A 57,671-nucleotide genomic window follows, 5' to 3' on the forward strand; every position below is an offset into this window, starting at 1 on the left:
GGCGAGCTACCGGGCGGCGCGTTCCGCCGGGCACGAGGGGGCGATGGCCTGGGCGCTGTGGAGCGGTGGCACGCTGGCCCGGCAGCGCGGGGCGTTCCGGCTGGCGTACCGGCTGCTGCGGCTGGCGGCAGAGATGGGCGAGCGGGGCGGTGACGTCGTAGTGCGCGGCTATTCCCTGGCGGGGCTTGCCGAGACGGGGCGCATACAGGGCGATTACGCGGCTGTGGGCAGGCTGCACGAACAGTTGCTGGCCGAGGCCCGTCGGCGCGGTGAGGCCCGGCATACGGTCTGGGCGCTGGAGGGCATCGCGCAGATGCACCGCAACACCGGCGACTACGACAAGGCGTTGGAGCTGTTCGAGGAGGCGGCCGAGACGGCGTCGCGCGCCGAGGACCGGCGAGGGTGGGCATGGGCGCTGCGAGGCGTCGCCGATGTCGTTTCCGCGCGAGACGGGGACGTGGAGCGCGCCCTGTCGCTGCTGTCGCAGGCGGAGGAGGCCTGCCTGGAGATGCGGCTGTCCAGCGCTCTCGCCTACAACCACAAGATGCGTGGCAACGTGCTGTACCGGGCCGGCAGGTACGCGGAGGCCCGTGAGCTCTACACGCGGGCGCTTGAGGAGTTCCGCGAGATGGAGGAGCCGCGGGGGACCGCGCTTTCGAGGCTGGGGCTGGTCAAGGCGCGTGCCCGGCTGGGCCGGGACGCCGCGCGGAGCGCCGCCGAGCTGGCGGAGCTGCGCTCGACGCTGGACCGCATCGGGCTGCGGCATGCCCGGGAGATGGTGGAGAAGGCGGCGGCCGAGCTGGGCGTGGGGCCGCTGCCGGACGAGGCCGGAGACGCGCCGGGGGCCCGGGAGCCGGTGCTGCCTGCGGCCGGGCTGGAGGCGCTGCGGGCCGCCGATGCGGAGGGACTGCGGTGAGTTCCTCCCTGACAACGACGTCAACGGCGCCGGTGACGTCGACGATGTCCTCGCTCATCGACTCGCACGGCGCGGCGGCCTGTGCCGTGGCGGCCGTGTCCGACGGCCGTCACAGCACAGTGCCCGGTGTCCTTGCGCGCTGTCGTGAGCTGGTGCGGCCCGCCCTGGTGGAGGCGGTGGGGCGGCTGCACCCCTGGACCGGCGAGATGGCGGCGTACGCGCTGGGCTGGAGCGATGCGGCCGGTACGCCGGATCCGGGCGGCTCCGAGGGCAAAGGAGTGCGGCAGGCGCTCGCCGTACTGGGGGCCGAGGCCGTGGGCGCGGACGGGGGCGTCGCCGTCCCGGGCGCGGTGGCCACGGAACTGGTGCACACCTTCTCCTTGCTCCACGACGACATCATGGACGGCGACGCGCTGCGGCGGCAGCGTCCGGCGGTATGGAAGGCCTACGGGACCGGTCCGGCCGTCCTGGCCGGCGACGCCCTCCACGCCCTGGCCGTGCAGACTCTGGCCGAGGCGCCGAGCCCCTGGGCAGCGGCCGCGGTCCGGCACTTGTGCGCGACGCTCAGCGCGCTGGTGTCCGGGCAGGCGGACGACCTCCGGTTCGAGCAGCGCCCGTGGACCGGATCAGGTGCGGTGGGGTTGGAGCAGTACCGGTCGATGGCGGAACGGAAGACGGGGGCCTTGCTGGGCAGTGCGATCGGGCTCGGGGCGGTGCTCGGCGGTGCTCCCGCCCGGACTGTGTCGGTACTGGAGCAGGCCGGGCGCCATCTGGGCATCGCCTTCCAATCGGTGGACGACCTGCTCGGCATCTGGGGTGACCCGGCCGTGACTGGCAAGCCCGTTCACAGCGACCTGCGGCAGTGCAAGAAGACCTACCCGGTCCTCGCCGCGCTGGCCACAGGCGGAACGGCCGCCCGCGAGCTGGCGGCGCTGCTGGAATCCCCCGGGCAACTGCACGGGACGGCAGTGGCACGTGCCGCTGTGCTCGTGGAGGAGGCGGGCGGACGGGCCGCGACCCGTGACGAGGCGCGCCGACACCTGGACACCGCCCGCCGTGGCCTGCGGGAGGCGTCACTCGCGCCTGAAGCGGCCGGGGACTTGGACGCGTTGTTCACATACGTGCTGGATCGCAGCTGGTGAGAGGCTGGAAGGTCTGCGCGACCGCCCTCTCCACGGTGACGGCGCCCTTCACGCCATGCTGAACGGGAGGCGGTCGGGCCGGCAGGCGGGTCTGTGATCAATTGCGGGGGAACCCTCGGGAGTCACGGGCCCACCTTTCTATCTCCAACCTGCGTTGTTCCTAGAATGGCCGGGTGAAGGACATCGAAGCGATTGCGGTGTTGCAGGATCCGGTGCGCCGCCGCCTGTATGAGTACGTGGCGGCGCAGGGCCGTGAGGTCGGCAGGAATGAGGCCGCCGAGGCGGCCGGGGTGGCGCGCACGCTTGCCGCGCATCATCTGGACAGGCTGACCGAGGCCGGGCTGCTGGAGAGCGGTAGCCGCCGTCTGACGGGCCGCTCGGGACCGGGGGCGGGCCGTCCCGCCAAGGTGTACACGCGTTCGCGGGCGGAGCGGTCGGTGTCGTTGCCCGCCCGCGACTACCGCACCGCCGCCGAGCTGCTCGCCGAGGCAGCCGAGCAGGCGGGGCTGGACGCCGGACTCTGCGCGGCCGCACGCCGCCGGGGCGAGGCCCTGCGCGGCTCGGCGGCGCCCTGCGGCGGCCTCGAAGAGGCCATGGAGATGCTGGCCGCCCGCGGCTACGAGCCGCACCTGGAAGCTGTCGAAGCCGTCGGAGATGCCGAGGAGGCCGAGGACGCCGAGGACGTCGAAGGTGTTGAGGGGACGGCCGCCGCGGCCGAACGCGTCGTCCGTATGCGCAACTGCCCCTTCCATGCCGTCGCCGAACGCTTCCCGCCGCTCGTCTGCGGCATGAACCTCGCGTTGCTGGAGGGGCTGCTCGGCGCGGACGGACCCGTACGCGCTCGCATGGACGCCCGGCCGGGGGAGTGCTGCGTGGTGGTCGAGGCTTCTAAAAACAATGCTGATTGACATAGAAAACGAGGGCGTGCTGGGATGAGGCCATGACCGCATCCACGCATGCCGCCCACCACCTCGCCCAGCTCAACGTCGCCACACTCCGCTACCCCCTCGACGACCCGCGCGTGGCGCCCTTCGTCGAGATGCTCGACCCGGTCAATGCCGCCGCCGACGACGCGCCCGGCTTCGTGTGGCGGCTCGTCGAGGAGGGTGCGGCCGACGCCACCGCTCTGCGCCCTGCGGGCGAGGACGTCATCGTCAACATGTCGGTGTGGGAGACCCAGGAGGCTCTGTGGGACTTCGCCTACCGCAGCGGGCACCTGGAAGTGATGCGGCGACGCCGCGAATGGTTCGCCCGCCACGTCGAGGCCCACATGGTGCTCTGGTGGGTCCCCGCCGGTCACCTCCCTACGGTCGGCGAGGCCTTGGAGCGGCTGGCGGACCTGCGGGCGCACGGGCCTTCCCCGCGCGCGTTCACCTTCACGTCCGCCTACACCGCCGCCGAGGCCGCCCAGCAGCTTCAGACCGTGCCGCCGACGCAGCCTGAGCAGCCCGCCCGAAGCGCGGGGCCGTCGCCGGCCGAGGACACGGCGGCCATCTGAACGCCCTTGCCTACTGCCCCGCCTTGGCGGGCACCAGGTCGAACCGGTCCTCCTGGTACTGGAAGAGGAGGCAGTCCTCTCCCTTCTCGCATCCGCTCAGGTGCGCCCTGTTCGCAGGGAGGCGGTAGTAGGAGCCGGTCGGGTACTCGACGCGCTTCCCGTCGATGTCCGCGTAGAACGTGCCCTTCAGGACGACGGTCGGGAGGTCCTGGGTGTGGACATGCATCGGATTGTCCTTCCCGGCGGGGAAGGACACGAACGCCTCGTAGCTGCCGCTCCCCGCGAGATCGCCGCGCACGTTCGCGTACTTCACGCCGCCCGAACCCGGAAGTTCCTTCCAAGTGAGGGAGGACGAGGGGAAGGAGAGGGACTCGGACGAGCCCTTCCTTGCCGTCGGGCTCGCCGACGCCGTGACTGCCGGGGACGCTGCCGCAGCCTTGCTACCGACCTCCTTCTTCTCCTGGCCGTCCTTGGCCTCGGCATCGGCCGAGCAGGCTGCCAGCAAGGCAACCGAAGTCATGGCAGCCACAACCGCGGTGAGGGTCCTTGCCTTGGCATGCATTGATGTCTCCTCATACGTCGGGTTCTCAGGGCGCACGCCGAAGGAGCGGAAAGTGAAGTCGTGGATGCGTTCCACGACTTCACTTCCTCGCTGCGTCGGCGGGTCCCGGTACGGCCTCCATCCTCAGTTCTGGTCCGTCGGGCCGCCATGACGAATCCCCTGCAGATCCGGACATGCGGCTGCACCTCGGACCGTGGCGACGCTCTCGCCGAACTGCCCACAGCTGCACTGTTCTTGCAGTTCAGCCACGTCTCCGGCGGCGCACGACCGCTGTCCCCGGCAGCCCCGAGAGGCCGCGTCGTACCCGAGGGATGTGGACTGGGTTCGAGAGCGAGGACAGGCCGCTCACGCGGACCAGCCTGAGCTTGCTCGGTTGGATCTCGGAGCCGGACAGGACCACTTCAGTGCCCCCGACGCATCCCCGTGCGACCCAATATGTTGCCACCAGCACTCGATGTGGCTACGCGTCGCGCCTCTGCAGCAGCAGGCCGCCGACCAGCATCGCGGCCGCGGCCCACGCGGCGAGCACACCCAGGCCGGCCCAGGGGCCGATGGGCAGCCCGGGCAGGTCGGTGGTGGCCTGGATCGCGAGTCCGGCGGTCATCGGTGCGATCTGCTGAAGGTGACGCTGCCACTCCGGATCCTGGACCACTTGGGTGACGACCGGGAAGAGGTACTGCAGCCCGAGCGTGATCCCGATGGCGGTCGCCGCCTCCCGTACGGCCGTTGCCACGCCAAGGCCGATCAGGGCGATCAGGCCGAGGTAGAGAACCGAGCCCGCGGCCGCGCGCAGGGTCGGGCCGTCGGCCAGGGACAGCGGGGCGTAGCCGTGCGCCTCGGTGAACCCGTTGCCGGGCAGGATGAGGCGGCCGGCGAGCAGGGAGACCAGGACGGCGATCGTCCCGCAGGCCAGGACCACCACAGTGAGGACGGCCGCCTTGGCGGTGAGGACGGTGAACCTGTTCGGCATCGCGGTGAGCGTGGTGCGGATCATCCCGGTGCCGTACTCACCGCTGACGGCCAGTACCGCGAGGACGGCGATCACCGCCTGCCCGGCGGTGATGCCGGTCAGGGCGAGCCTGACGGCGTCCTGGCCGCACCCCAGGTCCGGGCACTTCACGGCCTTGGCGGTGCCGGAGCCGACGGCCACGGTCAGTGCGACGGCGAGCAGGAGCAGCCATCCCGTACCCCCTGCGGTGCGCAGTTTCGTCCACTCCGCGCGCAGGGCGTGGCCGAAGTCCCCTCGGCGGCCGCCGGTCGCCTTGCCGCCGCCGACCACCTTGCTGACGAGTGGTGTGTCGCCGAGGAGACTCATACGTCCCTCCCGCGCAGCCGCACCACGGCCAGGCCGAACGCGAGCGCGGCGTAGCCGCACAGTACGGCGAAGCCGGTCCACGGCGTCAGCGGGTAGTAGCCGGTCGACGGCTCGTACACGCTGAGCACCTGGGCGTGGTACGGCAGGGTCTGCTGCACGGCGAAGCCCGCCGCCGGAGTCACCCGCAACAGCCACTCCGAGACGTCCGAGGGCAGGACGCCCGAGGTGGCGAGCAGGAAAGGCAGCACGATCGACGCGATGACCAGGGCGACCGCCGGGGCGCTGCGCCGCAGCAGGGCGCCGACGCCGAGGGCGAGCACGGCTGCGGCGGCACAGAGGAGTCCGGTGCCGACCATGACGCGCAGCTCGGTCGCCGCCGGGACGGGGAAGACGTGGAAACCTCTGCCGAGTGCGCTGCTCTTCCCGATGGGGATGGTGATCGCGGCGGCGGCCAGGCCGATGGCGAACGCGACGCCGCCTGCCACCAGAGCCTTGGCACCGAGCACCCGGCCCCTTGTCGGGACGGCCGCCAAGGTCGTACGCAGCAGACCGTGCCGGTACTCGCCGGTGATGAACACCGTGCCCACGGCGATCATCACGATGAGTCCGGCGAACGTACCGACGAGGAAGTTCTCGACGGAGAAGCCGCCGCCCATGACCGGCCCGCCGACGACCGGCGCGATGTCGCCGGCCCCGGTCACGGTGAACCCGTCGCCGGTCCGGGTGAAGCCGCCCTTGATGGTGTTCGAGTAGCTGCCGGAAGTGCCGGCGTCGCCGCCCACCTGGGTGCCGCTCCACGCGCCCGCGGACCAACTGCCCGTCAGCTCCGGGGCACCGAAAGTGCCGGTGGCCGCCGCGGGGCTGAAGCCCGCGCCCGCCCCGGTCTCCTGCATCGCCTGCGGTGACGCCGCGAAGAACCCGGCCTGCACGGTCTGCGGAAGCCCGGGCAGCCTCACGCTGTCGACTTCGGTCCAGTGCGAGCCGTCGGCGGAGACGTAACCGGTGAGGCTGTCTCCGGACCGGACCAGACGCAGTCGGCGTGGGGAGTCCTCCGAGACCTTGCCGGAAGGCCCTGGCGTGTCATGGGTGAAGTCGTACTGCATGCGCACGCCGTGGCCGCCGGTGGCCATGACCGCCGCATACGGGGATCCTCGGGTGAGGCCGGCCTTCATGATGATTCCGGCCTTCGCCCAGGGCTGGGCCCCCTCGGCCGGCTCGCGTCCGATGCCGGTGTCGGCCACTCCGGTCAGCGATCGCAGGTCGACGGTCAGGCTGCCGTCGCCGGTCAGGTTCCTGTGGACGAGGTAGAAGTTGTCGTTGACGGCCTCGCCGCCGGGACCCCTCGGGTATAAGGCGGTGCCGGTGCCGCGGCCGTTGGGGGCGGGCGCGGCCGTGCCGAGCAGGCCGACCACGATCGTCACCAGGAGCGCCGCCGCCATGGCGAGGACCCAGCCACGTACCGTACGGAACTTCGTCCACTCGGCACGCAGCGCCGCGAGGAACCCGCCCCGCTCAACACGCCGCGTGGCCGGGGGGCGTGGGGTGAGGGTCGCCGTCATCGCGTGACCTCCCCCGCAGAGATGCCCCGGTACTCCACCGCGTCACGGGTGAGCTCCATGTACGCCTCCTCGAGCGTCGCACGGTGCGCGGACACCTGCGAGAAGGGCACCCCGTTCCGGGCGAGCAGGGCCACGATCTGCTCGTCGGGCAGGCCCGTGACACCGAGGGTATCGGGGCCGGTGGCGAGCACGGTGGCACCCGCGTCGTGCAGGATCCGGGCGGCGCTCGAGGAGGCGGAGGTACGCAGGACGACCCGGTCGCCGGACGCCTCGGCGAGCAGTTCGGACACGCTGGTGTCCGCGACGACGCGGCCTCGTCCGATCACCACGAGATGGTCCGCGGTGCCTTCGAGTTCACCCATCAGGTGACTGGAGACCAGGACGGCGCGGCCCTGCCGGGCGAGCGTCGCCAGGAAGCCTCGCATCCACACGATCCCGTCGGGGTCCAGGCCGTTGAACGGCTCGTCCAGCATGACCACCGGCGGGTCGCCGAGCAGAGCCGCCGCGATTCCCAGGCGCTGGCGCATGCCCAAGGAGAAGCCGCCCGCCTTCCGCCGGGCCGCCGAGCCCAGGCCGGCCTGCTCGATGACCTCGTCCACCCGCCGGGCCGGCACCCCCTGCGAGTGGGCCAGCCACAGCAGGTGGTTGCGGGCGGTGCGGCTGGGCTGCAGCGCGGAGGCATCGAGCAGTGCCCCCACGTGCCGCAGCGGGCGCCGCAGACTCCGATACGGCACCCCGCCGACCAAGGCAGTTCCTTCCTCGGCCGCGTCCAGGCCCAGGATCACGCGCATCGTGGTCGACTTTCCCGCGCCGTTCGGGCCGACGAAGCCGGTCACCCGTCCCGGACGCACGGTGAACGTCATCCCGTCCAGGGCCCGCCGCGATCCGAACCGTTTGCGCAGACCGGTGACCTCGATGGTCGCCTCCGTGTCATGGCTGCCGCCGACTGCGGCCGTCTCATCTCTCATGGGCCCCACCCTGTGACGGCATCGGTTACAGGGGCCGAACGGGCGCTGTCATCTCGTTGTTAGGTGCCGCCGCTTAGCCTGGTCACCGGGCCGCGGCCGGGACATCCCTGGTGCGGGCCGCTCGAAGGGAGCATGCGGATGAGGTGGGAACCGCGCCGATGGTTCACGGGCCCAATCGCCAGCCTCGGCCTGCGTCGTGGCACCGCCCGCGCGCGCTTCACCGCCTTGTACGTGACTTTGTTTTTGCTCTCCGGGACAGTGCTGCTCGCCATCGCGGCCTTGGTGGCGTCCGGCGGATCGCGCTCCAGCCAGGTCGCGCCCGGCGGAGACACGGGCCGGGACACGGGCCGGCCCACCACGGCGGCACAGGCCCAGGGCCGCATCGAGCAGCTGGAGCAGGAACTGGCCCAGGCGCACGACACGCAGTCCAAGGAGATCCTGATCGGGTCTGCCATCGCGTTCGGTGTCATGACGGTGGTCTCGGTCGGTCTCGGCTGGTTCGTCGCCGGCCGGGTGCTGCGCCCGCTGCGCATGGTGACGGCGGCCACCCGCCGGATCACCGCCGACAGCCTGCACGAGCGCCTCGCGATCGGTGGCCCCCGCGACGAGGTGAAGGACCTCGCGGACACCATCGACGACCTGCTCGGCCGCCTGGAGGGCTCGTTCGACGCCCAGCGTCTCTTCGTCGCCAACGCCTCCCACGAACTGCGCACCCCACTCACCACGATGCGGGCCTCCGTGGACGTGGCCCTCGCCAAACCGGGCCCCGTACCCGACACCACAGCCAGGCTGGCCGCCCGCATGCGTACCGAACTCGACCAGGTGGACCGGCTGTTGGAGAGCTTCCTCGTCCTGGCGCGCACCCAGCACGGTGAGTTCACCGACTCGGGACCGCTCCCCCTCGGCCAGGTCGCGAGGGCCGCCCTGACCGCACGAGCCGGGGACATCGCGGCCAAGGGCCTCACGGTGCGCGACGACGGGATCGACGACTCCGTGTGGGTGCGGGGCAGCCGGACGCTGCTGCGCCGCCTGGCCGACAACGTGATCGACAATGCGACAGCGCACAACGACCCAGGGGGCTGGATCGGCGTCGAAGTACGAGCCGGGGGCGGCGAGGGGGGCGACGGCGACGAAAGGGACGACGGCGGCGAACGGGACGAGGGCTTCGCGGTGGCCCTCGTCGTCGAGTCCAGCGGCCCGGTCCTGGATCAGCGGCGGGTGGCGGACCTCGCGCGCCCGTTCCGCCGCCTCGGCGCGGACCGGACCGGCACCGGCCGGGGCAGCGGCCTCGGCCTCTCCATCGTCGCTGCCATCACCGAGGCGCACGGAGGCACCCTGGACCTCCATGCCCGCGCCGACGGTGGCCTGCGCGTCACCGTGACGCTCCCTCGCACCGATGACAGGACGGCGCCCGCCCGTGGCACAGGAGCGGACCCCGCGGGCGCAGGGTTGCCCGCCGCCGGCACAGAAAAGCCCGCCCCCGGCACAGGAATGGACGTGGCACGGTGAGAGTCCTGGTGGTCGAGGATGCCCGCTCCCTCGCCGAAGTGATCGCCGAGGGGCTGCGCGACCAGGGGATGGCCGTGGACCTGGCCCACGACGGGCTCGAAGCCGCAGCCAAGCTGGACGTCAATGCGTACGACGTCGTCGTGCTCGACCGCGACCTGCCGGGCATCCACGGAGACACCCTCTGCCGGATGATCAGCGAGCGGGACGACCGTGTCATGGTCCTGATGCTGACCGCCGCCGCCTCGCCCGGGGACCGCGTCAGTGGCCTGACCCTGGGCGCCGACGACTACCTCGCGAAGCCCTTCCATTTCCCCGAACTCGTCCTGCGCATCCGTGCTCTGGCTCGTCGCCGTCCCTCCGCCCGGTCCCGCACTCTGCGCGCGGCGGGCATCGAACTCGACCCGTTGCACCGTACGGCCGGCCGCGACGGTCGCCGGCTCAACCTCTCCGTCAAGGAGTTCGCCGTACTCGAAGCCCTCCTGGACGCGAGCCCCGCCTTCCTCAGCGCGGAGGACCTCCTCGAACGAGTCTGGGACGAGCACGCCGACCCGTTCACCAACACCGTCACCGTGACCATCAGCCGCCTGCGCCGCAAACTCGGGGACCCCCTGGTCATCGCCACCACACCCGGCGTGGGTTACCGGATCATCGACCCGGCCGACCGAGCGGACGGCATGCCCGGTCCGCCGGACACGGCGCCGTAGCGCCACGTCATAGGGGCGGTCACACCGACGTCAGGCGTCGATGTGGATGCGTCATCCGAGTGACAAGGGTGTGTCGGACCGCGCGTCCACAGACTTCGTCCACCCACCGCCTGGAAACACCTGGGGGAAGGCCGTCGCGATCACAGAGGCTTCTGGTCCGACCAGTAGAGCCGCTTCGCGCTGACCCCCACGGCCCGACCGGTAGGCCGCCGTCCGGGTGCTTCCCGCCGTGGCTCACCGTCCCAGAGCTGAGCCGGACTTAGCGTGCTGAGCACTCCTGTCTCCGGAAAGGGAGCAGAAACGTGCTCAAGGGCTTCAAGAACTTCCTCATGCGCGGCGACGTCATCGTGATCGCCGTCGGTCTGGTCATCGCGCTGGCTTTCTCCACTCTGATCAAGGCGTTCACCGACTACGTGGTCAGCCCGATCGTCGCCCGGTTCCAGGGCGGTGGCTCCGCCGGACTGGGTTGGCAACTCGGAGAGGAGGGGAACGCCGCGACGTACCTCGATATCGGGGAGTTCATCTCGGCGCTGATTTACTTCCTCATCTTCGTGGCAGTCGTGTACTTCCTGATCGTTGTGCCGTACAAGCACTACCAGGCTCGCCGCGGCGTCACTGTCTTCGGTGAGCCGGGGCCGTTGAAGACGTGCCCGGCCTGTCTGGCCGAGGACATCCCCGAGGCAGCGACCAAGTGCCGGTACTGCACCAGCCAGCAGCCGCCCGCGGGCGCTGGAGGGGGGTGACATCGCATCGGTCGAGGCGCTCTCCTGGCAGAGGTGACCAGCAGTGGCGTGATATCGCCATGCGCACCGACAAGCTCCGGCTGCGACCAGCCGTGGCAATGGACGGCACCGGCCGTCGGCTGCCAGGTGGACTTTGGTCGTCAGGCCGCTGCGGGACCGCCCGAGAGCGTGGCCATCCGGTTCTCTCGCCGGAGCCCCTCAGCGGGCGCCGGCCCTTGAGTCACCCATGATCGCCACGATGCCACACCCACCAACACCGTCCTCGGCAAGGGCGAAGGCATGCGCCTATCCGGGTCACGTCCGGACGTCCACCGAGCGAGAGACGCTCGGTGGGGGTAGGTCGATGGGCGCAAGGTGACCTTGGGATCCATGAGGAGATCAGCTATGTACGCAGTGATTCGGCGTTACGAAGGAGTGACCGACTCCACCGAGGCAGGGCGCCGAGTGGACGAGGGATTCGTGCCTCTCCTCCGACAAGTCCCTGGCTTCGTGGCGTATTACTGGGTGGACGCAGGGGACGGAGTCATGGTCTCCACCAGCGTCTTTGAAGACCGATCCGGGGCCGACGAGTCGATCTCGCGGGCGGCGGACTTCGTAAGGGACAACCTCGCGTCGCTGCTCCCCAACCGTCCTCAGGTCACTGCCGGCCCGGTTGTGGCCGCTGGGTAGCGATCTGCGGAGCGGGCCGCTGGATCGCAACTTCCTCCAGATCGAGGATGCCGGCACGACAGTGGGGACCCGCGCGACGACGGTGGTCTTCGGGAGTGCGGACGGCTGATCCGGCACCCGAGTACGCCTGACCGGTGGCGTCGGGCTGAGCATGCTCGTGAGCGGATTCCCCAGGCAGACACGGTGCTGGCGGCCATGTCTCCTCCACCGCAACGGACCGGTTCCGCAGCGGATGCCACCGGTCGGCCACGCCGAGCGCTCCGGTGGCGGCCTGATTGATCGCACAGGTGCAGCCGGTCGCCCGGTCCCGGCAGATGACCTCCGCTCCCGGGTGGCCTCCACCCAGGCGGCAAAGGTCTCCGAGCTGCGCTCGGGCAGATCGGATGGCTTGCCGTTCTCCACGTCCACGAGCACCGCTCCGCACCTGTGCCCAACGACGGAAGGCGAAACCGTCCACCCGAGGACCCGCGGAGCCTGGGCCGGGACCGCCGGTGCGGACGGACAACGGCCACGAATCCTGCTCCTCGCACGCACCCAGGCCTCGAACCTGATCACGTCGTCTCCCGGGACCTCCCCACCGGCCCCGCCATCGTCTCGACGTGCGCACGGAGGGCCTGCGAACGGCTCGCCGCATCGAGTGCTTTCCCGGCCTCGCATCGGCCCATTGTGAACGCTGCACTTCACGCGTATGTCACGGGATTCAATATGCGAGACGCAGCCTGAAGAGACATTGACGTGTCCGGTTTTCGCTGCAAGCCTCTTGGCCATGAGCACGTACGAGAACCTCGCCGCGCGGCTCCACGTCGACCTCCGACGTCAAGCCGGCGCCATCTGTTCCGTCGGTCGATAGGCCCGCCGAACGGCGCGCCTTCCCCTGCTCTCCGCCGTGGATCGTCAGTTGCCGCCGTACCGCTGCGGAAACTGACCGGACTTCTCGCTGAATTCTCAGGCGAGGCTCCCTTCTGCTGACGTTCTGCGTCCGCCATGCCCTGCCCGAATCCTGGCGCGCCGTTTCCGACCGGACTTCCCCATGCCGGACAGCCCGCCTTGATGTCAGTTCTCGCAAGGTGCGCAGAAGAACTTCGTAGAAACACTCCAGCCGCTCCATCAAAGAATGTGAACAGGAATTCCATGACTACGACGGCGTCGACCCGACGACAGTTCCTCACTCTGCTCGGTCTCTCCGCGGTCGCGGTCGGCTGCGGTGCGACTGCAACCGGCGCCGCCGGCAAGGGCCAGACCCGGACACTGCGGTATCAGGGCTGGGCAGGACAGGTCACGTTGCCCGAGCTGGCCGAGAGTCTCGGCTACCTGGAGGACGTGAAGCTGGAGTGGGTCGGTAACACGATCAGCGGGCCGCAGGACATCCAGTCCGCGGCCACCGGGCAGACGGACTTCGGCGGTGCTTTCAACGGAGCCGTCGTCAAACTGGCCGCGAACAAGGCCCCCATCAAGGCTGTCATCAGCTATTACGGCTCCGACAAGCACGCCTACAACGGCTACTACGTCCTCGAGGACAGCCCCATCCGATCCGCCCGCGATCTGACCGGCAAGAAGGTCGGGATGAACACTCTCGGAGCCCACGCGGAAGCCATGCTCGACATCTATCTGCAGCGAGGCGGTCTTTCCCAGGCGGAGATCGACAAGGTCGAACCACTGGTGGTGCCTCCGGTGAACACCGAGCAGTCGCTGCGCCAGAAACAGATCGACGTGGCCGTGCTCGGCGGCATTCTGCGCGACAAGGCCCTCGAGACCGGTGGAATCCGACCGCTCTTCACGGACTTCGACCTGCTCGGCGCCTTCAGCGCCGGCACCTTCGTGATGACGGACCGCTTCCTGAAGCAGAATCCCGACACGGCCCGGATCTTCGTCACCGCCGTGGGACGGGCCATCGAGTGGTCGCGCAGCACTCCGCGCGCGGAGGTCATCGCCCGGATGACGGAGATCGTGAAGAAGCGCGGACGCAACGAGGACACCACACCCCTGAAGTACTGGCGGTCCTACGGCGTCGCCGAGACGGCAGGCCGGATCACCGGCAAGGAACTCCAGCTCTGGATCGACTGGTTGGCCGAGCGCGGTGACATCCGGAAGGGCCAGGTCACGTTGGGCGACCTCTACACCAATGAGTTCAACACCGCCGGTGGGGCCGGCACAGCGCCCGCCTCACCCTCCTCCTCCGCCTCGACGAGCGGGAGCTGATCCCATGCCGGCATCCACCACACCCAAGATCGTGTTCGAGGGCGTGCGCAAGGTCTTCAAGGTCAAGGACACGAAAGCGAAGAGAGGCTCGAGGACACGAAAGCCCAGGGAGTTCACCGCCGTCGACGGCATCGACCTGGAGATATCGGCGGGCGAATTCGTCGTGCTGGTCGGCCCCAGCGGCTGCGGCAAGTCGACACTGCTGGATCTCCTCGGCGGACTTGCCCGGCCCACCGGCGGACAGATCCTGCTGGACGGCGAACCCGTCACCGGTCCCGGCCTGAACCGCGGCATCGTCTTCCAGCAGTACGCCCTGCTGCCCTGGCGCACAGCGCAGGGCAATGTCGAGTTCGGTCTGGAGGCCACCGGCGTTCCACGTCGCGAACGGGCCGCACGGGCCCGGGAGTTCCTGGACCTGGTCGGCCTGACCGGGTTCGAGAGCCGGCATCCGCACGAGCTGTCGGGTGGCATGAGGCAGCGGGTGGCGATCGCTCGCAGCCTCGCCTACGACCCGGACGTGCTGCTCATGGACGAGCCGTTCGCCGCGCTGGACGCCCAGACCCGTGAGTCGTTGCAGGACGAACTGCTCCGCATCTGGCAGCGCACCGGAAAGACCGTCGTCTTCATCACGCACAGCATCGACGAAGCCGTCTACCTGGGACAGCGCGTCGCCGTCATGACGTCAAGGCCCGGCCGCATCAAGGAGATCGTGCCGGTCGCCCTCGACTCCCGTACCAGCACGGACGACATCCGTTCCAGCCCCGAGTTCGCACACCACCGGCACGAGATCTGGGCGCTGCTCCACGACGAAGTGGCCAGAGCTCAGCAGTTGGAGAAGGAGGAGGCTTCCGTATGAGCCTCACGACCGGCACGTCCACCGAAGAGACGCACCCCCGGCTGGCGGCGGGACCGGCGAGCCTCGCCGAAGGCATCCACCCACCTTCCCTCTCCTCGGAGGTGCCACCTTCGGCACCCTCGCCGCAGCCGCGCCGAGCCCGCGATCAGAACGTTCGTGTCCACGGGGCGGCCCACCGACTGCTGTCCCTCCTGGTGGCCGGGGCCACCAAGTCCGCGGCGATCGTGGCTCTGCTGTTGCTGTGGGAGACCGCGCCACGGCTCGGACTGGTCGACCGGACCTTCCTGCCGCCGTTCAGTGAGGTCGCCACCGCCTGGTGGGCGCTGGCGGCCGACGGTCAGCTCGCCGACAACACCTACGCGAGCCTGGTGCGTTCGTTCAGCGGATTCGGTCTGGCCCTGGCCGTCGCCGTACCTCTCGGTCTGCTGATCGGCTGGTATCGGCCTGTCGCCGCTCTGCTCGGGCCGCTGCTGGAGGTGTTCCGCAACACCGCGGCGCTGGCCCTGCTCCCGGTCTTCGTCCTGCTGCTGGGCATCGGGGAGACGTCGAAGATCTCCATCGTGGTGTACGCGTGCACCTGGCCGATCCTGCTCAACACGATCAGCGCGGTACGCCATGTCGACCCCACGCTGCTGAAGTTGGCGAAGTCGATGGACCTGTCCACGCCCCGTCTGTTCCAGAAGGTGATCCTGCCGTCCGCCGTGCCGGTGATGTTCACCGGCATCCGGCTGGCCGGGGCGGTGTCGATCCTGGTGCTGGTCGCCGCCGAGATGATCGGCGCGAAGGCGGGGCTCGGCTATCTGATCAACGCCTCGCAGTTCAACTTCGCGATCCCGCAGATGTACGCGGGCATCATCACGATCTCCGCCATCGGCGTGACCTTCAACCAGCTCCTGGTGGCCGTGGAGCGTCGGCTCAGCTCCTGGCGCGTATCCGCCGACGACTGATCCCGCCCCCTCCGGCCGCGCCGCGCTCATGCCGCGCCGCCGCCCGCGATCGCCTTGCCGCCCCCGATCGTCGCGCCCCGCCCCGCCCCGCATCCGAGGAAGCCCATGACCGCGACCAGCCCACGCCGACTGCATCTCAACGCCTTCCTGATGAACGCCGGCCATCATGACGCCGCCTGGCGCCACCCCCGTACCCAGCCCGAGCGGGTCACCGATCTGCGCTATTTCCAGCAGCTCGCCCAGACCGCCGAGCGCGGTCTGCTCGACTCGGTCTTCCTCGCCGACGGTCTCGCCCTGTGGGGGAACGCCCGGTACAACGCGGTCGGCGGCTTCGAACCGCTCACCCTGCTGTCCGCGCTTGCGGCGGTCACCGAGCACGTCGGACTGATCGCCACCGTCTCCACCACCTTCAACGAGCCCTTCCACACCGCCCGCAAGTTCGCCTCTCTCGACCACATCAGCGGCGGCCGGGCCGGCTGGAACATCGTCACCTCCGGCACCGTGAACGAGGCACGCAACTTCGGCCAGGACGAGCACCTGGAGCACCGGCTGCGCTACGAGCGGGCTCGGGAGTTCGTCGAAGTCGCCACCAAACTGTGGGACAGCTGGGAGGACGACGCGATCCTGCTCGACCGCGAGCGCGGTGTCTACGCCGACACCGACCGGGTGCGGGCGATCGATCACCGCGGCGAGCACTTCGGGGTGCAGGGTCCGCTGAACGTTCCGCGCAGTCCGCAGGGCCACCCGCTGCTGGTCCAGGCCGGTTCGTCGGAGGACGGCAAGGAATTCGCCGCCCAGTACGCCGAGGCCGTGTTCACCGCCCAGCAGACCCTGGCCGACGGCCAGGCCTTCTACAAGGACCTCAAATCGCGGCTCGCGCGCCACGGTCGGACCGAGGACCAGCTGCTCGTACTTCCCGGTATCGCCCCCGTCATAGGCTCGACCGAGGCCGAGGCACGCGAGCTGGAGCGGGAACTCACGGAGCTGCAGATCCCCGAGTACGGGCTCGCCCAGTTGTCCGGGATGCTCGGCACCGACCTGACGGGGCTGCCGCTTGACGGGCCACTGCCCGAGCTGCCCGAGGAGCGGGACATCAACGGCAACAAGAGCCGCTTCACGCTTGTCGCCGAGCTGGGCCGCCGCGACGGCCTCACCCTGCGCGAGCTCATCGCCCGCCTCGGTGCCGGCCGCGGGCACCGGGTGTTCGCCGGCACGCCCGAGCAGATAGCCGACCAGATCCAGGAGTGGTTCACCCACGGCGCCGCCGACGGCTTCAACATCATGCCGCCCCATCTGCCGGGCGGCCTGGAGGACTTCGTCGACCACGTCGTGCCGATCCTGCAGCGCCGCGGCCTGTTCCGCACCGAGTACACCGGCCGCACCTTGCGCGAACACTACGGTCTGCCGCGCCCCGCCAACCGACTGGCCGAGGCGGCCGCGGCAGAGGGACGGCCCGCATGACCGGGCTCGAACTCGCCACGGACGTCCTGGTGGTCGGCGGCGGGCCCGCGGCGACGTGGGCAGCGCTCAAGGCGGCGCAGGCCGGGGCGGACGTGGTCCTCGCCGACAAGGGCTACTGCGGCACGAGCGGTGCCACCGCCTCGAGTGGTACCGGAGTCTGGTACGTGCCGCCGGAGCCCGCCGCGCGCGAGGCGGCCATGGCGAGCAGGGAGGCACTGGGCGGGTTCCTCGCCGACCGGCGCTGGATGGCGCGGGTGCTGGACCAGACGTACGCGGGCATGAACGAGCTGGCGGCGGCAGGGCGCTATCCCTTCCCGGCAGGTCCGGACGGCAAGCAGCTCAGGAACGGTTTGCAGGGGCCGGAGTACATGCGCAGGATGCGGATCCGCGTCCAGCGGGCCGGGGCACGCATCCTCGACCACAGCCCGGTCACCGAGCTGCTCACCGATGCCTCCGGGGCCGTCGCCGGAGCCAGGGGGCACCAGCGCCAGGCCGGGCAGCCGTACCGGGTGCGCGCCGGAGCGGTCGTACTGGCCACCGGCGGTTGCGCGTTCCTCAGCGGCGCGTTGGGCTGCAACGTCAACACCGGCGACGGTGCGCTGTTCGCCGCCGAAGCGGGCGCAGAACTGTCGGGCATGGAGTTCTCCAACGCCTATGGCATCGCGCCCGAGGGCACCTCCGTCACCAAGACCGCGTTCTACTCCTTCGCGACCTTCTACCGCGAGGACGACACGGTCCTGGAAGGCGCGGCCAGCCAGGGCGGCCGGTCCGTGATCGCGAGAACGCTGCTCAGCGAGAAGGTGTACTGCCGCCTGGACCGGGCGGACTCGGCCGCCCGGCAGGCGATGCGGCTGGCACAGCCGAACTTCTTCCTCACCTTCGACCGGCTCGGCATCGACCCCTTCACACAGCGCTTCGCCGTCACACTGCTCGCCGAGGGCACCGTGCGCGGCACCGGCGGCATCCGCATCGCCGGCGACGACTGCTCCACCACCGTGCCGGGGCTGTACGCGGCCGGGGACGCCGCCACCCGTGAGCTGATCTGTGGTGGCTTCACCGGTGGTGGCAGCCACAACGCCGCGTGGGCCATCTCCTCCGGCACGTGGGCAGGTCAAGGCGCGGCCCGCCACGCCCTCTCGCTCGGCGTCCGTGCCGGTACGAGGCGCCTCGCGGCCGCGGCTGCGGGCGGAGCCGGGCTCCGGCCGACCGGCACCCCCGCCCCCGGCGACGGATTCCGGGACGTCATCACCGCGGTCCAGGCCGAAGTTCTGCCGTACGAGAAGAACTATCTGCGCCACGGCGAGCAGCTCACCGCTTCACTGCGGGTGCTCGACAGCGTCTGGCAGGAGCTGCGCGCCACTCTGCACGCCGAGGGCGGGGATGTGGTGCGGGCCCGGCAGGCGTCGGCGATGGCGGCACACGCCCGCTGGATGTACGCCGCGGCGCTCGCCCGCAACGAGACCCGCGGCATGGCCAAACGGCTCGACTTCCCGGCGCAGGACCCCCGGCAGCACCACCGCATCGTCACAGGCGGCCTCGACAGGGTGTGGACCCGGCCCGAGCCCCTGACAACCACACCGGACGTACCACTGGAGGTGGCTTCGTGATCGAACTGGTCTCGGCGGAACGCTGCATCACCTGCGACAAGTGCATCAAGGTCTGCCCCACCGACGTCTTCGACAGGGGTGCGGACGGCATTCCGGTGCTCGCCCGCCGCGACGACTGCCAGACCTGCTTCCAGTGCGAGGCGAACTGCCCGGCCGACGCGCTGTACGTCGCGCCCCAGACCCGCCCGCTGCCCGACGACCACCCCACCGTCCGCGACGAGGAGCACCTGGCCCGCACCGGCCTGCTCGGCAGCTATCGCCGGCACATCGGCTGGGGACACGGCCGCACACCCGGCGCGCTGCGAGCCGTCGGCCCCTCCCTCAGCCCACCAGGGACCAAGGGCGCCTCACTGCCCATCACCTCCTGATCATCTCCCGAAGGGACCCCGCACATGACCACCAGCACCGGCTTCGACATCCGCAGGATCGGCGGCCGAATCGGCGCCGAGATCCTCGGCGTGGACCTCGGCGGCGAACTCGACCCCGCAGTCGTCACCGAGATCAACTCCGCGCTCCTGGCACACAAGGCGCTCGTCTTCCGGGACCAGCAGCTCGACGACGAGGGCCAGCTCCGCTTCGCCTCCCTGTTCGGCGAGCTCACCACGGCGCACCCCACCGTGCCGTCCGTCGACGGCCGGCCCCAGATCCTGCCCGTCGACGGCGACGAGGGCATCCGCGCCAACCACTGGCACACGGACGTCACCTTCGTCCGTACGCCGCCGAAGGCGTCCACGCTGCGCAGCATCGTGGTCCCGCCCTACGGCGGCAACACCCTCATCGCCGACACGGGTGCCGCCTACCGGGATCTTCCGGAACCGCTGCGCGAGCTGGCCGACAAGCTGTGGGCGGTGCACACCAACGCGTACGACTACGCCGCCCCGAAGAGCGAGAAGGCGGCCGAACACCGTAGGCGGTTCGTCTCCCGGAAGTACCGCACCGCCCACCCGGTCGTGCGGGTCCACCCCGAGTCCGGGGAACGCGGGTTGTTCATCGGAGCCTTCGCCCAGAGCATCATCGGCCTCGGCCCCTCCGACTCCCGCGACCTGCTGCGCATCTTCCAGTCGTACGTCACCCGTCCCGAGAACATCGTGCGCGTGGCGTGGCAGCCGGGCGACCTCGTCCTGTTCGACAACCGCATCACCCAGCACTACGCCCCCGACGACTACGGCGACCTGCCCCGACTGCTGCACCGGGTGACCGTCGCGGGGGATGTCCCGGCCGGTGTCGACGGCATCCTCAGCTACGTCATCGAGGGCGACGACGCCACCCACTACACACCGGCGGCGGGCTGAACTCCCCTTCGGCCGCCGGGCAAGGGCCCCTGCCCGGCGGCCGAAGGGCCCACTCGTGAGGGAACACCCGCCGACGCGGGACGAGGACGGCGGTGATGAAGTCGGCGAGGACACCGTCGTACGTGTGACATCGCGGTCCGCGACGGTCCTGGGCTGCTGCGCCCCGGTGGCGAGCACGGCATCGTGCTGCCGGAGCCGTACCGCACGTGCGTGGCGGAGATGTCCGACGGTTGCGAGCAGGGTCCGCCGGACTACGGACTCCTGCCGCTGGCCGAACTGCCCCAAGACCGGGGCGACGCCCGCGATGAGTGGATCAGTGGCGAGGGGGCCTACCCCCTTCTCCGTGAACGGATCCGGCTTCGGTGCCTGGGTGAGGCATTGGACCAGCGGCGATCCCTGGTACCCGCAGGACTGACCGTCGTAAGTGCGGTGTCCTGGGCCCTTTGCCCATTCCGCCGCGGGAACGGCCGAGGGCTTCGCCTGCCGCACCGACTCCTCAACGCGTCGCTGATCGAAGAGACGCCCTCTAGGCCTCTGCCGGAGCCTTCGTGTTCTCCTCGTCCGGGATTCCGGCGGGTGCGGGCTTGGAGTACATCACGGCGCCCTGCTGGGTTCCCTTCTCGACGATGCCCTTCCTGGTCAGGCTCTCCAGGTTGTTGCGGACGACCTGGATGGACGTCGTGCGCTCGGGGTGCATCTCCACGAGTTCGGTGCGGATCTCGTTCACCAGGCGGGGCTCACCGGCGTGCTTGGACAGGATGGTTTCGATGAGTTCGCGCAGGGGAGGCCCGGCGGTCTTCTTCGCGGCGGATGCCTGGGTGGTCGCTGCGGCCTGCTTCAGTGTGGCCTTCTTCGTGACGGCCTTCTTGGCGGCGGGCTTCTTCGGCGCGGTCTTCCGGGCGGGCTTGCTGGTGGTCTTCGCCTGCCTGGGCTGCGGAACGGCGACGTCCGGCTCAGCCGGCGACGGGTTGGTGAGGTGCGGCTCCATCGGTGCGGGTTCCGGTGTCGCCTCGGTTGCCGCGGGCTGCGCAACCATGGTCGGCGGCACCGTTCCCAGCATTTCGGTCAGCCACTTCTCGTCCGTCTTGAGCCCGTCCAACCGCGCCTGGAGCTCCGTGAGTTGCCGCGCGATGTCTTCCTGCTCGGAACGGTTCTTCTCGAGGTCCCTGGCGAACCGCTCCGCGTACGCGATCTGAATGTTCTCGGCCATGGCAGCTGATTTCTCCTTCGCATGGTGTGTTGCTGCCGGATGCTACTCACTGCGGGCGTCATATGGGTGGGTTCTGTCCAGGGCCACACTTTCGAGACATGCTCACGGACGCCATCCCCGGCACCCGAAGAGGGTGTGGCGTCGAGCCTGCACAGTCTGGATCAGGCCATGTCCTGCGTCACGAGCGCCTCCACAGGCCGTCCGTGCAGATCGACGGCATAGGCTCGTTGTTGATGTCGATGGGGGAGGGGACGACATGACCGTCGTGGAGGTCCACTGGCGCGAGGACGCCGCATGCAGGACCGCCGATTCGGAGGAGCTGTTCGCCAAGGCCGCCCAGCAGAAACGCGCCAAGGCGGTATGCGGGGGCTGCCCGGTACGTACGGAGTGCCTGGCCGAAGCCCTCGACAACCGGATCGAGTTCGGAGTGTGGGGCGGCATGACCGAGCGCGAGCGTCGCGCCCTGCTGCGCCGCAGACCGGATGTCGTCTCCTGGCGCAGCGTGCTGGAATCCGCCCGTGACAGCGCGATGCCCAAGGCGAGCTGAACGGCGCCGGGATGTCGGCCAGGGGTTCCACGTGCCGGATCGCCTGCATTTCCTGCATGGTTTATGGCATGGCTCTCAGCGTTGTCGGGCCCGTCGCACATGGTGCGGCGGGCCCGACCGCGTACGGGAGGCCGTACGAAGCCGCCGTCGGCGGCGGGTTGTCTTTGCTCCTTGGCCCAGTTGCGTAGGGAAGTCTCGGCAACTGAACATGATGCCTTCAACCCGACGGAGAGGTGCTCCATGCCGAGACGACACGCGGTGGTGGTCGGGGCCGGAATAGGCGGCCTCACGGCCGCCATCGCACTGCACCGCCGCGGCTGGCACATCACCGTCTGCGAACGCGCCCCCGAACCCCCCACCACCGGCGCCGGCATCGGCCTCGCCCCAACGCCCTGCGCGCGCTCGCCTTCATCGAGGTCGACATCGCCCACGTCACCGGCAGCGCCGTGCCCACAACCATGGGCCTCCGCCGCTCCGACGGCCAGTGGCTCATCCGTACCGACACCGCCGACATGGCAGCGCGCTACGGCCTGCCCCCGATCGCCGTCCCGCGCCCGGCTCTTGCCGCGGCCCTGGCTGCCTCCCTGCCTCCCGAGGCCCTCCGCCACGGCACCGCCGTGACCGCCGTCGACAACGCCGCGGGCCGCCCGATCGTCCGTACGGAAGCCGGCCCGGACCTTCCCGCCGATCTCGTCGTTGCCGCCGACGGCATCCACAGTCCGCTGCGCCGTACGTACTTCCCTTCCCACCCCGGCCTGCACTACCTCGGCGAGACCGCTTGGCGGACCCTCGTGGACGCCCCGGACCTGCGGATTCCGGCCATGAGCGAGACCTGGGGACGGGGCGAGCGGTTCGGCGTGACCCCACTCTCCGACGGCCGGTTCTACCTCTACGCCACCGCGGTCGTCCCTGCCGGCACCCGGTCAGCCGCCCCACGAGCCGAACTCCTCCGTCGCTTCGGTTCGTGGCACGACCCGATCCCGGCCCTGCTGGAGCGCGTCGGCCGCCTCGACTCAGCTGACGTCCTCCAGAACGACCTCTACGACCTGGCCGCCCCGCTCCCCAGCCTGCACCACGGCCGGATCGCCTGGGTCGGCGACGCCGCCCACGCGATGGCCCCCAATCTCGGCCAGGGCGGCTGCCAGGCCATCGAGGACGCGGTGGTCCTCGCCCATCTGCTGCCGGCCGGAGACGGCGGTGACAGCTCGGACACCATCCCGGGCGCCCTCGCCGCGTACACCGCCGCCCGTCGCGACCGCACCCACGCCGTGCGCGTACGTGCCCGCCGGGTCGGCCGCCTGGGCGCCATCCGTAACCCGCTTGCGGCGGCGGCCCGCGACTTCGCGGTCCGTGCTACCCCAGGGAACCTGGCCCTGCGCGGCATGGACGACCTGTTCAACGGCTTCCGCCTCCCCGGGTAGCGGGGACCCGACCCTCGACAACGCCCACGGCAACGGGCGGGGGGATGTTCTCGGTGGGAGGCGATGTTCGCGCACTCCAGGGACTCGGTGTGCCGAGGTCGACGGTGGGGTGATCAGGCGCGTCCCTCGGCCCGGCGTCCCCTACCGGCGAGTCCCGGGCGGGGAGCATGACAGGCATGACCACTCAGCACCCCGCAGAGCGGGGCGGCGCCGGGCGCGACTGGTTCGCCGCCTTCTCCGAGCGGGCGTCGAACGTCACCAGCTCGCCGGCGTTCTACGTCCTGTGCGTGTTCCTGGTCCTCGGCATGGTCGCCGTACATCTGGTGCACCTGTCCGTGCCCTGGCTGATCTTCGCGGGGGATGTCATGACGGCCGTCAACCTGCTCCTGCTCACTCTGCTGAAGAACACCGAACGGCGTGACATACACGCCGTTCAGCGCAAGCTCGACGCCATCGCGGCGGCCTTGTTGGAGCAGCGCGAGGGCACGAGCCACACAGCGGCCGACGAGCTACGGCGTGCCATCCGTATGGAAGAGGAACAGTGACGGGGCAGCGACCCTGGTGGCGGGCACGCCGCCGGTCCGCCACCTGCCGGACGGATCGTCGGGCAAGTGGCGGGCGGCTCCCTCAGCGGACGACGTCGAAGACCTGCTTCTGGAGGCCGTTGGCGTACGCCTCCTGCTCGACCAGCTTCAGCATCTGGGTGTCCTTGTCCGAGCCGCTGAACAGTCGCTTGCCCGCGCCGAGCAGGAGCGGGAAGACGAGCAGGTGGTAGCGGTCGATGAGGCCGGCGTCCGAGAGGTTCCGGTTGAGGGTGGCGCTGCCGTGCACGATGATCGGGCCGCCTTCGGTCTCCTTCAGCGCGGCCACCTCGTCGAGCGAACGGAGGATCGTGGTCGCGCCCCAGTTCGTGACGAGGTCGCCCTCGGCGAGAGTGGTGGAGACGACGTACTTCGGCATGAGTTTGTAGTCGGCGAAGTCCTCCATGTCCGGCCACACCGGGCTGAACGCCTCGTAGCTGGTCCGGCCCAGCAGGATCGCGGACGATTCCTTCTGCTCCCGGCTCTTGATCTCGAACGCCTCGGGAAGGAACTCCACGTCCTTGAAGGTCCATCCGGAGTTCCGGTAGCCGGGCTCGCCCCCCGGAGCCTCCACGACGCCGTCCAGGGAGACGAAGGCAGAGCTGATCAGAGTACGCATGTGATTCCTCAGTGACTCGTACGGGCTTCTCATCGTTCGGCCGCCGTGTGCTCGGTCGAACACCATGTCAGACGGAAGATCGCGCAGAAACTCATCGGCCTCCGGCGAAAACGTTCTCGACCCCGCGAGGTCGGCGGAGACGGAACAAGGTGTCGAACTCTGCATCCTGCTCTCCTCCATCTCCCGAGGGCACTCCTTGCGTCGCCATTTCTGACGAAGGAAAGCTACGTTGCATTCGAACTTCTGGCTACATATGCGTCGCGCGCAGCTGGCATTCATGCAGGTGAAGGGTTGAAGATTGTTGCGATGGCGTGAAGCCTAACGCAATGATCCATTCCGATTCGTTGCAATGGCGTGCTGGTGAATGCATCGTACCCATGTCTCTCGGTGGGCTCATGCCGGCGCAGGGCAGATCCAGTGGTGGAACGGCAGGGCGGATCATGGCACTTCGACAGATGGCGCATGTCGGGGTGGCGCCGGACGCGCCGCCGGTGGCTACATGGTGGTCGCGGGTGCCTTCACCCGCCGCGGTTCTCCACCACCCCGTAGGCGCGTCGAGGTGATTTCTGATGGTGACAGACCGGTACGGCAACCCACTGCACGAGTGCACACAGGAGACAGCCGCGCACCTGGACCGCGCCGTCGAGGCGCTGCTCCACTTCAGCCCCGAGGTGGAGCAGGCTGTCGACGACGCTCTCGGCAGTGGGCCGGCCTCACCCGTCGCGCAGTCGTTCGCCGCGTATCTGGGGATGCTGGGGACCGAGCCGGGCGAGGCCGTCGTGGCACGGCAGCGGTTCGACCGGTACACGGCCGGCGTGGACATCCCGTCCCTGCCCGTACGGGAGCGCATGCATCTTGCCGCGGCCGAGGCATGGCTGGCCGGAGACCTGCACCGCGCCGGCGGGCTGCTGGAGGAGCTGTCCCTGGCGTACCCCACGGACGCGCTCGCCCTGGCTGTCGGGCACCAGTTGGACTTCTTCACCGGTGACGCCGTGCGCCTGCGTGACCGCATCGGTGGAGCCCTCGGTGCCTGGGACGCCGACGAACCCCACCGGGGCCTGATGCTGGGCATGTACGCGTTCGGGTTGGAAGAGTCGGGTCACTATCGCCTGGCCGAGGAAGCGGGTCTCGCCGCGGTCGAGCAGAACCCCCGTGATGTCTGGGCGATCCACGCCGTCGTCCATACGTACGAGATGCAAGGGCGCGTGTCCGACGGGATCCGCTACCTCGACGCCCGTCGTGACAACTGGGCGCGAGGCAACTACCTCAACGTCCACAACTGGTGGCACTACGCCCTCTACGCCCTGGAGGCCGGAGACACCGACAGCGCCTTGAGTATCTACGACTCCGCCCTGCACAACGACGATTCTGCCGGGACGGCCATGGAACTGCTGGACGCCGCAGCGCTGTTGTGGCGGATCCGGCTCGCGGGAGCGGAGCCGACGGCCCGCTGGGAGGCACTGGCCGACGCGTGGGCTGCGCGAGCCGATCCACCCTTCTACGCGTTCAACGACGTGCACGCCGTCATGTCCTACGCCGGCGCCGGGAGGTTCGTGGAGGCGACGCGGCTCATCGCCGACCGGCGGCGGTGGCTGGCCCAGGAGGTTGCCGACACCGTCACCAACCGCCGGATGACCGTGGAGATCGGCCTGCCCGCGTGTGAGGCGCTTCTCGCCCACGCCCAAGGCAAGCACACCACCGTCGTCGACCTGTTGTGGCCGCTGCGTCGCCGGCTGCACGAGTTCGGAGGCAGTCACGCACAGCGTGACGCCCTCCAGAAGACCCTTCTCGACTCCGCGCTCAGCTCCGGCCGACACGACCTGGCCCGTGCGCTCATCAGCGAACGAATCGGGATCCGGCCCGACAGCTCCTACAACTGGTCGGCTCGAGCCAGCCTGGCTGATGGCCTGGGCGACGCAGCCCTGGCCGCCGTCGCCCGCAACCATGCGCGCGACGCGGCGGCAGCAGTGGCCGAGACCCTCCGCTCCCCGGCCTCTCCTTCCCGCTCCGGCTCCGGCGTCGGAGCACCATCCGGCGGAAGCGATGCGCCTGGAGCCAGTCCCGTACCTCGGTGAATCTCGGGGGCGAGGGTCTCCGTCCTCCGGCAACGGCCGGAAGACGGAGACCCCCTGTGGAGGCGTCGGCTCGGATGCGGCGCTAACTCACCCGGTATGCACGGATGATCGTCTGATCGACAGAGTTGCCTGCGGCGTCCGCCGCCTGGACTCGCAGGGACACGAACCCGGTGCGGGGGTTCTTCGTCTGAGCGGTCCAGCGCCCGTCAGCGGACTTGCGCAGGTGGAGCGACGTCCAGGTCTTCCCGTCGTCGATCGAGCCCCATGCCTTCAGCGAGGTCACCTTCGGCAGGGAGGAGTCGATCTGGTAGGCCGACAGGTCGAACGAGAAGCGACTGCCGGCCGGCGCCCGGTTCTGCCGGTCGACGGGGATGTCGTAGCCGACCTGTACGAGGGCAAGCGGCCGGGTTTCCTCCTGCCGGCCCGAGACGAAGGACCACTCGGTGCGGGTTTGCGTCGACAGGCCGCTGAACTGCCCACCCCGCTCGGTCTCGTAGACGTAGCGATAGCGCGCGCTCTCCGGCGTCGTCGTGTAGGACGAGGTGAAGGAGGACTCCCCGGTGGCGGCCACCTCCTTGTCACCCCGGTAGAGCGTCCTGCGCAGCGTCTCCGGATAGCCGAAGTTCTCCGACCCCGGACCTGCCCCGTCATCGGCGGACGAGACATTGAGTTCGAGGCTGTTCCCGGAACGCTGGGCGCCGAAGTCCGCGGTGCCCGGCGGCGGGGGAGCGTACTGCCTCCAGAAGCTGAACGGCGTGGTCCGCAGAGGTACGGAGGGCTTGACGACGGCCTTCCCGAACGATTCGCGCAGACGCTCGCCGGCTCGCAGCGTGCGGTACTGCGTCTCGGTCATCACCTTGCCGGGACCGGGTGCCACCAACCACCCGTAGCGGTCCTTGCCGGCCAGGTACCACTCCTCGATCCGCTTGTTCGTGGGAACCGGGTACGAAGCGAGGACCGACATGCCGAGGCCGATGCCCTCAAGGTGCGGCAGCACGATCGGCGTGGTCCAGACGTGGCTCGACTCGCCGTGGTAGACACGGTCGATCACCGTGCTGTTGCGCGCGTCCATGACCTGCGTGAGCGGGGCGTCGGGGATGCGCGCCGCCTCGACCGAACCGACGTAGGAGTACGTCTCCTCGGCGAGGCCACGGAAGGCCAGAATCGGGGAGTCGCCGCCTGCCTTCAGCGCGCGGAGCAGCGCGTGTCCCTCGTGGAGGGCCACGCCCAGCACCGGCAGCGGGAGGTCGGTCACCTGGCCGACGACACGCCCCCCGTCATGGATCAGGATGACCGCCAGCGCACCGCGGCCGCGGGCCGCTTCGGCGACGGACCGGGCGTCCGTGCTGTCGACCACGACGATCGCTCCGCGCACGTCGTGCTTGCGCAGGTCCGCGTCGGAGCCCGTTCCGCCGTGCACCAGGCGCGCACTCTTGCGGCCGTCGAGGTGCGGGGACCCCACCACGTACATCGGAGTCATCCTCGTCCGGGATCCCGGGGTTTTGAGATGCACGTCCCGCAGCCACGGCTCATGGCCGAACCAGGTCTCGTTGAAGGCGTATGCGCCGGTCTCCACCGCCTGTGTGGGCAGGGCAGACACCCGTGCTTCCCAGTACTGGACCTCCGTCTGCTGCAGGACGCGGGCTCCTCGGCCGGTCAACCGGTCGCTGTTCAGCACCACGTGGTGTGCGTCGGTGGGCCGGGGGGTCTTCAGCGTCACGGGCTGAGCCTTGCGGGCGTCCATGACGATGCTGGTGTCCGAGGTGAGTGACAGCTCCGGGATGTCGGCCTGTGTGACCTCGACCCTGTCGTCCGAAGTCCCCGGCGTACAGGTGCGGATCACGGACATGACGCCATAGTCGTCCTGCGGCAGCGTCATCGAGGACGTTCCGTCCGGCGCGACGTTCAGAGGTGCGAAGTTGCCGTCCTGATCGAAGACGAACGCCGAGACCTGGCAGGGAACGTTCCCGAGCCGGTCCTTGAAGCCGACGCTCAGGTCGTGATCGGGAGCGCCGATCCTCAGCGCCACGGATGTACGGACGACTTCGTCGCCACCTCGCTCGGCGGCGACCAGGTGCGTGCCGTAGAGTCCGGCGGCACGGTCTCCCGGTGCCGCGGTGACGGTCACGGTCGCAGTGCCGCCGGCGGGCACCGTCACCGACGCCGCACCCGCGGAGAACATGCCGGCGGGTGCGCTCGGCGCCTCTTCCAGGGCGAGGTCGAGAATGATGGCGGTGTCGCCGCTGTTCCGGTAGGTGACCGTGCGCTCCGTCGTCCGGGACGACGGAGCATCGGAGGCAGGCGGCACCGAGCCGAAGCTCACGGCGCCGTCGGCGACCACGCGCTGCTTGACCGCGCGGGCCACGTCGACCCGGCCGCTGCCACCGTCGAACGGATGCTGACCGACCGCCTTCGCGCTGCCGACGAGGGCGCTCTTCAGCTGGTGCGCCGACCAGTCGGGATGACGCTGCTTCAGGATCGCCGCGGCACCGGCGACATGGGGAGCCGCCATCGATGTGCCGTTGGCGCTGAGGTAGTGGTCGTCCACGACCGGCCCGCCGGTCATGTTGGTGCCCTGCGCCAGGGCGGCGACGATGCCGGCACCGGGAGCGGTCAGGTCGGGCTTGACGCCGAAGTCACCTATCCGTGGGCCGCGGCTGGAGAAGCGGGTGAGGTCGTCCTGCTTGTCGACCGCTCCGACCGTCAGCGCCGCGTCCGCGACGCCCGGGGCGACGACCGATTCGGCGCCTCTCGCGCCAGCGTTGCCCGCGGCGACCACGAAGAGCGTCCCGTGCGACTCGGTGAGGGAGTTCACGGCACTCGACAGCGGGTCGGTGCCGTCGGTCGGCACGCTGCCCAGGCTCATGTTGACGACCGAGGCACCGCTCCCGGCCGCCCATTCCATGCCGGCGATGATGTCGGACGTGAGACCGGACCCGCCGTCGTCGAGGACCTTGCCGACGTACAGTCGTGCGCCGGGGGCCACACCCTTGCGGCGGCCGACCGAGGCCGCCCCGCTGCCCGCGACGGTGCCGGCGACGTGCGTCCCGTGTCCGTGGCCGTCATCGGCGTCGGCGACCCCGGAGACGAAGGACCTCGCTTCCGTGATCCTTCCCGCCAGGTCCGGGTGAGCGGCGTCCACGCCGGTGTCGAGAACAGCGACCTTCGTCCCCGTACCGTCCAGGCCCGCGGCCCAGGCCTGGGGCGCACCGATCTGGGGCACGCTCTGTTCGAGGCCGGCCCGCACCTTCTCGTCGAGCCAGACCTTCGCCACGCCGCCTCGGAGGGAGTCCGGTGCGGAGGCACCCGATGCTTCGAGGCCTGGGGAACCCTTCACGGGGGCGCCGGTGAGACCCGACCAGAACAGGGCGGCCTGCTTCTTTTCCTCGTGCAGCGCCACGCCGTCGATGCCCTTGAAGACGTGCTTGCGGCGACTGCCCGCGAGGTCGGCCGCCTTCGTGGCCTGCGCTCCGGCACCCTTGGCACGGACACCCGAAGGGCTGCCGTACGTGACGATCAGAGGCAGCGACGTGGTGTGCGCGTCGTCGTACTCGTACCGCGCGAGCTTCGTGACGTTGAAGAGCTCCTTGTCGAGCTTCCCCGCCGTCACGAGCGGCAGCGCGGCGTGGGGGTAGACGTAGACCTCCCCCTTGGCGGTGGTGACCGCCACGTGTCCGGCGCTGCCGCCGAGAGGTGTCGCCCCTCTCATGCGGGCGGACTGTCTGCCGTCCGGACCGGTGTACAGCTCGACCACGTCCCCTGTGATGAGGGTGATCGTCTTGGTCTGGGCCGAGGCGGACCGGAACGTCGACTCCGTGGAATCCGGGAACTGTCCGGCTGCGGGAGTGACACCGGCGGCGAGTAGCGCCGCGGTGCACCCCAGGACTGCCAGACGGCGTATCCAGGTCATGGACAACCCTTCTGGGTCGCGTAGGTGAGCGGGTCAACTTCCTTTTGGCGGGGCTTATTTGAAAGACCGAAAGGCCCCGTGTCGACCCGCGGGAAGCCTATTGGCCGACGACGATCACGCGATATCCCGGGACGGCCCCATTCCGGGACATGAAATCCATGCATCCGGACATTCGGCGGGCTCGTTCGAGGGCCTGAATCGTGGGCGGTGTGTCCCGTGGAGCGGTTTCCTCGGATTCCCGGGTGCGGGAAGGTCTCCTCGTGGTGGTGGAGTCGCCAGAGGGATCTAGCGATGTCGGCGTCCGTCGACACGGCGACTCCACCACTGCACCTCATGTCGGCGCGGAGGATGACGACGAGAAGGGCTCATCCCCACGGGTGACCCGCAACGTCGTCAGGAGTGCTGACGGATTCACGCCGAACGCCTCGGAAGCTTTTCAGTAGTCCGATTTCCGGGACTTTTTCCGACGGTCGAATCCGACATGAACGAGTGGAGCACTCCCACGTGGCGACTTTTCTTTACAGGCTGGGCCGGTTCAGCTTCCAACACCGGTTCTTCATCACTCTGTCGTGGGTGGCGCTGCTGGTCATGGCCGGAGTCGCTGCTGCCGCCGCGATCACACCGGCTCCGAGCTCCTTCTCGATGCCCGGAACCGAGGCTCAGCAGGCTTTCGACCTACTGAGCGAACGCTTCCCCGACGCTCACCACGACGCTGCGACGGCGCGCATGGTGTTCCAGGCGCCGGACGGAGAGAAGCTGACCGACCCGGCGTACCGCGAGGCGATCGCGAACGCCGTCGCCGGCGTGCAGAAGAGCTCGACGCAGGTCGCCTCCGTCGTCGACCCCTTCACCGCGCACACGGTCGGAAAGGACGGCTCGACGGCGTACGCGAACATCTCCTACGAGGTGGGCTCGGCGTCCCTCACCGAGGAGACGAAGCAGGCCCTGGTCGACACCGCCGCGTCCGCACGGGACAGCGGACTCGTCGTCGAGGTCGGCGGGAGTGCCGTTCCGTCGGAGCCCGAAGGCGGGACGGAGATCCTCGGCATCGCCGTGGCCGCGCTCGTCCTCCTCATCACGTTCGGATCCCTGGTCGCCGCAGGGCTGCCCCTCGTCACCGCCCTCCTCGGCGTCGGCGTCGGAGTCTCCATCATCGGAGCACTCGCCCACACCCTGGACCTCGGCGACACGACGTCCACGCTCGCGATGATGCTGGGCCTCGCGGTCGGCATCGACTACGCGCTGTTCGTCGTCACCCGCTACCGCGCCGAACTCGCCGAGGGCCATCCGCGTGAGGAGGCCGCCGGCCGAGCGCTCGGTACGGCCGGCTCCGCGGTCGTCTTCGCCGGGCTGACCGTGGTGATCGCCCTGGCCGGGCTTTCGGTGGTCGGCATTCCGGTCCTGACCAAGATGGGTCTCGCCGCGGCCGGCACGGTCGCCTTGGCCGTCCTTGTCGCGCTCACGCTGCTGCCGGCTCTGCTCGGCATCGCCGGGAAGCGGATCATCGGTCGCAAGGCCCGCAAGAGGGGCCCGAAGCCGCGTCGCGCCAGGGTCACGGCGGGGGAGCGCTGGGCCGGCTTCGTGCTGCGCCGCCCCCTGCCGGTGCTCGTGGCGGGCGTCCTGGGCCTCGGGGCCCTCGCCGTGCCCGCGGCGTCGCTGGAGCTCGGGCTGCCCGACGAGGGATCGCTCTCGGCCGAGACCACTCAGCGGAAGGCGTACGACATCCTGTCGGACGGCTTCGGGCCGGGGTTCAACGGCCCGCTCGCGATGGTGGTCGACGCCAAGGACAGCGGTGACGTCAGGACCGCGGCCGCGAAGACGATCACCACCGTGAAGCGGATCGAAGGCGTGGTCGCGGTGAGCCCCGCTGCCTTCAACAAGGCGGGTGACACCGCGACGATCACCGTCGTGCCCTCCTCGGGGCCCGGCAGCAAGCAGACGGAGAAGCTGATCGGCGAGATCCGCGCGGCCGGCCCCGAGATCGAGGCGGAGACGGGGGCCCGAGCCCTGGTGACCGGCCAGACGGGCATGCAGGTGGACTTCTCGCAGAAGATGAGCGACGCGCTGCTGCCTTATCTGTCCCTCGTGGTGGGTCTGGCGTTCCTGCTCCTCATGCTGGTCTTCCGCTCGGTACTGGTCCCGCTCAAGGCGGCTCTGGGCTTCCTGCTCTCGGTGAGCGCCGCACTCGGCGCAGTCGTGGCCGTGTTCCAGTGGGGCTGGCTGGCCGACGTGATCGGGATCGACACGACCGGTCCCATCATGAGCACGATGCCGATCTTCATGGTGGGCATCGTCTTCGGCCTCGCGATGGACTACGAGGTCTTCCTCGTCACCCGGATCCGGGAGGCGTACGTGCGCGGCGAATCCCCGCGCCAGGCGGTCGTCTCAGGATTCCGGCACGGAGCCCGCGTGGTCACGGCTGCCGCGGTGATCATGATCGCGGTTTTCGGTGGCTTCCTCGGAGCGACCGAGCAGACGGTCAAGATGATCGGATTCGGTCTGGCCGTGGCCGTGTTCCTCGACGCCTTCGTCGTCCGCATGGCCATCGTTCCCGCCGTCCACGCGCTGCTCGGGCGGACCGCGTGGTGGCTGCCGAAGTGGCTGGGCAGGGTCCTGCCCGACGTGGACGTCGAGGGAGAGAAGCTGCGGGCGGTGCTCGAGGACCGCGGTCGGCCCGCCCCCTCACCCGTGGAGGCCGATCTGGTCGCACACCGTCAGTAACGCTGTTGTCCAGGCCCGCCCTGCCCGAGTCGAGGGCGAGGCGGGTCCTGGCAGTCCTCTGGACCGGTTGTCACCGTCCGTGACACTTCGGATCCGAGGGGTGCGCGTTCGCCGCCGGGGGTCATGAGCCCCCGGCGACGCGTCACCCTCGGTCCGGCGCACGGGCCGCGGCCGCCGGTCCATCCGCTTGCCACGCCCACCCCGAAGGACGAGGATTTTTCTATGAACCGGTCGGCCGCGTCGCCGCACCACCTCCTCATGGTGATGTTCGACGAGGTGCAACTCCTCGACGTCACCGGACCGTTGGATGTCTATGCCGCCGCCAACGAGTACGGCGGCAACTACCGTCTGTCGACCGCCTCGTTGGACGGAAAGCCGGTCACGACGACCGGCGGAGTGCAACTGGTCCCCGATCTCGCACTCGAGGACGTCGACTCCCGTATCGACACCTTGCTCATCCCGGGCCGGCCGGACTGGTGGGCGGCGGTCTCCGACCGCCCTCTGATCGAGCACATCTCCCGGATCGCGACCGACCCGAAGACCCGTACGGTGGCCGCGATCTGTGCCGGCGCCTTCCCACTGGCCGCGACCGGGCTGCTCGACGGCAGGCGTGCCGCGACCCACTGGCGCCTCGCCGCGGACCTGGCAGCGCGCTACCCGGCGATCGACGTCGACAAGGACTCCATCTTCGTGCGCGACGGCCGCATGATCACGTCCGCCGGGATCACCGCGGGCATCGACCTCACTCTGGCGCTCGTCGAGACCGACCTGGGCGCGGAGGTCGCACGCGCCGCGGCGAAGCACCTGGTCGTGTTCATGGCGCGGCCGGGCGGGCAGTCCCAGTTCTCGGTCCGGCAGACCGCCAAGTACGGCACGGACTCGGTACTCCGCCAGGTTCTGGACGACATCACCGCGGACCCGCGCGACGACCACAGCCTGACCACCATGGCGGCGCGGGCAGGCGTCAGCGAACGCCATCTGACCCGTCTGTTCCGGGCCGAGACGGGCATGAGCGCGGCCCAGTTCGTCGAACAGATCCGCCTGGAGGCAGCCCAAGCCCTGCTGGAGAGCGGCAGCGATCCTCTCGACTCCGTCGCCCGCGCGAGCGGGTTCGGCTCGGTCGAGACGCTGCGCCGTGTGTTCCACCGCCTCCTCGGCGTCACCCCAGGTGCCTACCGCGACCGTTTCCGTACCACCGGCCGCTGACGACTCGGTCCTCGTCGCGCCGGACACCACCGACGGCCGGCGGCGCCATCAGACGCTGCCGGCCGTACTGTTCTGCCGGGTGGGCTTCGGCTACTCCCTGGAGCCGATCGTGTGGATCGGCCGCCTGAGCAGCAGCAGTCGGGCGGGGACGTAGGCTCCCAGGGCTGCGAGCCCCGCTGTTCCCCCCACGATGGACAGGTACGTGAGCGGCGACACGGTGGGCCATACGGACCCGGTGAGGGCGAGTGCGATGAGGCCGAGTGCCGGGAACGCCGCCAGGGTGCCCAGGCCGACACCGATCACGGCCACGGCGGCGCTCTCCCAGGAGACCATGCGCATGACCTGGCGGGAGGTGATCCCGGTGAGTCGGAGAAGGGCGAACTCCCTTCGTCGCACCATGGTGTTCATCACCTGTGCGTTGACGACCGTGACCCCGGCGTACGCGATGATCAGGCCGGCTATCAGGTAGTTGACCCAGGCGTACGCCTGCTGCTCCTGCATCTGCCGGTTGAAGGAGATGCGGTCCGCGACCTGAAGGGACGGGTACTCCTCCGCCACCTCGGCCAGCGCCTTCGTCACGTCGGCTCGCGCTTCCGTGGCCGCCCGCACCAGCACGGAATCGTTCATCCCGGTCGTGGTGTGCGCGGCGAGCACAGCGTGGTCGAAGGTGAGGTCCGCGAAGCCGAGCCCCCGGTCGTACACCGCCACCACTCGGGGCGTGACGAGCGTGCCGTCGCCCAGGCGCAGCTGCGCCGCGTCCCCGACGTCCAGCCCCAGCCGGGACGACGCCGTGGTGCTGAGGGCGACCGTGGCGGGGCCCAGACGGTCGAAGTCGCCCCGCCGGAGGTCCAGGTCGACGGTTTCCGGCAGGGCCTTCGGGTCGAGCCCCTGGGCGCTCAGCGACACCGGCTGCCGGGAGTCGGAGCCGACAGCGACCTCGACCCCGACCACCGAGGACGTCACGAGACCGGTCACCGCCCGTATCCCCTCCCTGCCGCGAAGGTCTTCGACGACCTCCGGTGCCACCTTCGCAGGTGAGGTGAGTACGTGGTCCGCGACGAGGCCGGCCTCCCGCTGTTCCCGTGCGGTGTGCTGGGACGTGCTCGCGGCGAAGATCACGGTCGCCGCGAAGGAGACCGCGAGGATGAGCGGGGTGACCGCTCCCGCGAGCCGTCGCACCTGGGTGCTGTTGTTCGCCGCTGCCAGATGTCCCGTGACCCGGGACGTCCTGAGCGCCGGGCCGACGACCCGCATGGAGGCACGGGACACCAGGGGGCCCAGTACCGCGGCTGCGATGACCACGGTCAGCACCAGCGAGTTCGCGAGACCCACGAGCGCGGCGAAGTCACCGGACAGGTTCAGACCCATGACGAAGAGCGCTGCCGAGCCGAGGACCAGGACAGCGCCCGTCACCGCCCGCCCTCGTCCCAGCCCGGCCGGTTCCAAGGCCGCCTCGCCCAGAGCCTCGGTCGGTCGGATACGGGTGGCACGACGAGCTGCTGTCAGGGCGGCCAGATACGCCGTGAGGACCGTGACGAGGACCGCTCCCACCGCCGGCAGCGGCCCGTACACCGGCGCGAAGTCGAAGGGAACGAAACCGTGCTCGGCGAGTCGGCCGCCGATCCAGCGCATCACCAGGACACCGACCGGCCAGCCCAGCACTCCACCCGCCAGCGCCACCGCGAGAGCCTCCGCCGTCACCATCCGTCGGACCTGGCGGGGCGCCGCTCCGACCGCGCGGAGGAGCGCCATCTCGCGTCGCCGATGCCCGACGGCCAGGGCGAGCGTGCTGGACACCACGAAGATCGTGACCAGGAAGATGTTGCCGGCGACCGAGACGGCCAGCAGGACCAGCTTGGGCCCCGTCGTCGCCACGTCGAGGAACTCCGCCTCGGCACGGTCACCGTCCGTCCGCACGGAGACATCGTGTCCGTCGAGCACGGTGGACACGGCGTCCGCGAGCTCGTCGGATGTGGTCCCCGGAGCGGCCAGCACGCCGAGGGAATCCACGAGACCGGGGCGGACGGACCGACTCGCGGCGAAGGCGTCGGAGAAGAACACCGCGGGCTGACGCAGAGGCCCTTCACGGCCCTGAAATGCGACGATGCCCGAGACCCGGAAGTGTCCGGTGCCCGCGCCCGTCGTCACGGACAGCCGGTCACCGGGTACGGCATCCGCCCTCGCTGCCAGATCGGCGTCGAGGACGACCTCCGCCATGCCGGCCGGGGCGCGCCCCGATGTCAGCCGAAACGGTCCCAGCTCCGTACTGGACCAGTTGTGGCCCAGGGGCTGCGTTCCGCCGGCCAGGGGTGCGCCGTCCGGTTCGACGATGTGCGCGGGGACACCGATGTCCGCCACGACGGCCCGGACCCCCCTCAACGCCCTGAGTTTCGGTGCGAGCTCCGCCCGCACCGGAACCCGCTCCACCAGCGTCGGCTTCATGGGCGCCGGCGCAGGAGCCGCCTCGCCGTCGACGGGCATGTCCGCCTGCTGCCGCCCCGACACGATCACGTCGGCCGCTGCGTACCTCTGCGGCGGAACGTCGGAGCGAAGCCCCGACTCCAGGAGGATCCCGCACACGCTGAGCACCGCGGAGCCGATGAGGAGGGCGATGAACGTTCCGAAGAACCCTCCCTTGCGGGCCCGTAGTGTCGCCAGGGTCAGCCACAGCATCAGGCGCCCCTTCGCAGGCCGGTCATCAGCGAGCTGACGCGGTCGGCGGTCGGCGAGGCAAGGCTGGACACCATCCGTCCCTGGGCCAGGAACAGCGCGCTGTCGGTGTACGCGGCCGCGTGGGGATCGTGCGTCACCATCACCACGGTCTGATGCAGGTCGGTGGCGGCGTGCCGCAGCAGGGCGAGGATGCCGCGGGCCGTCTCGGGGTCCAGGGCGCCGGTGGGCTCGTCGGCGAAGATCACCTCGGGGCGCATGATCAGCGCCCTGGCGATCGCCACGCGCTGCTGCTGACCGCCCGAGAGCTCCGACGGCATGTGCTTCAGCCGATCACCCAGGCCGACCTGATCCACCACGTACGGCAACCAGTCCCGAGGCGGCCTTCGTTTCGCGAGGCGCATGGGCAGCATGATGTTCTGCTCGACATTGAGCGACGGCACGAGGTTGAAGGCCTGGAAGACGAAGCCGACGCGCTGACGGCGCAGCCTGGTCAGCGACGCCTCCCCGAGCCGGGACAGGTATGTACTGCCGAGCCGCACCTCGCCGGAGCTCACACGGTCCAGACCGGCCGCGCAGTGCAGGAACGTGCTCTTGCCGGATCCGGAAGGACCCATGACGGCCGTGAAGCTTCCGACGGGGATGTCCGCCGACACCTGGTCCAGTGCCAGAACCGTCCGGGGCCCCTTTCCGTAGCGCTTGGTCACGTCACGGAGCTGGATCGCGTGCTCCACACCGGGCGCCGCGCTGTGCGGCTGTTGGGTCCATGGGGTCGGGTGCGTCACCTGAGTCGTCTCCTGTCTGGGCCGGCACCGACCACGGACGGGTGGCCGGGCCGGTCGTTCCATTGCATGCCGCACACCGCACCGTCGCCTCGGCCGTGGTGGTGAAGGGCCGGTTCCGCTGCGGGAATGAGAAGCCGTGCCCCCTCAGCCCTTCGGCTGACGCCCCGTGCCCGCGCCGGGCGCGCATGAGCGGACCTCCGTCTTCAGGACGAGAATCGAAGGGATGAGGTACGGGACGGTGATCCGGCTCCTGGGGGAGGAGCGGTGCGCGCGGGAGTGCCTAGCGTGGAACCCATGACTCGTGGCCTCGACTCGATCGCCCGACGACGTGTGCCCCAGGCCGTCGTCGACATCGTGATGGCCCTGCTGATGGTCGTCGGTGGCCTGGGCATGCCGTTCCAGGCACCCGACGGTCCGGTCCTGCGCGACCCCGACGCATGGAGAGCGCTCCTGGTCCTGGTGTCCGGAGTCCCGCTGGCGGTGCACCGCAAGTGGCCGCTCCCCGTCATGCTGGTCGTCGCGCTGGCCGTGGGCCTCCTCCAGGCGTTCCACTACATCCCGCCACCGGCGGGGGAACACGGCCCCTCGATCGGGGTCTCGTTCGTGATGCTGGCGGTCGCCGCGTTCGTCACGGCGGTACGGGCGCCCGGCCGCACGGCAGCGCTCATGCTCCTTGTCCTCGTCCCGGCCTTCTTCGTCGGCGAGCTCCTCATGGTGTCCGACCACCGCACCGCGGCCGCCATGACGATGACCGTCATGCTGGTGGTGGCCTGGGCCTTCGGCCGACTCGTCCAGGCCCGGAAGACCATGGCCTCCGAGGCACTCGAGCGGGCCGCGGCCGTGGAACGCGAACAGGCGGCCAACGCGCGGGCAGCCGTCGCGCAGGAGCGCGCCCACATCGCCCGTGAGCTGCACGACATCGTCGCCCACAACGTCAGTCTCATGGTCGTGCAGACCATCGCGGCCGACCGGGTCCAGGATCGCGACGGAGCGAAAGCGCACGAACTGCACCGGAGCATCGAACAGACGGGGCGGGCCGCCGTCACGGAACTGCGACGGCTCCTGCTGGTGCTGCGAACCGACGACGAGCAGGACGAGGACCCCACCCGACAGCCGCCGCAGCCCACGATGGAGCAGATTCCGGTGCTCGTGGAGTCCGTTCGAGCGGCGGGCCTCGACATCGACTTCGTCACCAGCGGTGAGCCGGTGGAGCTGTCGGCCGGCTTCGAACTCGCGGTCTACCGAGTGATTCAGGAAGCCTTCACCAACACCCTCAAACACGCCGGGCGTACCTCTGCCCGGCTCACGCTGACCTGGCAGCGTGACCGGTCCCTGGTCCTTCACGTCTGCGATGCCGGGCGTCGCCCGGGCCACGAGGGGACGACCCCTGCGCAGACGTTGAAGGGGGCGGGCCACGGCATTGTCGGCATGAGGGAGCGGATCGCAGCCGTCGGCGGCACACTCCACACCGGAGAGCGTCCCAGCGGCGGATACTGCGTCCACGCGACGATCCCGCTGCCGGGTCATGAGACGACCGGACAGGAGGCAGCCTCCACCGGTGATCCGCACGGCGTTCCCTGCCCGGACCCTGCGTTGGCGCACTCGCGTGAAACACCCGAAGGAGACAGCACACCATGACGGCGATCCGCGTGCTGCTGGTCGACGACCAGCCCATGATCAGAACGGGGTTCCGCCTCATTCTCGAAGCGGAGCCCGACATCGCCGTGGTCGGCGAGGCCGGAGACGGGGAGAAGGGCGTCGAGAGCACCCGAACCCTTCAGCCCGACGTCGTGCTGATGGACATCCGCATGCCCCGCATGGACGGAGTGGAGGCGACGCGACGCATCGTCGAATCCGGGATGCCGAGCAGGGTCATCATCCTGACCACCTTCGACCTCGACCAGCACGTCCATGACGCGCTGCGGGCCGGAGCCAGCGGCTTCCTGGTCAAGGACGGGCCGGCGGACTCCCTCGTCGGCGCGATCCGAACGGTGGCGGAGGGGGACGCGGTGATCTCCCCTCGTGTCACGCGCCGACTGCTCGACCGCTTCGCCCGCCTCGCCGACGCGGAGGACACTCCCGTGCCACGGAGCCTCGACGCCCTCACCGCGCGCGAGCTCGACGTGCTCCGCGCGCTCACACGAGGTCTGTCCAATGCGGAGATCGCCACAGAACTCCAGGTCAGCGAAGCGACGGTGAAGACACACGTCGCCCACATCCTCGACAAGTACCAGCTCAGGGACCGGGTCCAGGCCGTCATCCTCGCCTACGACACCGGACTCGTTCAGCCGGCCACCGGCCCCTGACGAACCGCGCGTTGGCCCTCGGCCCCACCGGCAGCACAGCCGGTGGGGCCGACGCATGCCAGGGGGCTCCGAACCGACGCGCTGTCCAGGAAGCGTCATGTCGCCTTCCGGCCACGCGGGATTGCTGACCCCGGCACCCGCCCCGAGGGATGGTCGAGCTGATCCACTCGACGAACGAGGAGTCCCTCAGCATGCGTTGGACGTCCTACCTCGCCGCGATCGCGGCGGCAGGTGCGCTGGCTTCATCAATGATCGCTCCGGCGAGCGGTGACACGACACAGGGAGAGTCGCCCCGGTCCGTGCCCGTCTCCGTCGACCAGGTCACTCTGATCACCGGGGACAAGGTCGTCCTGCGGCGGTTCGCCGACGGCCGCCAGGCCGCGACCGTCGATGCGGCCCCCGGCCGTGAGCACATCGCCTTCAGGAGCATGCAGACGGACGGGAAGCTCCGCGTCATCCCGTCGGACGTGGGCGGCCACCTCGCCGCAGGTCTGATCGACGAGGCGCTCTTCAACATCACCGACCTCGTGGCCGAAGGCTTCGCCGACGGCCGGGGTTCCACCCTGCCGCTGATCATGACGTTCCGGTCGAACGCCGCCGCGGGCGAAGTGACCGCTTTCGCCGGCGCGCGGACGACACGCGCCCTGCCCAGTGTCAACGGCGCAGCAGTGAAGGCCGAGAAGGCCAACCTGAAGGACTTCTGGAAGTCCGTACACGGCACGGTCCCGACCTCGGGCACCGCTCGGCCCGCGCTGGCGGCCGGGGTCGGCAAGATCTGGCTCGACGGCAAGGTGAAGGGGACGCTCGACAAGAGCGTCGCGCAGATCGGTGCACCGGACGCCTGGAAGGCCGGCTACAGCGGCAAGGGGGTCACGGTAGCCGTCCTGGACACCGGAGCGGACCTCGCCCATCCCGACATCAAGAGCCGCGTCAAGGAGGCCAAGAGCTTCGTCGACGGCGAGACACCGTCCGACGGCCACGGACACGGCACGCACGTCGCATCCACCATCGCCGGGGCGGGACAAGCGGGCGCCGTGCCCCGCAAGGGCGTCGCCCCCGACGCGCGACTCCTCGTGGGCAAGGTCCTCTCCGACGGCGGCTGGGGCAGCGACTCCGGCGTCATCGCGGGCATGGAATGGGCGGCCCGGTCGGGAGCCAAGGTGGTCAACATGAGCCTCGGCGGTGGCCGCAGCGACGGCAAGGACCCGATGTCCCTGGCCGTCGACGCGCTGACCGCGGAGACAGGGGCGCTGTTCGTCATCGCCGCGGGCAACGACGGCGCGGAGGAGAGCGTCGGAAGCCCCGGTACGGCCGATGCGGCGCTGACCGTCGGAGCGGTGGACCGCGACGACCGACTCGCCCCGTTCTCCAGTTACGGGCCCCGGTTCGGAGATCTCGCGGTCAAGCCGGACATCACCGCTCCCGGCGTCGGAATCATCGCCGCGCGAGCCCTCGGCACCACCATGGGAACGCCCTTGAGCGGCTACCACACCGCGGCATCCGGAACCTCCATGGCCACCCCGCACGTCGCGGGAGCCGCGGCCGTGCTCTCCCAGCAGCATCCGGACTGGACCGCCCGGCAGCTCAAGGACGCCCTGGTCAGCACCGCTCGCACGTCGAGCGCGTACTCCGCCTACCAGCAGGGCGGCGGGCGCGTCGACCTGGCACGGGCCACCCGGCAGCAGCTCTTCGCCACCGGGACGCTGAACTTCGGCGAAGTCGCCGCCGAGACGACGAAGCCCCTGCCGCGGAAGGTGCGGTACACCAACACGTCGAACCGGCGTGTCACCCTCTCCTTCGAGGCGAGCCTGGACAACACCAACGGTCGGGCGCCTCGCCGCGGAGCCGTGACGGCACCCGGCCGACACACGCTGCAGGCCGGGGAATCGGCGGACATCCCGATCACGATCCACCCGGAGAAGCTGTCGCGGGGACGTCACAGCGGCTACCTCGTCGCGACCGGCGACCGCGGTGAGAAGGTCCACACGTCCCTCGGCATCGTGAAGAACGGTGCCCGGCACACCATCGAGGTCGAGTACATAGGCCCTGACGGTGGGCAGGCCGACGTCCAGACGGTCGGGCTGTGGGGCGAGGATCCGCGATCGATCGTCTTCGCACCGCGGGCCATGTCCTCCTTCGAGGTCCAGGAGGGAACGTACTACCTCGAAGCCATGACCATCGAGGACAACGACGACACCTACCTCCTCGTCCAACCGGAGATCCGGGTGACGGGCGACACCAAGGTCGTCCTGGACGCCCGCAAAGCCAAGAGAGCCACGATCAGCACCCCCCAGCGCGCCGTCCAGCACGAGGGATTCAGCTGGGTGACGCACCGCGCCCTCGGCCGACGCAGTCTCGAGATGGCGCACATCAACGAGGTCAAGGCGCCGCAGCGCTTCTTCGTCACCCCCACAGCCCCCGTGAAGGAGGGGACCTTCGAGCTCGACACCCGCTGGCAGCTCACCGCCCCCCTCGTCGAGATCGAGCCCGAGGGCGCGGGCAAACCGCTGGACTACCTGTCCTACGTGTCGGACTCCCCGGCGATCGAGCAGTCCCGCCGGCTCGAGGCGGTCCTGGTCGCAGGGGGCGCTCCCGACGACTTCGCGAAAGTCGATGTCAAGGGGAAGCTCGCGGTGATCACGGACGAGCGGTTCGACGGCGAGAACAGCCGCAAGGCGAGCGTCCGCGCCGCCGCCGACGCGGGAGCCGTCGCGCTCCTCCTCGTCACCGCCCCGGACCTGGACCGCTTGGCAGTCGGACGCTTCCTGCCCGAATCCGTGACCCTGGAGATCCCCACGCTGATCACCACGTCCGAAGAGGGCCGGAAGGTCACCGACGCGATGGCCCGTGGCGAGAAGTCCGTCGAGCTGTCGGGCACCACGCGCAGCCCGTACCTCTACGACGTGATCGCACCCTTCCGCGGGCGCGTACCCGACCGGATCCACCACGAGGTGACCGCCGACAACACCGCGGAGATCACCGCCCGGTACCGGGACGGCGGCGCGGAATTCCGGTACATCAACGAGCAGCGGTTCGGCTGGCAGCCCTGGCAGCTCACGACCTTCAACGAGTCCCGGAGGCTGGTTCCCGCGGGGTTCACCCGCCGCGAGTACGTGAGCACCGGTGACACGACCTGGCAGCACCTGGTGAGCGCGCACAACGACGATTCGTTCAGCGCGCACTACCTCGTCGCTCCGTACCAGAACCAGGCGCGGTCGTACCGCGCCGGCAGCAGGTCGACGGAGGACTGGGGCGCGGCGGTCGTCAGGCCGGCCATCCCCAAGGGAGTGAACGGGGCGGGAGCGTTCCGCACCGAGGACGCCCTGACGTTCAAGATCCCCGAGTTCGTCGACGGCTCCTCGCAGCACCTCGGCTTCGCCGCGCGGTCACCGTTCGGGGACACCTTCGACAAGGTGACCACCGAACTCCATCGCGACGGAAAGCTGCTCACCCGACTGCCGTCCGCGTGGGGCGCCGTCAGCGTTCCCGCCCCTGCGGCGAACTACCGCCTCGATGTGACCACCCGGCGCGACCTGCCCGGCTGGCGCTACGGAACCAGCACGAAGACGTCCTGGACGTTCACCTCGCGACGTCCCGGAGCCGGGGACTCGTCGCTACTGCCGCTGCTCCAGGTCGACTACGGCGTGCCGACGGACCTGGCGAACACCGCTCCGGCGGGACGTCCGTTCGCCTTCGACCTCACCGCCCGCCACCAGGACGGGCTGGACGGTCCGGCCGTAGCCGGGATCAAGGCATGGGTGTCCTACGACGACGGCGGCACCTGGACGCAGGCGCGGACCGAGCGGGCGGGCTCCGGAAAGGTGCGGGCCACGGTGCGGCACCCGGAGGCCACAGGTGAGGCGGGCTTCGTCACGCTGCGCGTCCGGGCATGGGACAGCGCGGGCAACGGCGTCGACCAGACCGTCGTACGGGCCTACGGACTGAAGTAGCGCCGAGCAATCGATGTGCCCCTGCCTTGCGGGTGAGGCGGGGGCACATCCGTTGCTTCTCTCGGATTCCCGTCTCAGCCTTTCGGCGGATGCGGCGTTCTCCTCACCGTTCCGGCCGACATTCCGGCTGCTCCTCCGGGGTGACGTAATGCCGCACTCCGTCGAGCAGGATTTGAAACAGGAAACCGTTCGAAAGGAACAACATGCGCTACGCCTCCATTGCCACGGGTGTCATGGCGACCGCGGTCCTGGCCGTGCCGCTCGCGGCAACGGCCATGGCCGACAGCTCCACGCCGGCCGCCGCCCGTGTGGCACAGGGAGACCACGTCCGGGGCGACGGTTCCCGCGAATTCCGTGGCGGTCACGAGGAGAAGACGAACCACAGCGTCCAGCTCCAGAAAGCACTGGACGCCATAGTCAAGGCCGGCTCTCCGGGCGTCATCGCCGAGGTCCGCGACGCCGACGGTGTCTGGCGAGGTCACAGCGGCAAGGCCGACCTGGAGAAGGACAAGCCCACCCGGAACGACGGTCTTTTCCGCATCGGCAGTGTGACCAAGACCTTCGTCTCCACCGTGGTGCTCCAGCTGGTGCAGGAAGGGAAGGTGAAGCTGGACGATTCGGTGGAACGCCATCTGCCCGGCCTGGTGAAGAACGGCGAGAACGTCACCGTGCGGCAGCTTCTCAACCACCGCAGCGGGCTGCACAACTACGTGGACACACTGTGGCCCAACTTCCAGGTGTTTCACGACACGCGATTCAAGACCTACACCCCGGACCAGCTGATCGCGGAATCCAACGCACACGCGCCGTACTTCGCCCCCGGAACCAATGGGCATTACTCGAACACCAATTACGTCCTGCTGGGAATGCTCATTGAGAAGGTCACCGGAAACAGCGCAAAGGCCGAGGTCAGGGAACGCATCATCGAGCCCCTGGACCTGAACAGGACCTCGTTCCCGGAGAAGTCGACCGTTATCAAGGGCCCGCACGCCAAGGGATACATGCGACTCGACGGTGCGACCTCTCCGTACGCCGACGTGACCGACTACTCCACGTCCTGGTCGTGGGCCGCAGGCGCGATGATCTCCGACACCCGCGACCTGAACACGTTCTACAAGGCACTTTTCAACGGGAAGCTCCTGTCCGCCCCCCTCATGAAGGAGATGAAGGCGACCCAGACGCTCGACGACGGTTCGCATTACGGTCTGGGCATCGCGAAGTTCGACAACCCGGCGTTCGGCACCGCGTACGGACATGTCGGCGGCACCCCCGGGTACCACACTCACGCCTTCACCCTCGCCGACGGCAGCCGCCAGGTGACGGTGTCGGTCAACGAGATCGCGGACACGGACGAGGAGAACAAGGCCGCGGGCGAGGCGTTGAAGACCCTGCTCACCTTGGGCAGCAAAGCCAAGTAGGCCGTCAGGGTCCGTAACGAAGGGGGGCACCGCCCATGGGCGGTGCCCCTTCTCGGTGTCCCTAGACCCATCCCTCACGGGCGGCGTGCCATGCCAGCTGCATCCTGGAGGCCGCGCCGGTGAGGTCCATCAGCCGCTGCACACGGCGCTGCACCGTGCGTCTGCTCAGCCCCATGTGCCGTGCGACGGCCATCTCGGTGAGACCCGCGATCAGCAGGGACAGCAGATGCCGGTCGTCGGGGTGCAGCCTGGTGGCCCGGGATGCGGCGGCCTCGCGCGTCGAGGGAGGGGGAGTGTCCGGCCGTAGCGGCACCCCCGTCTCCCAGAAGCGCTCGAAGAGCGCCACCAGCGCCTCCAGGAGGCTGCTGGAGCGGACAAGAGCGGCGGTGGGTCCCTCCGTGGCACCCTGGGGGCCGCCCGGAACGAGGGGACACAGCGCGAGAGCGCGGTCGGCTATCGCGAGGCGCACGGGCAACCGGGCCACCGCTCGGGCCTGTTCGCCGGCCCGGACGCCCTCCATCACGTCCTCGATCGCGCCGGGAGCCTCGAGAAAGTCCTGCTCGTAGACGACTTGATAGCGCACGCCCCTGGACAGCGCGTCGAACTCGGCATGGTTCTCCTGCGAAGGAACGGCCACGTAGTCGGCCTTGCACAGCCAGAGCATCTCCTCGCGGGCGTCGCGCTGCATCTGGCGGAGACGTTCGCGCAGAGGCTCCTTGCCGGTGATCACCTCGATAAGATGGTGACCGTCCCTGCGGTGGACCGACGCCCGGTACATCTCGGCCAGTTCACCGACGGCTGCCCGGGCGTCGTCGAGGGCGTCGGCGCTTCGGCGCAGCCGAGGCAGGAGCCCGATGTCCGGTGCCACCGCGGAGAAGACCGACACATCGCCGTCGCCGGTTCCCGCCAACCCCTGGTGCTGGAGCCGGAGGAGGACGGCCTCCGTCTCCGACTCGCTCAGTGCGGCCTTCCGGGCCACTTCGGGGGCAGTAGCCGTCACCAGGGCGACGAGCGAGCGGTAGACCTGTTCCTCGACCGTACTCAGCCCCGCCGCCCCCAGCACGGCACCCGTGGGATCGCAGCGTTGCTCCGGACCGGGCCGCCCGGCGCTCATCGCGCGTGCCGCCGGCGGCGGGCCAGTGAACGCAGCAGGACGCTGCCCACGCCCACGACGACGGCCGCGGCGAGCGGGCCCGTCACGTACGGCCACAGGCCCGTGTCGGCGCCGGAGAGGAGCCACGGTCCGAACTGGCGGGCCGGATTGAGGCTGCCGCCGGTGCTGCCTCCGACGTACATGATCAGCGCGAAGAGGATCGCGCCGACGAGCACGGGCGCCGACCTCGCCAGATCCGAGCGGTGGGCCAGGCGGACGACGCTCACAAGCAGGATCGCCGTGGCGATCCCCTCCCCGATCGCGATGAACGTCGCCGGCGCCGGGATGGCGGGGCTCAACAGCGCGTAGTCGACGTCCGGATGGGACAGGGGCGCCCCCACCGCCAGTCGCCCCAGGACCGTCCCGGCGACCGAGCCCACGAGCTGAGCCGTGACGTACAACGGAACGTGCCGACCGGGCAGGAGCCGTGCGACCCACAGGACGACGGTGACCGCCGGATTCATATGGGCGCCGCTGACGCGTCCGAGAGGCGAGGCGATGAGCAGGGCCACCACGCCACCGCTCACGACAGCGTCCACGAGCAACCGTCCGGCCGCGGAGGGGATCCGGAGTCGAAGCCAGCCCTCGGGGTGGGACAGCTGGCCGAAGAGCACGGCCATGGCGAGCAGCAGCAGCGCCGTCGCCGCGAATTCCGAGATCCACAGGGCCGAGGGGCGCCGCAGAAGCGCGGTCCGAGGGGCCGGCGCTGCTGAACGATCGGTTCCGAACTCGGATGTGGTCACGGGGTGCTCCAGCGTTGCAAACGGTCTTGGCGCTCTGCCTACAGAAAGAAGAACCACGTCAGAGCCGTGTGGGGTGGCCTCCTGGGCAGACGGAACAGCCTCGGTTCGGGACATCGCCCCGGCGCGGGCCTTGTCCCGAACCGAGGGCCGCACGTCCCGAAAACCAGTGATGGAGGGGGACGACGCCGGGGTTGATTGGGATACCCGGCCACAAAAGGCAGGGATCAGGCGCCGGCTGTCGTCCGGCCGCGCCGAAGATCATTCGCAATCTTGAGGAAGACACCATGCAAGCCATGGGAGCGAGCACCGCTCGCCCGCGTTCGGAGTACATGATCGCGTTGGGCCTTGCGGCCGGCCCGGTCGTGGCCCTCGGCTTCACCCGCTTCGCGTACGCGCTCCTGCTGCCGTCGATGCGGTCCGAGCTGGACTGGACGTACGCGGCGGCCGGCGGGCTGAACACCGCGAACGCATTGGGTTACATCATCGGCGCCGGCAGCGGTGCCTGGTGGTCCCGACGCTTCGGAGCCGGTCGCAGCTTCGTGATCGGGATCGTCATCAGTGCGCTCGCGCTGCTCGGATCGGGTCTGACCAGCGACTTCACCGCACTGTCGATCCTCCGCTTCATCGGCGGCCTGGCCACCGCCGTCACGTTCGTGGTCGGCTCGGCCCTGGCCTCCAGGATCCACACCGGCGGGCGGCAGCAGCGGTCCGCGGCGCTCGTGGGCGTCTACATGGCCGGCGTCGGCATCGGCGTCGTCATCTCGGGCATCGTGGTTCCCGCGGCCCTCACCGCGTGGGGCGCCTCCGGCTGGCAGGCCGGATGGCTCCTGATGGGCCTGCTCGCCCTGTTGCTGGTCGGCCCCGCCGCGTGGGCCGTCAAGGCCGTCCCGCCGGCCCCGTCGACCGGCTCGGCCAAGGGATCGTCGAGCCTCCGCAAGATGACTCCGGCATTCATCTGGTACGTGCTCTTCGGCGCCGGATACGTCTCCTACATGACCTTCGTCATCGCGCTCCTGCGTGACCAGGGCATGGGCACCTGGAGCACGGCCGGGTTCTTCATCGTCCTGGGTGGTGCCAGCGCGCTGGCGACCCTGCTGGTGTGGGGCCGCGTCATCGGACGGCTCCGCGGTGGCCGCGCGCCGGCACTGGTGTCGGTCGTCGTTCTCGTGGGAGTCCTGCCGGTGCTGCTCTTCGACGGTGCGGCAGCCGCCATCGTCTCCGCGGTCATCTTCGGCGCGGGCTTCATGGCCGGCCCCACCGCCATCACCGTGCTGGCGCGCCGGATGCTGCCGCAGCACGCGTGGACCTCGGGCATCGCGTGGCTGACCGTGGCGTTCAGCGTGGGCCAGGCGGTCGGCCCGCTCATCTCCGGCATCCTGTCCGACTCCGAGGGCGGCATCGCCAAGGGGCTGTGGCTCTCCGTGATCCTGCTGCTCGTGTCCGCGGTCGCGTCGCTGTTCCAGCGCGAGACCAAGCCGGCACCCGAGCCGCAGGCGGTCGCGACGGCCGGAGCCAAGTGACCGGAGCCGTACAGCGGGAGAGACGAAGACGCTCGGTCGGATTCTCCGGCCGGGCGTCTCGTGTCGGAGCGCAGCAGCTCCGGGACCGAATCCGTCGTGCCACTCGGACCTGAGGATGATCGACGAACTCCCGGAGTAAGGCGACGGGACCGCGACGTGAGCGGTGGAACACGGTGGGTGAAGCGGCAGCCCGGACGAGGTTGCCGCTCCCGGAGACAATCGCGGTACTTCGGGACCGGCGGCCCTCGAGTCCGGCCTTCCCCGGCGGCCCATGCCGCCTGGCGCCGGGCATCCGGCGCACACGTGTGCGGTAATGGAGGGAAGGAGCAGGGCGGCCAACGAGTGCGAGGTCGGCTGTGAATGAACGTCGTGCGCCATCGGCAGACGGTCCGCCCACCCCTTCGGACCTGCCGACAGACCGTGTGGACACCGCTCTGCAGCACATGGCCGACGGCTTTCTGCTGGTGGACGGCGACTGGCGGATCTTCTACGCCAACCCGGCCGCCGAGCGCCTGTTCCGCACGGCCGGCCGCCGTGCGGACACCGCCGTGGGACTGCTGCTCTGGGAGGCGGCCGAGGGGTTCCGGCGGAACGGGGAACTGGAGCAACGCTGCCGCGATGCAGCCGAGTCCGGTGAGCCGAACGGGATCGATGTACGACGGCCGTCGGACGGCCACTGGTACCACCTCCGACTCGTGCCCGTGCCGGACGGTATGAGCGTCTACGTCAGCGACATCGACGAGGCGAGAATCCAGGAGGCCGAGGCGACCCGAACGCGTCACAGGGCGGTGCAACGAGGCGAGCGGATCAAGAACCTCACCGTCGCCCTGTCGGGGGCACTGACCGTCCAGGACGTCGTAGCGGCGGTGGCGAGACGCGTTCTGCCGCCCTTCGGCGCATCCGGACTGACCATCGGAGTCCTCGAGGAGAGCAGGGCGAACCGCGTGCGCATCGTGGGCGCGATCGGATATCCGGACAGCTTCACCGCCATGGTCGAGACCGAACCGGTCCCTGCCGTCTCGCCGGTCGCCGACGTCCTGCAGGCCGGCGCTCCGCTCTTCGTCGACACGGTCGAGGAGCACATCCGCCGCTACCCGCACATGGCGCAGCGCGTGCACGCGTCCGGCAAGAAGTCATGGGCCTTCCTTCCCCTCATCGCGTCCGGACGGCCGATCGGCGCCTGCTCGATCTCCTTCTCGGAGCACCGCAGGCTCGACGACGCGGAGCGGACCCTGCTGATGGCCCTCAGCGGTCTGATCGCCCAAGCCCTTGAACGGGCCCGACTGCACGACGCCGATCGCGACAGAGCCCGTGAGCTGCAACGCGGGCTCCTGCCACGCGATCTGCCCGCGCTGCCGGGCCTCACCGCCGCTGCGCGCTATCTGCCGGCGGGGGAGGCCACGGACGTCGGCGGCGATTGGTACGACGTACTGCCCCTGTCGTCCGGCCGCGTCGCCCTCGTGATCGGCGATGTCATGGGGCACGGTCTGACGGAAGCCGCGACCATGGGACGCCTCAGAACCGCCGTGCGTACGCTCGCCGACCTCGAACTGGCCCCGGACGACCTGCTGGTGCACCTGAACGACCTCGTCGCCGACCTGGGCGAGGACCTCTACGCCACATGCCTGTACGCGGTCTACGACCCCACGGATGCCTGGTGCACCTTCGCGGCAGCGGGCCATCCACCGCCCGTGCTCGTGGACCCGTCCGGCTCGGCACGCTTCATCGACCTGGAGCCGAACTCCCCGCTGGGAGTGGCCGACCCGCCGTTCGAGACGAGTCGACTGCACGTTCCCGACGGCAGCCTGCTCGTCCTCTACACGGACGGACTCGCCGTGACGGCCACGCGGCCCATGGGTCGGGGCATGGACATGCTCAAGGCCGCCCTCGACAAGGCTCTGGAGCACGTGGGTTCCGGCGCCGGCCCCGCGGCGGAAACCGGTGTCCCGACAGAGCACGGTGTCCCGACGGATCACGGCGGCCTTGGTCCGGATCCCCTTCTCGACCGACTCTGTGACACGCTCACCGACGCACTGCTCCCGTCGCCGTCCGACGCGACCGACGACGCGGCCCTGCTCGTCGCCCGCCCACGCTCGTTCAGGGCGTCCGACATGGCCAGCTGGACCCTCCCGGAGGATCCCCTCGCAGCCGGAAAAGCGCGCGCCCTGATTCGCGAACAGCTGGCCGACTGGCACCTCGACGATCTTGTGATGGCCACGGAGCTGATCGTGAGCGAGCTGGTCACCAACGCGGTGCGGTACGGGCGCGGCCCCATCCGGCTCCGTCTCCTGCGCAGCGACTCGCTCGTCTGCGAGGTGTCGGACGGCAGCCTGACGACACCTCATGTCCGCCGGGCCGCCGAGACCGACGAAGGGGGGAGGGGACTCCAGTTGGTGATGGCCCTTTCGCACCGCTGGGGTGCCCGGTACGAGGCCGCGGGCAAGTTTGTGTGGACCGAGCAGCAGCTGCCCGCGGCGGCGGTCGCCGGTTGAGGGGGAGGCGTGCCGGCAGACCGGCAGGTCAGGGCATGGACCATGTCTGCCGGCACGCGGACCGGCCGGTGCTGAGGACACCGGTCGGCACAGCCCAGGCCCGAACACCGGGGGGAAGGCGGTCGGGCTGGGCCGATCAGGGGCCCCGGCTGGTTCCGGGGCTTGGTGAAGGAGCCTTTCCAGGCGTAGGTGAACTCGAGGAGGCCGTCGAACCCCTTGAAGGCTCCGGAAACATGCCTTGAACTCTGTTGCTTTCAGGGGATTGGACCGGCGTCGCGCCCGGTGGGGCCGTGCGCCGGATGTCTCGGGCGGCTCAGTCCTGCGGTGCGAGACCCTTCAGCCTGCGGGTCGTGCGGGCGAGTCGCTCGCCCTGGTAGCGGGCGGCGTGCAGCGCCTTCTCGTCCGGCCCGCCGGCCGCGGAGGGGTGCGCGGTGCCGTACGGGTTGCCGCCGGCCGCGTACACCGACATGTCGGTGTAGCCGGGCGGGACGATGATCGAACCCCAGTGGTAGAAGGAGTTGTACAGCGCGAGGAGCGTCGACTCGTTGCCGCCGTGCGTGTTGTGGGCGCTGGTGAACCCGCTCACCGGCTTGTCGGCCATGACACCCTGCTGCCACAGCGCGCCCGTGGAGTCGACGAACTGCTTCAGCGGCGCCGCGACGTTGCCGTATCGGGTCGGGGACCCGAACGCGTACGCATCCGCCCACTCGAGGTCCTCCAGCGCGGCGACCGTGACGTCACGGGTGGCGTCCAGGTGAGCGCGCCAGGCCGGGTTCGAATCGACGACGGCATCGAGGGCGAGTTCCGTGACCCGACGGATCCGGACCTCCGCCCCTCCCTTCTCGGCTCCCTCGGCGACGGCATGGGCGAGTGCGTGGACGTTTCCTGTGGCCGAGTAGTAGAAGACGGCGATCTTGACTGACATGGGGGGTGACCTTTGCGATGGGTTGAGAAGCGACGGCTGCCGGGTCCAGTCGGCCGGGTGACGGCTCTCGCAAGCGCCCTTGCTTGCGGCAACGTGGTTTCGGCGCCGGTTTCCATGTCGCCATGGGCTGCGTCGAATTCCTACCTCTGATCCGGACGTGCGTTCCCCACATCTGGATGAACGCCTGACCGGGTCGCGTGTGCCGCGGGTCCGGATCTCTGTGTGCCGTGTCCCCTGACGAGGGTGGAAGCAAGGCGGTGAAGTGGAAGGCTGCGTTACGGGGAGGCGGGGCCGTTCGGTCGTGAAGACCGGCGGCTCCGGAGTACGAGTCCGGCTCGGGCTGCCCAGCGGGTCGAGCGAGCGGACTCACATGCGGTCCGCAGCCCGTGGGGGGCTGCGGACCGCATTCCCGGCAGACGGAGTGTGCCGTTGGTGCCGCGCCCCGCCCGTTCGTACCGTGGGACGAATCAGGTGACGTATTCTCGTACCCACGTACCACGTCGCAGGGCTGTGCGAGTCCTAACCTGCGGAGATGATCAGGCACATGTCGACGCATCCCGCCCGAAGCCTCGGCCGGGTTCTCGAACACTTCGGTCACACGCTGCTGGACCTGGTGTACGGCGACCCCGAGACGGCCGGGGAGGTCGGCGGCGTCGGCATCCACGATCCGTACGACGAGCAGCACTACCCGGAGCACGCCATCGTGCTCGGTGTGGGTGTGCACGCCGCGGCGGAGATCGGCCGGCTCCTGCGCAGTCTCGCCGGGCGCGATGCCACCGCCCTCGTCGTCCGCGGTCCCGTCGACGACGACGATGAGCTGGAGCACGTCGTGGACGAGACCGGCGTGGCTCTGCTCGCGCTCACCCGCGGAGCCTCCTGGGCCCAGCTGGCGGCAATGCTGCGCACCCTGCTCGCCGAAGGCGACGTCGGCGAGGCCGAGGAGCAGACCCTGGGCGGGGTGCCGTCCGGTGACCTCTTCGCCCTTGCCAACGCGATCGCCACACTCCTCGACGCCCCCGTCACCATCGAGGACCGACGCTCCCGCATCCTCGCCTTCTCCGGCCGGCAGGACGAGGCGGACACCGCCCGGGTGGAGAGCATCCTGGCCCGCCAGGTGCCCGAACGCTACCTGCGTCTCCACGAGGAGCACGGCGTCTTCAAGGAGCTGTATCTCAGCGAAGGCCTGGTGCACGTCCCCGCGCCGACCTTCGGTGACGAGGTGGCGCTGCCGCGGGTCGCGGTGGCCGTGCGCGCCGGTGACGAGTACCTCGGGTCCGTCTGGGCCGCGCTGCGCAAACCCCTCACCCCGGAGCGCGAACGAGCGCTCCTCGAGTCGGCGAAGCTCGTGGCCCTCCACATGCTCCGGTTCCGGGCCGGCACGGACGCGGAGAACCGGCTGCGTGCCGACCTCGTCACGACCGCGCTGGAGGGAGGGGCGGGGGCGGTCGAGGCGCTGGGTCGGCTGGGTCTCGTCGACGAACCCACCCTCGTCATGGCGATGGGCCTGGTGCCCGACCGGGGCGAGGACCACGCCCACGTCACCGCCGAGCGTCAGCGCCTGGCCGGGGCGCTGGCCGTGCACCTCACCGCCGTCCAGCCGCGTTCCGCAGTGGCACTGCTCGGCGATGCCGCGTACGCGCTCTTCCCCGTGCCGGGCGACACCGCCCCGGCCCGGGAGCGCGCTCTGCACGTGGCGTCGAACTTCCTGCGACGCACCGGCGGCCGGGCGGGTGTCGTCATCGGCATCGGCTCGGTGGCCGACGAGCCCGCCGCGCTCGCGCGCTCGCGGGCTAACGCCGACCGGGCGCTGCGCGTGCTGCTCAGCGGCCGGACCGCCCAGCGCGTGGCCTCGATCGCCGACGTGTACGTCGACGCCCTGCTGATCGAGATGCGGGACCTCGCACTCGCCCACCGCGACGAGCTCTCGGGCCCCCTCGCCCGGCTCGTGGCGTACGACGCGAAGCACAATGCCCACCTGGTGGAGACGCTGCGGGCCTGGCTGGACGCCTTCGGGGACGTGATCACCGCCTCCGCGAGCGTGTTCGTCCACCCCAACACCTTCCGCTACCGGATCCGTCGGGTGGCCGAAGTGGGGGAGCTGGACCTTCAGGATCCGGCCGCGAGGTTCGACGCGATGGTGCAACTGCGCCTGCTCGGCCCCGGCGCGAGCCCGGGACAGGGCCCGCACAACGGCGGCGGGACCGGAACAGACGGCCCGGATCCCACCGCCGACTCCACAGGCTGAGACCCGCAGCCGACGCCGACGCCGACGCCGACGCCGACGCCGACGCCGCTGCGGCGGGCGGGCGGCTGGTGCTGCGTCTCGACGGCTCCGACGGTCGACGGGTGCCCGGCGGTCCGTACGACCGCCGGGCACTGCCGTTCCGGGGGCATTGGTTCCCCCGTACGAACCGAGCGCTCACGTTGTCACCATGGCACCAACCGGGCCGTGTCCGGCCTGCCTAGCGTGGTGGTCATCCCGATCTGGAGGCCCCACGGTGCCGGTTGACCAAGAACCCCTTCCCAGGCGAACGGACCCTGCGTTCGACCTCGCCGCCATGCTCGCCGACCTCGAAGAACTCGTGACCTGTGAGTCGTACTCCGCCGACCACGCCGCGGTGGCCCGCAGCGCTCGGACGGTCGCCGAGCAAGGCACTCGGCTGCTCGGTGCCCGGCCGCAGACGGTGGTGAGCGACGGCGTCACCCATGTCCAGTGGACCTTCGGGACACCACGCATCCTGCTCCTGGGACACCACGACACCGTCTGGCCGATGGGGTCCCTCAAGACCCACCCCTGGTCGGTGGAGCAGGGCATCGCCCGCGGCCCCGGTGTCTTCGACATGAAGGCCGGGCTCGTGCAGATGTTCCACGCGCTGGCTTCCCTGCCCTCCCTCGACGGGGTGAGCGTGCTGGTCACGGGCGACGAGGAAGTCGGCTCGGGCACCTCCCGCCCGCTCATCGAGGACCAGGCCCGTCGATGTTCGGCGACCCTCGTACTGGAGCCGTCGGCTCCCGGGGGAGCGCTCAAGACGAGCCGCAAGGGTGTGTCGCTGTACGACATCACCGTCCACGGCCGCGCCGCCCACTCGGGACTCGAGCCGGACAAGGGCATCAACGCCACGACCGAACTCGCCCATCAGATCCTGGCGCTGAGCCGGATCGCCGACGCGGTGACCGCGGAGACCGGGCCCGGGACGACGGTCACCCCCACCCTGATGTCGGCCGGCACTGCGAGCAACACCGTGCCCGCCCGCGCCGATCTCAGCGTGGACGTACGCGCCCCCCGAGCCGCGGCGCAGTCGGCGGTCGACCGGCTGATCCGGAACCTGCGGCCGCACCATCCCGGTGCGCGCCTGCGGATCACCGGCGGCCCCAACCGCCCGCCGTTGGACCCCGACGCCTCCCAGCAGCTCTTCACCCTCGCCACCGAAGTCGCCGAGCGGCTCGGCCTCGATGCGCTGCGGCAGGCGGCGGTCGGCGGTGCGTCCGACGGCAACTACACCGCCGGAGCGGGCTGTCCGACGCTCGACGGCCTCGGCGCCGTCGGCGACGGGGCTCACGCCGACCACGAACACGTCGTCACCACCACGATGCCGGACCGCGCCCGGCTCCTGGCCCACCTCGTGGGAGCGATGCGATGAGCGCAGCCCAGAGCCACACCGAAAGCGGAACCCGGATCCGCGAACTCCGCGCCATCGAGGAGTTCGAAGACGTCAGCCGCCTCTACGCCGCGATCTGGGGAACCGACTCCCCGGGAGGGCCCCTCCCCGCCGAGGTCATGCGCGCCCTGGCCCACGCCGGCAACTACGTGGCCGGCGTGTACGAGGACGGCCGGCTGACCGGCGCGTCCGTCGCCTTCTTCGGCGAACCCATGGGCACCACCCTGCACTCCCACATCACCGGCGCCTCCAAGGGACGAGGCATCGGCCTCGCCCTCAAACTGCACCAGCGTCAGTGGGCCCTCGCCCGCGGACTCACGCGCATCACCTGGACCTACGATCCGCTGATCCGCCGCAACGCCCACTTCAACCTCGTCAAGCTCGGCGCCCGCCCCGAGGAATACCTGCAGTCCTTCTACGGCGTCATGGACGACGCCATCAACGGCGGTGACGAGTCCGACCGCGTCCTGACCGCCTGGGACCTGACGGCGCCCGCCGATGGGACCGGCCCACCCGACCACTTCGGCCCCGCCGCCCGCGGCGTCCGCAACCTCGACGGCCGTCCCGTCATCGGCCCGACCGACGCGGACACCGTCCTCATCGACCTCCCCGACGACATCGAGTCCCTGCGCCGCACGGACCCGGGCGCGGCCCGCGCCTGGCGGCTCGCCGTCCGCCACATCCTGGGCGGCCTGCTCGCCGAAGGAGCGCGCGTCGCCGGCTTCCACGACCGGCGCAGCTACGTCGTCCACCGCACCGCCACCTGAACAACCCGACAGGAGCCACCCACACATGAAGACCAAGATCTCCGGCGTCGAACTGCGCCGCATCGCCATGCCGCTCGTCGCCCCCTTCCGTACCTCCTTCGGCATCGAGACCAGTCGCGACGTCCTGCTCGTCCGGGTCGTCACCTCGGACGGAGGAGAGGGCTGGGCGGAGTGCGCGGCCATGTCCGAGCCCCGATACTGCTCCGAGTTCGTCGACGGAGCCCATGACGTCCTGCGCCGATTCCTCATTCCGGCCCTGCCGAAGGACGGCGTGGACGCGGCTGCCGTCGGCCGCGTACTGGAACCCTTCACCGGCCACCACATGGCGAAGTCCGCCCTCGAGACCGCGGTCCTCGATGCCCAGCTCCGGATCTCCGGGGAGTCCTTCGGCTCGTACCTGGGCGCTGCCCGTGACCGCGTTCCCTGCGGCGTCTCCGTCGGGATCATGGACTCCATACCCGAGCTGCTCGACGCGGTGGAAGGGTACGTGGCCGAGGGCTACGTCCGGATCAAGCTGAAGATCGAACCCGGTTGGGACGTCGAACCGGTCCGCGCCGTTCGCGAGCGCTTCGGTGACGACCTGCTCCTCCAGGTCGACGCCAACGCCGCCTACACCCTGGTCGACGCCCAACAGCTCGCCAAGCTGGACGACTTCGGTCTTCTGCTGATCGAACAGCCCCTCGCCAACGACGACATGGTCCAGCACGCCCAGCTCGCGAAGCTGCTGCACACCCCGATCTGCCTGGACGAGTCCATCGAGTCCGCCGCCGATGCCGCGGCGGCCATCTCGCTCGGGGCCTGCTCCGTCATCAACATCAAGCCGGCCCGCGTCGGCGGATACCTGGAGGCCCGGCGTATCCATGACATCGCCCGAGCCCACGGCGTCCCGGTCTGGTGCGGCGGCATGCTGGAGACCGGCATAGGCCGTGCCGCCAACGTCGCCCTCGCGGCCCTGCCCGGCTTCAACCTCCCCGGCGACACCTCCGGCTCTCACCGCTACTTCGCCACGGACATCACTCCGCCGTTCGTCCTCGACGACGGCCACC

At 70.1% G+C, this 57,671-nt stretch carries 44 protein-coding genes and 2 pseudogenes (2 of these 46 cut by a window edge); 33 read left to right on the forward strand and 13 right to left on the reverse strand.

Annotation, left to right across the window (positions count from 1 at the left end; all coding sequences use genetic code 11):
- The 4 genes from ACFC0D_RS00560 to ACFC0D_RS00575 form a co-directional block, all read left to right on the forward strand.
- On the forward strand, window positions 1-916 hold the 3' portion of the coding sequence (locus tag ACFC0D_RS00560; RefSeq protein WP_376430092.1) for a tetratricopeptide repeat protein. The gene continues 236 nt to the left of window position 1, outside the view; only the last 916 of its 1,152 coding nucleotides appear in the window; its start codon lies off the left edge, out of view; its stop codon occupies window positions 914-916.
- A 44-nt stretch (window positions 917-960) separates the two neighbouring features.
- On the forward strand, window positions 961-2,058 hold the full coding sequence (locus tag ACFC0D_RS00565; protein WP_376430349.1) for a polyprenyl synthetase family protein: 1,098 nt from the start codon (window positions 961-963) through the stop codon (window positions 2,056-2,058).
- Between the two features lie 173 nt (window positions 2,059-2,231).
- The gene (locus tag ACFC0D_RS00570; RefSeq protein ID WP_376430093.1) at window positions 2,232-2,966 is read left to right on the forward strand and encodes a helix-turn-helix transcriptional regulator; all 735 of its coding nucleotides are present in this window, start codon (window positions 2,232-2,234) and stop codon (window positions 2,964-2,966) included.
- A 32-nt stretch (window positions 2,967-2,998) separates the two neighbouring features.
- Entirely contained in the window at window positions 2,999-3,556 is a 558-nt protein-coding gene (locus tag ACFC0D_RS00575; protein WP_376430095.1) for a DUF3291 domain-containing protein, read from the forward strand.
- A gap of 10 nt (window positions 3,557-3,566) precedes the next feature.
- Here ACFC0D_RS00575 and ACFC0D_RS00580 read toward each other — a convergent pair whose 3' ends face one another.
- From ACFC0D_RS00580 to ACFC0D_RS00595, 4 genes are all read right to left on the reverse strand, one after another.
- Entirely contained in the window at window positions 3,567-4,076 is a 510-nt protein-coding gene (locus ACFC0D_RS00580) for a cupin domain-containing protein (RefSeq protein ID WP_376430097.1), read from the reverse strand.
- Window positions 4,077-4,578: 502 nt separating this feature from the next.
- Window positions 4,579-5,433: an ABC transporter permease subunit gene (locus ACFC0D_RS00585; RefSeq protein WP_376430099.1), complete on the reverse strand. Its 855-nt coding sequence runs from the start codon at window positions 5,431-5,433 to the stop codon at window positions 4,579-4,581.
- The gene (locus ACFC0D_RS00590) at window positions 5,430-6,992 is read right to left on the reverse strand and encodes an ABC transporter permease subunit (RefSeq protein ID WP_376430101.1); all 1,563 of its coding nucleotides are present in this window, start codon (window positions 6,990-6,992) and stop codon (window positions 5,430-5,432) included. The genes ACFC0D_RS00585 and ACFC0D_RS00590 overlap by 4 nt, the downstream gene beginning before the upstream one ends.
- Window positions 6,989-7,960, reverse strand: a complete 972-nt coding sequence (locus tag ACFC0D_RS00595; protein WP_376430103.1) for an ABC transporter ATP-binding protein — start codon at window positions 7,958-7,960, stop codon at window positions 6,989-6,991. The genes ACFC0D_RS00590 and ACFC0D_RS00595 overlap by 4 nt, the downstream gene beginning before the upstream one ends.
- 231 nt (window positions 7,961-8,191) lie before the next feature.
- Here ACFC0D_RS00595 and ACFC0D_RS00600 point away from each other — a divergent pair, with 231 nt between their 5' ends.
- The 3 genes from ACFC0D_RS00600 (at window position 8,192) to ACFC0D_RS00610 (ending at window position 10,916) form a co-directional block, all read left to right on the forward strand.
- Window positions 8,192-9,469: an ATP-binding protein gene (locus ACFC0D_RS00600; protein ID WP_376430105.1), complete on the forward strand. Its 1,278-nt coding sequence runs from the start codon at window positions 8,192-8,194 to the stop codon at window positions 9,467-9,469.
- On the forward strand, window positions 9,466-10,173 hold the full coding sequence (locus ACFC0D_RS00605) for a response regulator transcription factor (protein WP_376430107.1): 708 nt from the start codon (window positions 9,466-9,468) through the stop codon (window positions 10,171-10,173). Before ACFC0D_RS00600 ends, ACFC0D_RS00605 begins: the two co-directional genes overlap by 4 nt.
- A 302-nt stretch (window positions 10,174-10,475) precedes the next feature.
- On the forward strand, window positions 10,476-10,916 hold the full coding sequence (locus tag ACFC0D_RS00610; RefSeq protein WP_376430109.1) for an MscL family protein: 441 nt from the start codon (window positions 10,476-10,478) through the stop codon (window positions 10,914-10,916).
- 75 nt (window positions 10,917-10,991) lie between these two features.
- Here ACFC0D_RS00610 and ACFC0D_RS00615 read toward each other — a convergent pair.
- Window positions 10,992-11,081, reverse strand: a pseudogene (locus tag ACFC0D_RS00615) (IS5/IS1182 family transposase); the annotation flags it as partial.
- Between the two features lie 1,270 nt (window positions 11,082-12,351).
- Between ACFC0D_RS00615 and ACFC0D_RS00620 the strand changes: the two are divergent.
- The 9 genes and pseudogenes from ACFC0D_RS00620 to ACFC0D_RS00660 all read left to right on the forward strand — a co-directional run.
- Window positions 12,352-12,435, forward strand: coding sequence for a putative leader peptide (locus ACFC0D_RS00620; RefSeq protein ID WP_376430351.1), 84 nt, complete (start codon window positions 12,352-12,354; stop codon window positions 12,433-12,435).
- A gap of 281 nt (window positions 12,436-12,716) precedes the next feature.
- Window positions 12,717-13,784: an ABC transporter substrate-binding protein gene (locus ACFC0D_RS00625; protein WP_376430111.1), complete on the forward strand. Its 1,068-nt coding sequence runs from the start codon at window positions 12,717-12,719 to the stop codon at window positions 13,782-13,784.
- A gap of 4 nt (window positions 13,785-13,788) precedes the next feature.
- Window positions 13,789-14,640, forward strand: a complete 852-nt coding sequence (locus ACFC0D_RS00630) for an ABC transporter ATP-binding protein (RefSeq protein ID WP_376430113.1) — start codon at window positions 13,789-13,791, stop codon at window positions 14,638-14,640.
- Window positions 14,637-15,587, forward strand: a complete 951-nt coding sequence (locus tag ACFC0D_RS00635) for an ABC transporter permease (protein ID WP_376430115.1) — start codon at window positions 14,637-14,639, stop codon at window positions 15,585-15,587. The genes ACFC0D_RS00630 and ACFC0D_RS00635 overlap by 4 nt, the downstream gene beginning before the upstream one ends.
- A 105-nt stretch (window positions 15,588-15,692) precedes the next feature.
- Window positions 15,693-17,048 (forward strand): LLM class flavin-dependent oxidoreductase, encoded by a 1,356-nt coding sequence (locus ACFC0D_RS00640; protein ID WP_376430118.1) that lies wholly within the window; start codon window positions 15,693-15,695, stop codon window positions 17,046-17,048.
- The gene (locus tag ACFC0D_RS00645) at window positions 17,045-18,655 is read left to right on the forward strand and encodes an FAD-dependent oxidoreductase (protein WP_376430120.1); all 1,611 of its coding nucleotides are present in this window, start codon (window positions 17,045-17,047) and stop codon (window positions 18,653-18,655) included. The genes ACFC0D_RS00640 and ACFC0D_RS00645 overlap by 4 nt, the downstream gene beginning before the upstream one ends.
- Window positions 18,652-19,023 carry a 4Fe-4S dicluster domain-containing protein gene (locus tag ACFC0D_RS00650; protein ID WP_376430122.1) on the forward strand — a complete coding sequence of 124 codons (372 nt, stop codon included), beginning with the start codon at window positions 18,652-18,654 and terminating at the stop codon, window positions 19,021-19,023. Before ACFC0D_RS00645 ends, ACFC0D_RS00650 begins: the two co-directional genes overlap by 4 nt.
- A gap of 24 nt (window positions 19,024-19,047) precedes the next feature.
- Window positions 19,048-19,947 carry a TauD/TfdA dioxygenase family protein gene (locus tag ACFC0D_RS00655; protein WP_376430124.1) on the forward strand — a complete coding sequence of 300 codons (900 nt, stop codon included), beginning with the start codon at window positions 19,048-19,050 and terminating at the stop codon, window positions 19,945-19,947.
- Window positions 19,948-20,118: 171 nt separating this feature from the next.
- Window positions 20,119-20,256: pseudogene (locus ACFC0D_RS00660) on the forward strand (SMI1/KNR4 family protein); the annotation flags it as partial.
- A gap of 217 nt (window positions 20,257-20,473) precedes the next feature.
- Here ACFC0D_RS00660 and ACFC0D_RS00665 read toward each other — a convergent pair.
- Window positions 20,474-21,157 (reverse strand): hypothetical protein, encoded by a 684-nt coding sequence (locus ACFC0D_RS00665; protein ID WP_376430126.1) that lies wholly within the window; start codon window positions 21,155-21,157, stop codon window positions 20,474-20,476.
- A gap of 256 nt (window positions 21,158-21,413) precedes the next feature.
- Between ACFC0D_RS00665 and ACFC0D_RS00670 the strand changes: the two genes are divergently transcribed.
- The 4 genes from ACFC0D_RS00670 to ACFC0D_RS00685 all read left to right on the forward strand — a co-directional run bounded on the left by ACFC0D_RS00670 (window position 21,414) and on the right by ACFC0D_RS00685 (window position 23,670).
- Window positions 21,414-21,704 carry a WhiB family transcriptional regulator gene (locus tag ACFC0D_RS00670; protein WP_376430128.1) on the forward strand — a complete coding sequence of 97 codons (291 nt, stop codon included), beginning with the start codon at window positions 21,414-21,416 and terminating at the stop codon, window positions 21,702-21,704.
- 240 nt (window positions 21,705-21,944) lie between these two features.
- The gene (locus ACFC0D_RS00675; protein WP_376430130.1) at window positions 21,945-22,325 is read left to right on the forward strand and encodes an FAD-dependent oxidoreductase; all 381 of its coding nucleotides are present in this window, start codon (window positions 21,945-21,947) and stop codon (window positions 22,323-22,325) included.
- Window positions 22,217-23,125, forward strand: coding sequence for an FAD-dependent monooxygenase (locus ACFC0D_RS00680; RefSeq protein ID WP_376430132.1), 909 nt, complete (start codon window positions 22,217-22,219; stop codon window positions 23,123-23,125). The genes ACFC0D_RS00675 and ACFC0D_RS00680 overlap by 109 nt, the downstream gene beginning before the upstream one ends.
- A gap of 176 nt (window positions 23,126-23,301) precedes the next feature.
- On the forward strand, window positions 23,302-23,670 hold the full coding sequence (locus tag ACFC0D_RS00685; RefSeq protein WP_376430134.1) for a low affinity iron permease family protein: 369 nt from the start codon (window positions 23,302-23,304) through the stop codon (window positions 23,668-23,670).
- 82 nt (window positions 23,671-23,752) lie between these two features.
- Here ACFC0D_RS00685 and ACFC0D_RS00690 read toward each other — a convergent pair whose 3' ends face one another.
- Window positions 23,753-24,325 (reverse strand): dihydrofolate reductase family protein, encoded by a 573-nt coding sequence (locus ACFC0D_RS00690; RefSeq protein ID WP_376430136.1) that lies wholly within the window; start codon window positions 24,323-24,325, stop codon window positions 23,753-23,755.
- A 569-nt stretch (window positions 24,326-24,894) separates the two neighbouring features.
- Between ACFC0D_RS00690 and ACFC0D_RS00695 the strand changes: the two genes are divergently transcribed.
- On the forward strand, window positions 24,895-26,400 hold the full coding sequence (locus ACFC0D_RS00695; protein WP_376430139.1) for a tetratricopeptide repeat protein: 1,506 nt from the start codon (window positions 24,895-24,897) through the stop codon (window positions 26,398-26,400).
- A gap of 82 nt (window positions 26,401-26,482) precedes the next feature.
- Here the strand turns inward: ACFC0D_RS00695 and ACFC0D_RS00700 are convergent, their stop codons facing one another.
- Window positions 26,483-30,310, reverse strand: a complete 3,828-nt coding sequence (locus ACFC0D_RS00700; protein ID WP_376430141.1) for a S8 family serine peptidase — start codon at window positions 30,308-30,310, stop codon at window positions 26,483-26,485.
- 504 nt (window positions 30,311-30,814) lie between these two features.
- Here ACFC0D_RS00700 and ACFC0D_RS00705 point away from each other — a divergent pair.
- Together ACFC0D_RS00705 and ACFC0D_RS00710 are read left to right on the forward strand one after the other, a co-directional pair.
- A complete protein-coding gene (locus ACFC0D_RS00705) occupies window positions 30,815-33,031 on the forward strand; it encodes an MMPL family transporter (protein WP_376430143.1) in 2,217 nt (738 codons plus the stop codon).
- A 222-nt stretch (window positions 33,032-33,253) separates the two neighbouring features.
- Entirely contained in the window at window positions 33,254-34,237 is a 984-nt protein-coding gene (locus tag ACFC0D_RS00710; protein ID WP_376430145.1) for a GlxA family transcriptional regulator, read from the forward strand.
- A gap of 90 nt (window positions 34,238-34,327) precedes the next feature.
- On the opposite strand, the gene ACFC0D_RS00715 is transcribed toward ACFC0D_RS00710, so the two are convergent.
- Window positions 34,328-36,910, reverse strand: coding sequence for an FtsX-like permease family protein (locus ACFC0D_RS00715; RefSeq protein WP_376430147.1), 2,583 nt, complete (start codon window positions 36,908-36,910; stop codon window positions 34,328-34,330).
- Window positions 36,910-37,692 (reverse strand): ABC transporter ATP-binding protein, encoded by a 783-nt coding sequence (locus ACFC0D_RS00720; RefSeq protein WP_376430149.1) that lies wholly within the window; start codon window positions 37,690-37,692, stop codon window positions 36,910-36,912. The genes ACFC0D_RS00715 and ACFC0D_RS00720 overlap by 1 nt, the downstream gene beginning before the upstream one ends.
- Before the next feature lie 294 nt (window positions 37,693-37,986).
- Between ACFC0D_RS00720 and ACFC0D_RS00725 the strand changes: the two genes are divergently transcribed.
- The 4 genes from ACFC0D_RS00725 to ACFC0D_RS00740 all read left to right on the forward strand — a co-directional run bounded on the left by ACFC0D_RS00725 (window position 37,987) and on the right by ACFC0D_RS00740 (window position 45,366).
- A complete protein-coding gene (locus ACFC0D_RS00725) occupies window positions 37,987-39,330 on the forward strand; it encodes a sensor histidine kinase (RefSeq protein ID WP_376430151.1) in 1,344 nt (447 codons plus the stop codon).
- Window positions 39,327-39,998 (forward strand): response regulator, encoded by a 672-nt coding sequence (locus ACFC0D_RS00730; protein ID WP_376430153.1) that lies wholly within the window; start codon window positions 39,327-39,329, stop codon window positions 39,996-39,998. The genes ACFC0D_RS00725 and ACFC0D_RS00730 overlap by 4 nt, the downstream gene beginning before the upstream one ends.
- 191 nt (window positions 39,999-40,189) lie before the next feature.
- Window positions 40,190-43,948 carry a S8 family serine peptidase gene (locus ACFC0D_RS00735; RefSeq protein ID WP_376430155.1) on the forward strand — a complete coding sequence of 1,253 codons (3,759 nt, stop codon included), beginning with the start codon at window positions 40,190-40,192 and terminating at the stop codon, window positions 43,946-43,948.
- 203 nt (window positions 43,949-44,151) lie between these two features.
- Window positions 44,152-45,366, forward strand: coding sequence for a serine hydrolase domain-containing protein (locus tag ACFC0D_RS00740; protein ID WP_376430158.1), 1,215 nt, complete (start codon window positions 44,152-44,154; stop codon window positions 45,364-45,366).
- Window positions 45,367-45,427: 61 nt separating this feature from the next.
- Here ACFC0D_RS00740 and ACFC0D_RS00745 read toward each other — a convergent pair whose 3' ends face one another.
- Both ACFC0D_RS00745 and ACFC0D_RS00750 read right to left on the reverse strand, forming a co-directional pair.
- A complete protein-coding gene (locus ACFC0D_RS00745) occupies window positions 45,428-46,480 on the reverse strand; it encodes a TrmB family transcriptional regulator (RefSeq protein ID WP_376430160.1) in 1,053 nt (350 codons plus the stop codon).
- Complete coding sequence (locus tag ACFC0D_RS00750; protein ID WP_376430162.1) at window positions 46,477-47,262, reverse strand: MIP/aquaporin family protein; 786 nt, start codon at window positions 47,260-47,262, stop codon at window positions 46,477-46,479. Before ACFC0D_RS00750 ends, ACFC0D_RS00745 begins: the two co-directional genes overlap by 4 nt.
- 293 nt (window positions 47,263-47,555) lie before the next feature.
- Between ACFC0D_RS00750 and ACFC0D_RS00755 the strand changes: the two genes are divergently transcribed.
- Together ACFC0D_RS00755 and ACFC0D_RS00760 are read left to right on the forward strand one after the other, a co-directional pair.
- Window positions 47,556-48,782 carry a YbfB/YjiJ family MFS transporter gene (locus ACFC0D_RS00755; RefSeq protein WP_376430164.1) on the forward strand — a complete coding sequence of 409 codons (1,227 nt, stop codon included), beginning with the start codon at window positions 47,556-47,558 and terminating at the stop codon, window positions 48,780-48,782.
- Between the two features lie 422 nt (window positions 48,783-49,204).
- Window positions 49,205-51,274: a SpoIIE family protein phosphatase gene (locus ACFC0D_RS00760; protein WP_376430166.1), complete on the forward strand. Its 2,070-nt coding sequence runs from the start codon at window positions 49,205-49,207 to the stop codon at window positions 51,272-51,274.
- A 313-nt stretch (window positions 51,275-51,587) separates the two neighbouring features.
- Here ACFC0D_RS00760 and wrbA read toward each other — a convergent pair whose 3' ends face one another.
- Complete coding sequence (gene wrbA / locus ACFC0D_RS00765; RefSeq protein WP_376430168.1) at window positions 51,588-52,199, reverse strand: NAD(P)H:quinone oxidoreductase; 612 nt, start codon at window positions 52,197-52,199, stop codon at window positions 51,588-51,590.
- 544 nt (window positions 52,200-52,743) lie between these two features.
- Here wrbA and ACFC0D_RS00770 point away from each other — a divergent pair.
- The 4 genes from ACFC0D_RS00770 to menC form a co-directional block, all read left to right on the forward strand.
- Window positions 52,744-54,444, forward strand: coding sequence for a PucR family transcriptional regulator (locus ACFC0D_RS00770; RefSeq protein WP_376430171.1), 1,701 nt, complete (start codon window positions 52,744-52,746; stop codon window positions 54,442-54,444).
- Between the two features lie 313 nt (window positions 54,445-54,757).
- Window positions 54,758-55,840, forward strand: a complete 1,083-nt coding sequence (locus ACFC0D_RS00775) for a M20 family metallopeptidase (protein ID WP_376430353.1) — start codon at window positions 54,758-54,760, stop codon at window positions 55,838-55,840.
- Window positions 55,837-56,625: a GNAT family N-acetyltransferase gene (locus ACFC0D_RS00780; RefSeq protein WP_376430173.1), complete on the forward strand. Its 789-nt coding sequence runs from the start codon at window positions 55,837-55,839 to the stop codon at window positions 56,623-56,625. Before ACFC0D_RS00775 ends, ACFC0D_RS00780 begins: the two co-directional genes overlap by 4 nt.
- Window positions 56,626-56,650: 25 nt before the next feature.
- Window positions 56,651-57,671, forward strand: the 5' portion of a protein-coding gene (gene menC, locus ACFC0D_RS00785) for an o-succinylbenzoate synthase (protein ID WP_376430175.1). It continues 92 nt past the right edge of the window; only the first 1,021 of its 1,113 coding nucleotides appear in the window; the start codon lies at window positions 56,651-56,653; its stop codon lies beyond the right edge, outside the window.

The sequence above is a fragment of the Streptomyces sp. NPDC056222 genome, assembly GCF_042264065.1.
Lineage (GTDB): Bacteria > Actinomycetota > Actinomycetes > Streptomycetales > Streptomycetaceae > Streptomyces.

Bases quoted from the DNA above. Each gene is read 5' to 3' on its own strand.
- ACFC0D_RS00565 (WP_376430349.1), top strand. From the start codon at position 961: ATGTCCTCGCTCATCGACTCGCACGGCGCGGCGGCCTGTGCCGTGGCG.
- ACFC0D_RS00575 (WP_376430095.1), top strand. From the start codon at position 2,999: ATGACCGCATCCACGCATGCCGCCCACCACCTCGCCCAGCTCAACGTC.
- ACFC0D_RS00580 (WP_376430097.1), bottom strand. From the start codon at position 4,076: ATGACTTCGGTTGCCTTGCTGGCAGCCTGCTCGGCCGATGCCGAGGCC.
- ACFC0D_RS00585 (WP_376430099.1), bottom strand. From the start codon at position 5,433: ATGAGTCTCCTCGGCGACACACCACTCGTCAGCAAGGTGGTCGGCGGC.
- ACFC0D_RS00590 (WP_376430101.1), bottom strand. From the start codon at position 6,992: ATGACGGCGACCCTCACCCCACGCCCCCCGGCCACGCGGCGTGTTGAG.
- ACFC0D_RS00595 (WP_376430103.1), bottom strand. From the start codon at position 7,960: ATGAGAGATGAGACGGCCGCAGTCGGCGGCAGCCATGACACGGAGGCG.
- ACFC0D_RS00620 (WP_376430351.1), top strand. From the start codon at position 12,352: ATGAGCACGTACGAGAACCTCGCCGCGCGGCTCCACGTCGACCTCCGA.
- ACFC0D_RS00625 (WP_376430111.1), top strand. From the start codon at position 12,717: ATGACTACGACGGCGTCGACCCGACGACAGTTCCTCACTCTGCTCGGT.
- ACFC0D_RS00630 (WP_376430113.1), top strand. From the start codon at position 13,789: ATGCCGGCATCCACCACACCCAAGATCGTGTTCGAGGGCGTGCGCAAG.
- ACFC0D_RS00635 (WP_376430115.1), top strand. From the start codon at position 14,637: ATGAGCCTCACGACCGGCACGTCCACCGAAGAGACGCACCCCCGGCTG.
- ACFC0D_RS00640 (WP_376430118.1), top strand. From the start codon at position 15,693: ATGACCGCGACCAGCCCACGCCGACTGCATCTCAACGCCTTCCTGATG.
- ACFC0D_RS00645 (WP_376430120.1), top strand. From the start codon at position 17,045: ATGACCGGGCTCGAACTCGCCACGGACGTCCTGGTGGTCGGCGGCGGG.
- ACFC0D_RS00655 (WP_376430124.1), top strand. From the start codon at position 19,048: ATGACCACCAGCACCGGCTTCGACATCCGCAGGATCGGCGGCCGAATC.
- ACFC0D_RS00665 (WP_376430126.1), bottom strand. From the start codon at position 21,157: ATGGCCGAGAACATTCAGATCGCGTACGCGGAGCGGTTCGCCAGGGAC.
- ACFC0D_RS00670 (WP_376430128.1), top strand. From the start codon at position 21,414: ATGACCGTCGTGGAGGTCCACTGGCGCGAGGACGCCGCATGCAGGACC.
- ACFC0D_RS00675 (WP_376430130.1), top strand. From the start codon at position 21,945: ATGCCGAGACGACACGCGGTGGTGGTCGGGGCCGGAATAGGCGGCCTC.
- ACFC0D_RS00680 (WP_376430132.1), top strand. From the start codon at position 22,217: ATGGCAGCGCGCTACGGCCTGCCCCCGATCGCCGTCCCGCGCCCGGCT.
- ACFC0D_RS00685 (WP_376430134.1), top strand. From the start codon at position 23,302: ATGACCACTCAGCACCCCGCAGAGCGGGGCGGCGCCGGGCGCGACTGG.
- ACFC0D_RS00690 (WP_376430136.1), bottom strand. From the start codon at position 24,325: ATGCGTACTCTGATCAGCTCTGCCTTCGTCTCCCTGGACGGCGTCGTG.
- ACFC0D_RS00695 (WP_376430139.1), top strand. From the start codon at position 24,895: ATGGTGACAGACCGGTACGGCAACCCACTGCACGAGTGCACACAGGAG.
- ACFC0D_RS00700 (WP_376430141.1), bottom strand. From the start codon at position 30,310: ATGACCTGGATACGCCGTCTGGCAGTCCTGGGGTGCACCGCGGCGCTA.
- ACFC0D_RS00710 (WP_376430145.1), top strand. From the start codon at position 33,254: ATGAACCGGTCGGCCGCGTCGCCGCACCACCTCCTCATGGTGATGTTC.
- ACFC0D_RS00715 (WP_376430147.1), bottom strand. From the start codon at position 36,910: ATGCTGTGGCTGACCCTGGCGACACTACGGGCCCGCAAGGGAGGGTTC.
- ACFC0D_RS00725 (WP_376430151.1), top strand. From the start codon at position 37,987: ATGACTCGTGGCCTCGACTCGATCGCCCGACGACGTGTGCCCCAGGCC.
- ACFC0D_RS00730 (WP_376430153.1), top strand. From the start codon at position 39,327: ATGACGGCGATCCGCGTGCTGCTGGTCGACGACCAGCCCATGATCAGA.
- ACFC0D_RS00735 (WP_376430155.1), top strand. From the start codon at position 40,190: ATGCGTTGGACGTCCTACCTCGCCGCGATCGCGGCGGCAGGTGCGCTG.
- ACFC0D_RS00740 (WP_376430158.1), top strand. From the start codon at position 44,152: ATGCGCTACGCCTCCATTGCCACGGGTGTCATGGCGACCGCGGTCCTG.
- ACFC0D_RS00745 (WP_376430160.1), bottom strand. From the start codon at position 46,480: ATGAGCGCCGGGCGGCCCGGTCCGGAGCAACGCTGCGATCCCACGGGT.
- ACFC0D_RS00755 (WP_376430164.1), top strand. From the start codon at position 47,556: ATGGGAGCGAGCACCGCTCGCCCGCGTTCGGAGTACATGATCGCGTTG.
- wrbA (WP_376430168.1), bottom strand. From the start codon at position 52,199: ATGTCAGTCAAGATCGCCGTCTTCTACTACTCGGCCACAGGAAACGTC.
- ACFC0D_RS00770 (WP_376430171.1), top strand. From the start codon at position 52,744: ATGTCGACGCATCCCGCCCGAAGCCTCGGCCGGGTTCTCGAACACTTC.
- ACFC0D_RS00775 (WP_376430353.1), top strand. From the start codon at position 54,758: ATGCTCGCCGACCTCGAAGAACTCGTGACCTGTGAGTCGTACTCCGCC.
- ACFC0D_RS00780 (WP_376430173.1), top strand. From the start codon at position 55,837: ATGAGCGCAGCCCAGAGCCACACCGAAAGCGGAACCCGGATCCGCGAA.